The organism is Sinorhizobium sp. GQ132, assembly GCF_059758575.1.
Genome location: NZ_JCAXDX010000011.1, coordinates 1 through 56,374, shown reverse-complemented (window position 1 = coordinate 56,374; position 56,374 = coordinate 1). Strand labels below are relative to the sequence as shown.

Here is a 56,374-nt window from a genome sequence, read left to right as displayed (position 1 = left end):
CCAGATCGACTTCGCCACGGAAGCGGTACTTGCGTCGGCGCGCAACAAAACCGTCGTCATCTCCTGCCCGACGAGCCTTGCCGAAAACTGGCTGGCAAGGTGCGTCGCCGGGTTCAGCAGGAAACATCCCGACGTTGAAATCCTTCTGCACGGCACGATCTGGGAGGATTCGACCGAGCAGATCGCCGATATCCTCATTTCGATCCGCCGCTTCGACAACATGCCGGCAAGCGGCATGCAATTGTGGAACGACCGGCTTGTGCTTCTATGCGCGCCCCAGCTCGTTCACGGGCAGAATGCGATCAGGACGCCGGCCGACGTTCTGAAATCGAACTGGATCGCGGTGCACGGGCGGCAGGAGTTCTGGCAGGAAATGGCCGATGCGCTCGGAATAGACGCCTCCGCGAACGACAAGCGGCTTTCCACCAATTCCACCAATATAGCGCTGGAAATGGCGGCGAGCGGCGCCGGCTGCATCGTGACCACCCAGTCGCTGGCGCGGACCTATGTGGATCGCGGCCTGCTTGTCGAGCCGTTCCAGATCCGCACCAAGAGCGCGTGGAACTACTACCTCGCCGAAGGGCAGGCGTCGAGGGGAACGACCGTCTCGAAGGTGCGCGACTGGATCATCGCCGAGGCTCAGAAGGTGATCGGCTGACCGGTTCACCCCCGATACCGAAAGGGCCGATTTCAGACTAGCCAGAGCCCATCCGGCAACAAACGAAAATTGCGAGATCAATGACCTCGTTTTATTTGTTCATTCGATGACAATAGGGGCCGATTTCCCGCTTTGGGCCGCTTTGCAAAAAACGGCTCGTCCCTAAACTGAAGCCGCGACGGCAGAGATTTGCCGGCGGCAGAGGTCATCGTTTCAAGGCTGGATTTTCATGCGCTCCCACGCTCAAGCGGTCGTCATCGGCGGCGGTCTCATCGGCTGCTCCATTCTCTACCATCTCACCAAGCTCGGCTGGTCCGACGTCGTGCTTCTCGAGCGCAGCGAACTGACATCGGGATCGACCTGGCATGCGGCCGCCAACATCCACGGCCTGCACGACTCAACGAACATCAGTCTGCTTCAGCATTATACAATGGCGCTCTACAAGGAGCTGGAGGTCGAGACCGGGCAAGGCTGCGGCATCTTCCAGCCCGGTTCGCTCTATCTTGCGCAGACCGAGGCGCGCGAGCACCAGCTCCGGCTCCAGGAGGCCAAGGCGCGCCGCTACAAGATGAACTTCTACGAGATCGGCCGTGACGAAGCGGAGCGGCTGCATCCGCTCGTCAACTTCGACGGCATCCGCTGCATCATGTACGAGCCGGAGGGCGGCAATGTCGACCCCTCCGGCGTGACGATGGCCTATGCCGCAGGCGCGCGCAAGCGCGGCGCCGAAATCCACCGCTTCACGCCCGTCACCGGTACGGAGGCGCAAGCGGACGGCAGCTGGATCGTGCGCACGCCGAAGGGCGACATCCGCACCCGGTGGGTGGTCAACGCCGCCGGGCTCTGGGGCCGCGAAGTCGCGGCCATGGCGGGGCTCGAACTTCCGCTGATGCCGACGGAACACCAGTATTTCGTGACCGAGACCATAGCGGAGATCGCCGCCCTCGACCGGCGGCTTCCCTCCGTCGCGGACCGCGACGGCGAATATTACCTCCGGCAGGAGGGCCTGGGCCTGCTGATCGGTGCCTATGAGCGCGACATGCGCTTCTGGGCCGAGGAGGGCACGCCGCTCGGCTTCGGTCACGAACTTTTCCCCGACGACCTCGAACGCATCGCGGAAAACATGATGCGCGCGATCGACCGGGTGCCGGTGGTCGGAACGGCGGGCATCAAGCGCGTCATCAACGGGCCGATGATCTGGTCGCCTGATAGCGCGGTCCTCTTCGGCCCCGTGCCGGAAATGACGAACTACTTCTGCTGCAACGGCATCATCCCCGGCTTCTCGCAGTCGGGCGGCATGGGCAAGCTTGCGGCGGAATGGATGATCGAGGGCGAACCGTCGCTCGACATGTTCGGCTGGGACATGGCGCGCTTCGGCCACTGGGCGAACAAGGCTTTCACCAGGGCGCGCGTGCAGGACCAGTACAGTCACCGCTTCAAGATCCACTTCCCCAATGAGGAGCGGGCGGCCGGACGCCCCGTTCGCACCCGGCCGGCCTACGAGAAGCAGAAGGCGATGGGCGCCGTCTTCGGCCTGAATTTCGGCTGGGAACATCCCCTCTGGTTTTCCGCCGATGGCGAGCCGAAGGAAGAGACGACCGGTTTTACCCGCCAGAACTGGTGGGCGCCCGTCGGCCGCGAGGCCCGCATGCTGCGCGAAAGCGCCGGCATTATCGACATTTCCAACTTTGCGAAATACGCGGTGAAGGGACCGGGTGCCTCCGACTGGCTGAACGCTCTTTTCGCCAACCGCATGCCCACGACGGTCGGCCGCTCGTGCCTGACGCCTCTCATCGGAAAGCGGGGAGGCATTGCGGGCGATTTCACCGTGACGAAGCTCGGCGACGACGACTTCATGATCTTCGGCTCCGGCATGGCGGAACGCTACCACCAGCGCTTCTTCAATGCGGTAGCGCTGCCCGAGGGCACGAGCCTTACCTCGATGACGGAGCGCCTTTGCGCCTTCAACATCGCCGGGCCGAAATCGCGCGAGTTGCTGATGCGCCTGACGAACGACGACCTCTCCAACGAGAGCTTCCCTTTCATGCGGTCGCGCAAGATGCGAGTCGCCGGCGTCGAGGTCATCGCACTGCGCGTCTCCTTCACCGGCGATCTCGGCTGGGAACTCTACTGCGACGCCGACCGGCAGGTCGCGCTTTACGATGCCTTGCTGAAGGCCGGTGCGGATCTCGGCGCGGGCCCGGTCGGCTCACGCGCACTCGCCTCGCTGCGCATCGAAAAGGGCTATGGCAGCTGGAGCCGCGAGTATTCGCCCGAATACTGGCCGCAGGAATGCGCTCTCGACCGGCTGATCAAGCTCGACAAGGACGCGTTCCTGAACAAGGCCTCCTACCAGGAAATCGCCGGAAAGCGTCCGAGGCAGAAGCTCGCCATGATATCGATCGACGCCACGGATGCGGACGCCACCGGCGGCGAGCCGATCTTTCTCCGTGACGGCACCCCGATCGGCCATGTTTCGTCCGGCGCCTACGGCTATACCGTCGGCATGTCGCTGGCGCTCTGTTACATCAAGGCTGAAATGGCGAAACCGGGTGACACGGTGAGTGTCGCAATCCTCGGCCGCCCTCATGACGCAGTCATCCTGGAGCGGCCGCCCTTCGACCCGGCAGGCGAAAGGCTTCGAATGTGACGGACCTCTGAAGGCGGCATCGTAGAACAGGTGCGAGCATGATCTTCAGGACAGGCGCTCGATGCGGAGCGGAAACTTTCCGCGTGTGAGCAAAGGTTCGACGCCGCCATCCGATTACCCCAGGGAGCATAGTAGCAGAGATCACCCGGAGCTTCGTTGGAGAACGAGCCGCTGCCTTCCTGGGAACTGCGTCCGGCATGCCACACGCGGGTCCGAGTCGGTTACAAGCCAGCCAGTGGCCTTGTCGTCGTGGCGCATAATGCCCTCAGGCATGATCCCGGATCTGAAATCAGATTGCCAGCTGTACGATATGAACAAAGGGGGTCATCGCCCATTTGCCGCTATCATCCTTTGCAGTTCTGTAGATTATAAAGTCGCTGCCGACTGTGAACCTTCCATGCATGGTGATCTCGTTTCCGGTTGACAGCACGGCTCGCAGCTCTGTTGCATGCCGCTGCTCAATTTGTTCGCTGATTAGCTCAGCCAAGGTAAGGTGGAGCCTTTCGGGTTTGGGATCGCTCATTGAAAGCCCCGCCTTCGCTGTGGTTTGTTGGTCAAAGCCCATACGATTTCGAGCTTAGCAGAAACGAGCGGGCGACGCTCCCTACCATTCTCTTTTCCCCTGAACGTAAGCCGTCTGGAGAGGCGGATGCGCCCTGACCCTTGCGATTGATGTATATTCCAACTAATATATCCGTATATTCCACGCCGGATATACACGAGGAACAGGGTCATGTCTCTCTACATTCGCGACGACGAGGTTGATGCCCTGGCAAAGAAGGTGCAGCAGGTCACCAAAGCCCCGACGAAGACCGAGGCGGTCAGACGCGCTCTAGAAAATGAGTTGGCGCGAGCGGAACAAGCTGTGCCGCTAAAAGAGCGAGTCGAAAAGATTCAGAACAGTGTTCGAGCCAAGATGGGACCAAACAAGCCGGACTTCGACATGAAGAAATTTGCTGACGATATGTGGGAGATTTAATGTTCTTGGATGCGTCGGCGATCGTCGCCATCTTGGCTGGTGAAGAAGATGCAGGTTACCTTCTCACCAAGATCGAGATGTCGGAAAGTCTTAAGATCTACTCGCCGCTCTCGATGTTCGAGGCCGTAATCAGTTTAGCCCGTATAGTCTCGATCTCGCAGTTCGGCGATCGGGTCCCTACTCCGCCCGAGTTGATCGATGAGGTTCAAGAGGACGTAGCGAAGTTCCTGGAGACGATCGGCGCGCGCGAAGTGTCCGTGAGCGGCTCCCTACACCGCAAGGCAATTGAAGCGGCTCGCAACTATGGCCGTTTTGTCGGGCACCCGGCGCGGCTGAATTTTGGTGACTGCTTCTCCTATGCCTGCGCCAAGGAATACCGCCTTCCCCTTCTGTTCAAAGGCGACGATTTCTCAAAAACGGATATCGACGCTGCTTAAAAGTGCGCACCTTCGCAGGTTTGCGGCAATGGATTGCTCGCGGCAAAGCAGCCGGGTTGGCAGGGATCGCGGGATGTGGATCACAGGTGGAGCAGTTTCTCAAGGGCGGCGAGATCGATGCGTCGGACGCCGGGTCCCAACCACTGCCGCGGCGCCCGCGCCGGGGACCAAGTCGGACACAACGCAGTCGGCCACAAGAGTGCACCTGCAAATGCATGGGTAAATTATTCTTATCGAACTCCTAAATAAACTAAACTTTACTTATCTCCGCCTGTGCCTGCATCGTGCTCCCGGGAACAACGCGCCGGGGACCGTCGGCAGAGGAGTGCTCGAATGAATGCTTTTTCGCCGCCGCCCCGCCTGCTGATGGGCCCCGGTCCGTCCAACGTCGCGGCGGAAGTGCTCGCGGCACAGGCGCGACCGACGATCGGTCATCTGGACCCCAGCTTCGTCGGATTGATGGACCGCATCAAGGACCAACTCCGCCTCGCGTTCCGAACAGATAACCGTGTGACTTTCCCCCTATCGGCCCCGGCCTCGCTCGCCATGGAGATGGCGTTGGTGACGCTGCTCGAGCCAGGCGACACCGCCATCATCGCGCAAAACGGCGTGTTCGGCGGACGCATGGCCGAAATTGCCCGGCGCGCGGGCGCGGAGGTACGGCTGGTTTCCGTCGAATGGGGCAAACCTGTTGATCCCGAGGCGGTTCGCGCGTCGATTCTGGAGGCACCGCAGGCCAAGCTGCTCGCTTTCGTGCACGCGGAGACTTCGACCGGCGTACGGTCGGATGCGGCCGCGCTCTGCGCCCTGGCGCGCGAGGCGGGGTTGCTGTCGGTCGTGGATACCGTGACGGGCCTCGGCGGGATTCCGGTGTCGGTCGACGAATGGCAGGCGGATGCCGTCTATGCCGGCACGCAGAAATGTCTGTCCGCGCCGCCGGGCCTTGCGCCGATCACCTTTTCCGATCACGCCGTCGCGGCAGTCAAGGAGCGCAAGGCGCCGATCCAGAGCTGGTTCCTCGATCTCGGTCTTATGCTGGGGTACTGGGAGGGGGAAGGTGCCCGATCCTACCACCACACCGCGCCGGTGAATGCGCTTTACGGCCTGCACGAGAGCCTTACCCGCCTGCTTGGCGAAGGCTTGGAGACCGCCTGGGCGCGCCACCGCTCCGCCCATGATCGGCTGGTCGAACGGTTAGAAGGGCTGGGCATCGGCTTCGTCGTCGACAAGGAGCACCGGCTGCCGCAGCTGAATACGGTTTGGCTCCCGGAAGGCGTGGAGGACGCGCCCGCCCGCAGACGCCTGCTTGACGAGTTCGGGATAGAGATCGGCGGAGGACTCGGGCCGCTCGCCGGCCGTATCTGGCGCATCGGACTGATGGGCGAGACTTGTCGGATCGAGAATGTCGACCGTCTGGCCGAGGCGATCGCGGCAGTTCTGCCTTAGCCTCTTGGGCCCTGAGTTCCCACTCCGCCAAGAAGAGCGCCGTAAGAGTGTCGACTGCTGTGATCCGGTCGCTTGCCCCCTAGGCGGCACGCGCCGGCCCGGCCGGGAACACACCCGACATGACCGTGAAGCCCTTGATCCGCTTGAGGCGATCGCACCAGCGACGGATTGCCGGATAATCGTGCCGGGGAATGCCCCCCTCTTCCGAAAGCATGATGTAGGGGAAACAGGCGATATCAGCCACGGTCGGGTGCGGCGCCGAGCATATCCAGTCACGCCCTTCCTGCTCCCCGAACCAGAGATGCTCGTCGAGGATGCGAAACAGCCTGTGAGCGCCGGCCCGAGCCGCCTCGACGTCCAGATCGTAGAACAGGCCGTCATGGAGACGCGCGGCTGAAGCCGTGCCGGTGATGCCGTCCGCAAAGGCGAGCCACTGGCCGATTTCGCCGAGAAGCGCCGGATCGCTGCGCGGGTACCAGGTGCCGGAGGGATCATATTTGGAGGCGAGATAGACGAGGATCGCCTGCGCGTCGCGCAGCACCAGTCCGTCATCCTCGATCACCGGCAGCTGTCCAAGCGGATTGAGCTTCAGGAACCAATCCGACTTGTGTTCGCGGCCGGGATAGAAATCGACCGGTACCGTCTTGTACTCGATGGCGAGCATGCTCATCAGAAGCCTCAGCTTGTAGCAATTGCCCGAGAGTTCGTAATCGTAGAGAGTGATCATCGGGCAGCTCCTAGAGATCGAGGACGAGGCGCGCGGATTTGGCGCGCGACACGCAGGTCATGATCTTGGTGCCGGACCTGCGCTCGGCATCGTTGAGGTAGACGTCCTGGTGATCGGGCTCACCCTCGATCACGGTCGCAAGACAGGTGCCGCAGGCGCCCTGCTCGCAGGATGACGGCATGTCGATGCCGGCTTCGCGCATCACGTCGAGGATCGTCCTGCCGGCGGGGACCTTCAACGTCACGCAGGAGCGCGCAAGCGCCACCTCGAAGCTCGAACTGTCGTCGATCGTGTTGGTATTCTTGAAATATTCGAAATGCACCGCCGTTTCCGGCCAGCCGCGATCCGCCGCGATCCGGCGCGCCGCCTCGAGCATTGGCCCCGGACCGCAGAAATAGAGGTGCATGCCGGGCCGGTACCCGGAAAGAATGCCCTCGAGCTCGGCGGCAGTCGCGTCCGGGCGGAGTCCGAGGTGAGGCTTCAGCGCCTCGCCGAGGAGAGCGGTCTTTTCCGGAAAGGCGAGCTGTTCCTGGTTCTGGGCGAAGTAGTGGAAGGCGAAGTCCAGGTTCTGGTTCTTAAGGGCCTGCGCCATGGCAATCAGCGGCGTGACGCCGATGCCGCCGGCGACGAAAATCGTCTTCTCGGCATCGCGGCGCAGCGGGAAATTGTTGCGCGGCTCCGAAGTCGCCAGGACGTCGCCCTCGCGAAGCGTCTCGTGCATGCAGAGCGAGCCGCCCTTCGAATCCCGCTCCAGCTTGACGCCGATGACGTAGCTGTCGCTTTCGCCCGGGCCATTGGTGATCGAATATTGCCGGATGAGGCCATTCGGCAAGTGAACGTCGATATGGGCGCCGGGCTGGAAAGTCGGCAGCAGGCCCTTAACCGGGCGAAGCTCGAACGCCGCGATGCCCTCGGCAGTCATCCACTTCCGCGCGACCGTTACACGGACCGTCGCCTTGCGGCCGTGAACGGTCAGTTCCGGCATCTCCGCAAGTTCCGGCGAGACGCGCTCGATCACCGGCTCGAGCGGCGTCGGCTGCGGTGCGGCGGCCGCCTCGCGCTCGACGATCTCACGAAGCTTCGAAAGCCGCTCGTTGTGATGGCGCAGAACGGCGATCCGCTCGGCGCCGCGCGGCGAGCCGCCGAGTACGCCGCGGATGACCGAACGGTTGGAGTCGACCGGCTGGACGAAGAAGACGGCAAGCGTCTCGGCGCCGTCTTCGCGGGCCGTGAGCGCTACCGAGAAGCCGTCGCTCGCCTTAAGCGACATATCTGCCGCTGTGCCTTCGAGGTAGCCGTTCGGCTGAAAGCGATAACCCGTCAGCGCCGCTACCACGACATCGGCCGGCGCATTGACCGGAATGCCGCGAAGGGTGAGAAGATCGCCTTCGGCGAGGCCCGCAACGTCCGGCACGTCCCCTTGAGGCTCCTCCGCCGACCAGACGAGGCCATAGCGCTCGACGCCCGCAAAGGTACGGTTGGTAATGGTGCGGGCCGGAGCGTCGGCCGGGTGCGCCGGAATATAGGTACAGCCGGCGGTGCGGTTGGAATAGCGCCAGCCGTGATACTGACACTTCAACTCGCGGCCATCGTTGATGCCGATAGAGAGGCGGACGCCGCGGTGCAGGCATCGGTTCTCCCAGATATTGACGTAGCCGTCGTCGGCACGCCAGACGGCGAACTCGCGGCCGAGCAACTGGGCGTGGAAGACGTGGCGGAACGGCAGATCATAGGACGCGGCAACGGGATGCCATCTGGTCTTGGCGGTATCGAGCATCGTTCTCTCCAGAATTCTGAAACGTCAGGTGGCGGCCGGGATGACCCCGTAGGTCACGCCCTTCTGGCTGAGCCAACGGCGGTAGGCGATCGCCGACTTGTCGGCGCGGATCGGCGTCTCGGCCCGCGGGTCGAGCGGCAAACGCTTCGGAAACTGGTTCTCCAGGATCGGCTTGTCCTGGCCGAAAATGGTTTGCTGGAAGCGCTTGATCACCTTGTCTTCGTTCTCTTCGTCGAGGACACAGAGCATCATGTGCGCGCGGACATGCTCCTGATCGACCGGTTGAAGGAAAACGGCAATGACGTCGAGGCGGCTCTCGTCGATGGGACTGGATTTGTACAGCACCGAACAAAAGGGATGCGGCACCCGATAGATATATTCCACATCGGCTCCGCCGGTGGATGCGGTCGAGGCCATCGGTTGGAAGAAGCGACAGCGCGTGGCGACGATCTCGTCCCGCTCGACCGAAAGCTCGACGTCGTATTCCTTGACCTCCGTATGGGGTTCGGCTCCCAGAATATCGGTATGGACATAAGGAAAGTGGCCCATGTCGAGGAAATTCTCGATAGCGCGGGGTGCCGAAACATTGACTCCGATGGTGGCGGCATTGAGCCTGCGCCGATCGGCCTCCGCATATTCGGGAATGGGAAACAGCTCGGCGGGCGGCGTCCCCAGCGAGGTCCAGATATAGCCATAGGCAAGCTTGATCGGTAGACAGCCGCCGAGCGTACCGATATCGACCGGACTGCCGGCAGGGAGCTCCGGGCGCGAACGCCAGACGGCCGCCTTGCCCTCGCCATCCGAAATATAGCTGATGCGCTCTTCGAGCAGCACGGTTTCCTGAACCGTCCCCGCCGGCACCTCGTCCACCGCCGCCAGCGGGTGCCACAGATCGAGAACCACCTGGTCCTGGCATTTGGTCGGGCTCATGTCGTTCATCTCCGTGAATGGCGTCTGGTCATCAAGTGGTTGGAAACCGTAACGGCTGTCGGAATTCACCGGCTCGCCGCTACTGCCGCGAACCACCTGATGGCGATAGCCACCCACGACACTGGGCGGCGAAGTCAGCAGCGATCAGGCGCGGGTAAAGGGGCGCGGCCGACGACGTCAGGTCCGCGTGGACATGGCAATCATTAAGAAGAACTCGATCGCTACAAAGGGCAGTTCTGCTCATCGCATCCTCCCTGGCTAGCACTTCCCCATGAACCTAGCTCCGTGATGGACTCATTGGAACCACAAGATTGGATACCAATCAACAAAAAATTGTATGGCAAAATGCGTTTTTTGATTGACAGCTTGATTTGATTGAATACCGATATGGAATTCGTAACGCCGGATATGCGGCCGTGCAATGCTCCGGTGCGACCGTCCCGCAGATTTTTCTGCGGGAGATGGAGAGACCTTGTCATGAGCAGCCGTTCGCAGGCGATTGCCGACATCCTGACCCGGGCGATCATCGATCACCGGCTCGTACCCGGATGCAAGCTCGGTGAGCGCGAACTGGCCGAAATCTTCGAGGTCAGCCGCATCGTCATCCGCCAGGCGCTGATCAGGCTTGCCGACGATGGGCTGGCGCAGATCGAGCGCAATCGCGGCGCCTTCGTCGCACGCCCGAGCATGCAACAAGCGATGGAGATCTACGACGCGCTGACGCTCGTGGAACAGGGCGTCGCCGCCCAGCTCTGCGACCGGCTGGGGCCGGCCGGCTTCGCCGAGTTGCGCCAGCACGTCGAGCGGCAGCGCCAGGCCGTCGCATCCGGCAACGACGCGCTTGCCGACGTTCTCGGCCAGGAATTTCATACTCTCTTCGTCCGCCTCAGCCGTAACAAGGTCATGCAGGAAATTCACGCGCAGCTCGTGCGGCGCACCACGCTCCTGCGCTCGTTGATCTCCGCCGATTTCGACTATTGCAATCTGCTGGACGACCACCAGCGGGTGATCGACCTGCTCGAAAAGGGCCGGCTGAAGCCTGTCATGGAGTTGATCGACACCCATCACCGCAGCGTCGTGCGCGGCTATATCATGGATCGGCAGGTCTTTCCGGAGCTGACGCCGCGGGAGGCGCTTCAGCCCTATCTCGACGGCAAAGCCGATGAGGCGTCCAAGCCGGCGCCACGCAAGAAAACGGGAGAAAGCGGCGGGGCCGGCGCGAGCCGCCACGTCCACGCCACGAAATAGATCCGGCGGCCACAAGCCGGAGAAACGACACGAACCGACAAAGGGGTTACTGCCATGTTCAACCTGACCAGACGACAATTCCTTCGATATTCCGGCGCGACCGGTGTGGCACTCGGAACCGGAAGCCTTGCCAGCTTCGCGAGCGCAGCGGAGCCGTTAAAGATCGGCGTCGTCTACGTCTCGCCGATCGCCGAGATCGGCTGGACCAAACAGCACAGCCTGGGCGTCGACGCGATCAAGAAGGAATTCGGCGACAAGGTCGCCATAACGGTCATTGACAACATCTTCATGCCCCAGGATGCCGAACGCGTGTTCCGCGAGCTCGCCGCCTCCGGAGATCAGCTGATTTTCGGGACCAGCTTCTCGCACGGCACGCCGATGCAGAAGGTGGCGCCGCGCTTCCCCAAGACGGCGTTCGAGCACTGTTCGGGCATCGTGCACCGCGCGAACCTCGGCACCTTCGAGGCCAAATATTACGAGGGCACCTTCGTCGCCGGCGCGGCCGGCGGGCATATGAGCAAGTCCGGCAAGATCGGCTTCATCGGCGGGTTCCCGATCCCCGACATTGTCGGGCCGGCGAACGCGCTTCTTCTCGGCGCGCAGAGCGTCAATCCGGAGGTCACCTGCAACGCCATCTTCCTCAACTCCTGGTTCGATCCGGGCAAGGAGAAGGAAGCGGCCAACACGCTCCTGTCGCAAGGCTGTGACGTCATCTGTTCGATGACCGATACGGCAACCGGCGTACAGGTGGCCGGTGAAGGCGGCGCCTGGTCGATCGGCTACGCCAGCGACATGGCCAAGTTCGGCTCGGGCAAGCAACTCACGGCCTTTACCCTCGACTGGTCAAGTGAGTATCTGCGCGCCGCAAGGGGCGTAGCGGAAGGCAACTGGAAGGCTGAGGCGCGTTGGGACGGGCTTGCCGCCGGCGTCGTCAAGATGGCCCCCTATAACGAGGCGATCCCTGCCGACATCCAGGCCAAATTGAAGCAGCTCGAAGCCGATATCGCAGCGGGCAAGATTCATCCCTATGCCGGCGAGCTCAAGGACCAGGACGGCAACGTCAAGGTCGCTGCCGGGTCGGTTCTTTCGGACAGCGACATCCGCGGGATGAACTGGTTCGTCAGGGGGATGATCGGCAAACTCAGCTGAGCCGCGTCCTGAAATCGGCGTGACCGGCGGAATCCGCGTCGCGGCCACGTCGTCGCCAACGCACAACCACGGCAGGAGCGGCCATGATCCCCCGCCTCGAACTGCGCAGCATTACCAAGTGCTATCCCGGTACCGTCGCGAACGACGCCGTCTCGCTGTCGATCCTGCCGGGAGAGATACACGCCGTCCTCGGAGAGAACGGCGCCGGCAAATCGACGCTGATGAAGATCATCTATGGCGCAGCTCAAGCCGACTCGGGCGAGATCTATTGCGACGGCAGACGGATCGAGGCGCACAATCCCGCAATCTCGCGCTCGCTCGGGATCGAAATGGTCTACCAGCATTTCGCGCTATTCGAATCCGTCTCGGTGGTCGAGAATATCGCCCTGGCGGTCAAAGGCACTTTCGATCTCGACCGGCTCGCGGCTGAGATCAAGGTCTTGTCGGCGCGCTACGGCATGCCCATCGATCCGCACCGCAGGGTGCACGATCTCTCCGTCGGCGAGCGGCAACGCGTGGAGATCGTACGTTGCCTCCTGCAGTCACCCAAGCTTTTGATCCTGGACGAGCCGACCTCGGTGCTTACGCCGCAAGCCGTGGTGAAGCTCTTCGAAACGCTTCGCCAACTGGCAAGCGAAGGCTGCAGCATCGTCTATATCAGCCACAAGCTCGATGAAGTGCAGGAACTTTGCGACACCGCCACGGTGCTGCGCAACGGCAAGGTGACCGGCACGGCAAAACCCAAGGAATCGACATCGCTGGAGCTCGCCCGGATGATGGTCGGCTCGCAGCTTCCGCAAATGCATGTGAGCCCTTCGGCCCCCAGCGCCAAGCCGCTGCTGGAAGTCCGCGGGCTGTCCGCTCCCGCCCGGGACAAGTACGGCACCGAGCTGACGGATGTATCCCTCGGAGTGCATGGCGGCGAGGTCGTCGGACTGGCCGGTGTGTCGGGCAATGGCCAGGCAGAGTTGATCGCGCTGTTGAGCGGCGAGCGGACCCATCCGCGTGCGGAGACGATCCTCATCGGCGGCAGACCGTCCGGCCATCTCAGCGCCGGCGAACGACGCAAGCTCGGCATGGCCTTCGTCCCGGAGGAACGCCTCGGCCGCGGCGCGGTGCCGCCCCATGCCCTGTGGGAGAACGCCGTGCTGACGGCCCACCGGGCTGGCCTCGTACGCAACGCCCTCGTCGACCGCAGGAGGGCCGGCGATTTTGCCAGGCGCGTTATCGAGCGCTTCAAGGTAAAGGCGAATGGACCGCAAGCGAGCGCGCAAAGCCTCTCCGGCGGCAACCTGCAGAAATTCATCGTCGGACGCGAGCTCACCCTGGAGCCGAAGGTTCTTCTCGTGTCCCAGCCGACCTGGGGCGTGGATGTCGGTGCAGCCGCCTTCATCCGCCAGACGCTCGTCGATCTCAGCCGCGCCGGCGCAGCGGTGCTGGTCGTATCGGAAGAGCTCGATGAGTTGTTCGAGATCTGCGACCGGTTGCTGGTCATTTCCAACGGCCGCGTTTCGCCGCCATTGATCAGAAAGCAAACCAATCGCGAAGAGATCGGCCTCTTGATGACCCGGGTCGGCAATGGCGAAACGAGGAGAACCGAAGTTGCCCTTGAGGATTGAACAAAGGCAGGAACCATCCGCGCAGATGCGGATCGCCGCTCCGGTGATCGCCACGGTGCTGACCTTCCTTGCGGGGTCCGTACTGTTTGCCGCGCTCGGCTATGATCCGCTGGCGACGCTGCACGCCTTCTTCGTGGCGCCCATCAATTCCATCAACGGCCTTTCCGAGTGGCTGCTCAAGGCCTCGCCTCTGATCCTGATCGCCTGCGGACTGGCCGTCGGATTCCGTGCCAACATCTGGAACATCGGCGCCGAGGGGCAACTCATTATCGGCGCTGTCGCAGCCTGTGGCGTCGGCCTCTTCTATCCCGATCCCGAGAGCCCGCTCCTCATTCCCCTCATGTTTCTCACAGGCGCAGGCGCCGGCATGGCATGGGCAGCGATCCCGGCATTTCTCAGAGCCCGCATGAACACCAACGAGATCCTCGTCACGCTCATGCTGACCTATATCGCGACGCTGTTGCTGTCCTTTCTGGTCCACGGCCCGTGGCGCGATCCGGCCGGGTTCAACTATCCGCAAACGGCGCTCCTGCCGGCGGCGGCGATGTTCGAACCTTTCGATTATGCCTACCGGCTCAATCCGTCGATCTTCATCACGGTCGTGGCAGTCGTCATGATGTGGCTCTTCACCGATCGCAGCTTCCTCGGCTACAAGATGTCGGTGAGCGGCGCCGCCCCCCTTGCGGCGCGCTATGCGGGCTTTCGCGAATCCTCCGCAGTCTGGACAGGGCTGCTTGCGGGCGGCGCGACGGCAGGCATCGCCGGTATGGCGGAAGTGGCCGGTCCGCTCGGACAATTGTCGCCCCAGATCTCGCCCGGTTACGGCTTTGCCGCCATCATCGTCGCCTTCATCGGACGGCTGAACGCCTTCGGCATCGTGCTCGGGGGACTGCTGATGTCGCTCCTCTTCCTCGGCGGCGAGACCGTCCAGATGACCCTCGGCCTGCCGGCGGCGCTCACCCGCATCTTCCAGGGCATCCTCCTGTTCTTCCTGCTGGCCGCCGATTTCTTCATCTACTACCGACTTCGCCTTCCGGAGCACGCCTGATGGATCTTTTCATTGCCATTTTCACCGGGACCATTATCGCGGCGACGCCACTGATATTCGCAGCCCTTGGCGAGCTCGTCGTCGAGAAGTCCGGCGTGCTCAACCTGGGCCTCGAGGGCATGATGCTGATGGGGGCGGCCTTCGCCTTCTGGGCGGTGATCGCCGGCCTGCCGATGCCCGTAGCCATCGCAGCCGGGGCACTCGCCGGTGCCGCCACCTCGCTTCTCTTCGGGGTGCTGGCGCTGACGTTTCTGACCAACCAATATGCTGCCGGCCTGGCGCTCGCAATATTCGGGTCGGGGGTTTCGGCCTTTCTCGGGCGCGGTTTCGGCAGTGCGCCGATCGATGCGCTGAAGCGCGTCCATGTCCCCTTTCTCTCCGATATCCCGGTGATCGGGCCGATGTTCTTCCGCTTCGATCCGATGGTCTATCTGGCAATCGCGATGTTCGGCCTCATCACCTGGTTCCTTTACCGCACCAAGGGCGGCCTCATCTTGCGCACCATCGGAGAGTCGCCCGAAACGTCGCACGCGATCGGCTATCCCGTCATCAGGATCAGATATCTGGCGGTGCTGTTCGGTGGTCTGATGGCTGGCCTTGCCGGGGCATATCTCTCGGTCGCCTACACGCCGCTCTGGGTGGAAAACATGACGGCCGGCAAGGGCTGGATCTCGCTGGCACTGGTCGTCTTTGCGACATGGCGGCCGCTGCGCGTCCTGATCGGCGCCTGGCTGTTCGGCGGCATGACGATCCTGCAGCTGCAGGGCCAGGCCCTCGGCATCGCAGTCCCTTCGGAGCTGCTCTCGGCGCTTCCCTATCTCGCGACTATCATAGTTCTCGTGATCATCTCGCAAAATCGCCAATTGCTGACGCTGCATTTCCCGGCGTCGCTGGCAAAGCCATTCCGGGCGGCGAGCTAGCGTTCAAGGCAAAGTGGCGGGGACACCGGGCTTCCCGTTTTCGAGTTATGGCAGCTCGATTTCACCCGCCACCACATGATTGAGGCCGGTGCCTTCCGCCGTTAGCGTCATGCGGACGTTCAACGTCTTGCCTGCGATCTGCCGCTTGCGCACCGTCTCCTCGATCTCTCGCTGCGAGGTGACTCCGACTTCCTTCAGGAACTTGCGGATCGACATATTGAAGGCATCTTCGCTCATGGCAGGACTCCTCTGTGTGTGGAAGTGGTTGTAGGAGAATGGGAGTGAACAAGGAAGCAAGCGACCGCGCGGATGCTGTCGGCGCCGGTTTCTGCCGCCTCATTGCAAGTAGAGCGTGACGGCTGTACCGTGAGGCTGACAGGTGCGCAAAGCGCGCTGCTGCATGCTGCCTTAGGGACCTAACCGCCAAGGATGATGTCATGCAGCGATCCAAGGTGCCACGTGCTTTGCGCGTCCGACAGCACGCGCGGGGCTGGGCAACGGACGCAAAGTCATGGAACTTATCGTCGCCCTCGGCGTGATAGTCTTCAAGGTCGCCTTGCTGATCGCGATCCTGCTGTTGCTGCCCCTGCCGCTGACTTGGTTGGAACGCAAGATCGCCGGGCACATGCAGCAGAGGATGGGACCGATGCGCGTGGGCTGGCACGGATTGCTGCAGCCGGTCGCGGACGGGATCAAGCTCCTGACCAAGGAGGATCACATCCCGGCCGAAGCCGACCGCTTCCTGTTCAAACTGGCTCCGATCCTGGCGCTTGCCCCGCCCTTCGTGGTGTTTGCCGCGATCCCCTTCGGCGAAACCGTTTCGGTCCTCGGCAACGAGATCACGCTCTACATTTCCAACCTGAACGTAGCGCTGCTTTTCGTCTTCGCGGTGATCGGGCTGGAGGTCTATGGCGTCATCTTCGGCGGCTGGGCGGCCAACAGCAAATATGCCGTGCTTGGTTCTCTGCGGACCTGCGCGCAAATGATCAGCTACGAAATTCCGATGGGTTTCGCGGTGATCGGCGTCGTCATGCTGGCGCAATCCATGAGCCTGCTCGACATCGTGCGGGCGCAAACCGACGTCTGGAATATCGTTTATCAGCCGATCGGGTTTTTCGTGTTCTTCGTCGCAGGACTTGCAGAAGCGCAGCGAATTCCTTTCGACCTGGCGGAAGCCGAAGGCGATCTGGGAGCCGGCTTCCACACCGAATATAGCGGCATCCGCTTCGCCTTGTTCATGGTCAGCGAATATGTCGTGATGGTGCTGGTGTCGGTCCTTACCGTGATCCTGTTCTTCGGCGGGTGGAACGGCGTGCTCATCCCGCTGCCGCCGCTCCTCTGGTTTTTGCTGAAGGTTGCCTTCTTCGTCTATCTGTTCATGTGGTTCCGCTTTACCTTCCCCCGCTACCGTTATGACCAACTGATGGCGATCGGCTGGAAGGTCTTGCTTCCACTGTCTTTGGCGAACATAATCATCAGCGGTGTTGTTTTTTCTTGATGCATGCCGCCCGGAAACTCCGGGCGCGGACATGCAGACGACTCTCAGGAGCCGCAGCGAGGCGGCCATGTCGCACGCACTGGACAAAGCTGGAAGATGGATCGGCTGGGCCTTCTTCGCCGATCTGGCGAATGGTTTGGCTTTGACCTTCGGCTACATGTTCTCCAGACCCGTCACCATGCAATATCCGGACAAGGAGAAGTGGCTGCCCTATTCGCGTTATCGCGGGCACCATTTCCTCAAACGTGACGCCGAGGGAGAGATCAAATGCGTCGCCTGCGAGCTCTGCGCGCGAATCTGTCCCTGCGACTGCATCGAAGTGGTCCCCTACGAGGATGAAAAGGGCAACCGGCGCCCGGCCAAATTCGAGATCGACACGGCCCGCTGTCTCTTCTGTGGGCTCTGCGAGGACGCCTGCCCGGCGGACGCGATCGCTCTTGGCCAACAATATGAATTTTCGAGTTTCTCCTCGCGCGACTTGGTGATCGGCCGTGACGATCTGCTCGCCAAGCCGGGCAAGGCGATGACCGGCGGCGGTGTCGTCGCTGCGCGCCTGAACACCGAACGGGATGTTCTGGTCCAAGCCAGCGAGCGGCGCGGGTACAATTGGTGGCGGAATATTCGACGAAAGTGAAGGCGCGCCGGGGTCGCGCCGAAGCAGGGACTGGAGGCTCAGATGCACATCTGCCAAATCCTGGGAAGCAAGTCTCCCGAAATCGTCTCGGTCACGCCGGACCACACGATGGTCGAAGTATTGCGGCTGTTTCGCGACAGGAATATCGGCTTCGTCGTCGTCGGCCGTTCGCCAGGAGAATGCCTGGGCACGCTCTCGGAGCGGGACTGCTGCCATGCCGTGGCCGAGTACGGCACCGAAGCACCGCTGATGCGGGTGGGAGAAATCATGAACCGCACTGTCGCGACCTGCTCGACGGAGGATTTCCTGCCCTTCGTGATGTCGATCATGACCGAGCGGCGCACGCGCCATGTGCTGGTCATGGACGGCAACGATGCCGTCGGCGTGGTCAGCATCGGCGACGTGGTCAAACACCGGCTCGAAGAGGCATTGCAAGCGGAGCGGGACATGCACGACTACATTTGCGGAGCCAACTATCGCTGACGAAAACGCCTGCCGCAGATTGCCTTAGAGTTGACCCGATCAACAGCAAGGCTGCAGCAAATACCCCCTCTGCCCCGCAGATCCGGATGCAATCAGACCCGGTCTTCCTCCAGAGCGGATTCTGCGCGCCTCGCGCAGGCGCGGATCTCCACCGGACATGGATACTCTCCCCGCCGCATCAGACTGTTGAGCCGCAGGGCGCGGTAGTTTTCGGGAACGAACGCGAGCCCGTCCGGAAAGCGCCTGTTGACCTTGAGCTTCGCCGTCAGCTCGCCCCGGGCGGACCGCACGAGCATCTGATCCCCGTCCGAAAGGCCGAGTCGCGCGGCATCCTGAGCGCTCATTTCGATAAACGGGTCGTCTGCAACCGAATTCAGGGTTTCCGAGCGCTCGGAAACATAGCCATTGTGGAACAGGCAGTTGCCGGTGATCAGCTGGAGCACGTCCGTCACCCCAGGAGCAGACGGAGGAGCGAAGAACCCGCTTGCCCATGGCTGCGGGGCTGACGTGGTGAAGGCACCGTCGGCACCAAGCCCTTCCCGCGTCAAGCCTTCATAGGCGGGAACCAACCGGGTCATCTCGTCGAAGATGGCGGTCTCGGTCGATGGCTGCAGCGGCTGCTCCCGAAGCGCCGCGATAAAGTCGAAGATCGCCAGATTGCTGCTGGCGTCAAAAGCCGGTTCGCGGAATTTTCGAAGCGCCTGGGTCCGGCCTTCATTGTTGGTGAAGGTCCCGGATTCTTCGCCGTAACCGGCTGCGGGCAGCACGACGTCGGCCAGTCCCGCCGTATCGGTCAGAAACGCGTCCTGCACGATCAGAAGATTGGCGGTACCGAGTGCGCGCTCGACGAACTCCCGGTCGGGATAGGACATCAGCGGGTCGCTTCCGACCACATAGAGGACGCCCATCCGCCCGTTTACGCAGAGTTCCAGCATCGCATCGAAACCGGCGCCCGGTTCGCGGGGGATCTCCGCGCCCCAGCTCCGTGCGAACTCCGTGCGCGTCGCCTCATCGGCGACAGGGCCAAGGCCCGGCAAAACTCCGGGCAGAACACCCATGTCCCAGGCGCCCATCTGATTGGCACGATCGAAGAGAAACTGCAGAGAGGGTTCCTTGCCGAGCAGGCGCAGGAGTTGGAGAAGATTGCCCAGCTGCTGCAGCGTCTCCCGTGCCAGCGGTGATCTCAGCAGATCGACGCTTACCAGGAGGGTGACGCTCCGACCTTCCTTGAGCGTTGAAACCAGACGGTCCAACGCGTCATTGGCGTCGGACCCGGTGATCGTCCCGCTGGTCATCGCAAGGATATCGCCCGGCAAGCCCTGATCGGTCACGGCCACGAGAGCAGCCACGACCGCGGCAAGGCTCCGAGCCTCGCCGCCGGGATGGGCGCGAAGGACCGCCGCCGCATCGGCATCGAGCCGCGATGGCCGCGCCGAAAGCATGAGCAAGCGGGTATGCTGCCGGCGCGCGGCATCGCGCAGGAGGTATTCGGTGACCGGGTTCTCCTCGGTCACGTTGCCGCCGATGATGAGCACGCAGTCCTTGCCGATCACCTGTTCGAGAGGGCCGCGGCTGTAAAAGCTTGCCACCAGCGGCGCCAGGATGTCGAGGGGTGTGGACCAACGCGACGAGCAGTCGACGTTATTGGTGCGGAACACTGTCCGCATCAGTTTCTGGAACTGGTAGAGCACCTCGTTCGGCAGACGCGGCGAGATGAGCCCGCCGGCGGCCTTGCCCTCCATTACACCGATGCGCTGGCGGACAAAATCGCCCGCCTCCTCCCATGACACCGCCGTCAGCGCGCCGTCGCGGCGGATCATCGGCCGCTTGATGCGATCCCGGCTTTCGATGAAGTCGAGGCCGAAGCGGCCGCGCACGCAGAGCGTTTCGCGATTGACGCCATGTTCCCAGTCAGAGCGGACCCGCATGAACTCGCCTTTGCGCGCTCCGACGGTGAGCTGGCATCCGGTGCCGCAATGCGGGCAGATCGTGTCGGTCTCGGCGAGATCCCAGGGCCGTGCCCGGTAGCGATAGGGGAAACTCATCAGCGCGCCGACCGGGCAGACCTCGACGCAATTGCCGCACTGGTCGCAGCTCGCAAGACTCCCCTCGAAGCCGGTGACGGCGGTGTCCATGCCCTTTTCCACCGTGCCTAGCGCCACCGCGCCCACGACCTCCTCGCACATGCGCACGCAGCGCTGGCATTGGATGCACCGATTGACATTCATGATGATGACCGGGCTCAGACGGATGTCCTTCGAATGGAACACGCGTTTTGGGTCGCGAAACCGGCTTTCGCCGGGCCCATACGCCATGACCATGTCCTGAAGTTCGCACTCGCCTCCCTTGTCGCAGATCGGGCAATCGAGCGGGTGATTGGCGAGCAGCATGTCGAGCATCGACGAGCGCGTTTCCTCGATCAGCGGCGTATTGGTCCGAACCACCATGCCGTCCGATGCCACGGTCGCGCAGGCCGGCTGCAGCCGCCGCAGTCCCTCGATCTCCACCAGACACATGCGGCACGAGGCGAGTGGCGGCAGGCGCTTCCAATAGCAGAAGGTGGGAATGTCGATGCCCAGGCGTTCGGCGGCGGCGAGCACCGTGGAGCCAGCCTCGACCTCCAGCATTTGTTCGTCGATCGTGACCTTGACCATACTTCCTCCCGGACCGGTCGGGTGCCCGTTTCAGTGGAAAGGGCACCTCCGCTCTTCGATATGGACGACGAATTCCTCGCGGAAATGCTTGAGCGCGGCCCGCAAGCCCATGGCCGCACCGTCGCCCAGGGCACAAAACGTGTTGCCGAAAATACCCTTGCAGAGCATCTCCAACTGCTCCAGGTCGCCGGTTTCACCCTCGCCTGCCTCGATGCGGCGCAGAACTTTCACGGCCCAGTCCAAACCTTCCCGGCATGGCGTGCACTTGCCGCAGGACTCATGGTGGAAGAACTCGATGATCCGCGCGGCGAGCTTGACCATGCAGGTGGAGTCGTCGATCACGACCACGCCTGCCGAGCCGAGCATCGAGCCGGCGGCAGCAAGCGAGTCGAAATCCATGTCCACCTCGAGCTCGCTCGCCGGGATAACCGGTGCCGATACCCCACCGGGAATCACCGCCTTGACCTTTCGCCCCGGCAGGGGTCCGCCGGCGTGCTCCTCGACGAGTTCCTGCAGCGATATGCCCATCGGCAGCTCGTAGAGGCCGGGTTTGCGAACCTGACCGCTGAGGCAGTAGAGCTTCGGGCCGGGGCTCCTGTCCGGCCCTATGCCGCGAAACCACGCCGGTCCGCGCATCACGATATGCGGCACGCAGGCAAGCGTCTCGACATTGTTGATGACGGTGGGGCTGGCGTAGAGCCCGGCCACGGCAGGAAACGGCGGCTTCAGTCGCGGCTGCGCCCGCTTGCCCTCAAGTGACTCGAGCATTGCGGTCTCCTCGCCGCAGATATAGGCGCCGGCACCGCGATGGATGTAGACCATGAAATTGAAGTTCGAGCCGAGAATGCCGGTGCCCAGATAGCCGTTTTCATGTGCCTCGGCGATCGCCTGTTCCATACGGCGAATAGCCGTCACATATTCTCCACGAATGTAGACGTAAGCCGTCTCGGCCCCGATTGCATAGGCGCTGACCGCCAGCCCCTCAATGAGCTGATGCGGGTCGCGCTCCATGATGATGCGGTCCTTGAAGGTGCCGGGTTCCCCTTCATCTGCGTTACAGCAGAGATATTTCGGCTTGCCGGCCGCTTTCGGCACGAAGCTCCACTTCATGCCCGTCGGGAACCCGGCACCCCCGCGGCCGCGCAGGTTGGATTCCTTGACGAGGTCGACGATCTCCTCGGGCGTATATTCGCCGAGCGCCTTCCGGAGCGCCCGGTAGCCGCCGCCGGCCTCATAGGTCGACAGCAGATGACCGTCCGGCACATCGACATTCCTGAGCAGGACCGGCTCGAACATGGCTTACTCCCCTGGCGCCGGCGCAGCAGCGCGCTCGATGTTTGCCGCCCGCTCAGCCGCGCGGAAGCTCTCCAGCAGCGCATCGAGCCGCGCGGTATCAAGGTTGCCGTGGTAATCGTCGCCGACCTGCATCACCGGAGCCATTTCGCAGGCCCCGAGACATTCGACGGTCGAAAGCGTGAACGCACCGTCCGGGGTGGTTTCTCCCTTCCTGATCCCCAGTGTCGTTTCCAGGTGCTTCAGCAGCGCCTCGGATCCGCACAGCATGCAGGAGACATTGTCACAGAGTTGCAGGTGAAACCTGCCGATCGGCTCGGTATGGAAGAGCGTGTAGAAGGTCGCCAGTTCATAGACCCAGACGCGTTCGACGCCGAGGATTTCGGCGACGTCTTCGAGCACCGACCCGGGCAGATGACCATGCTCCTTCTGCGCGATCATGAGCGCGGGCATGATCGCCGACCGCCGTTCGGGGTATCGCGCCGCCGCCGCCTCGATCTCTTCGCGCATGGTCATCGCGTCCGATCCTCCCTGCTACTTGTCCACCTCCGCCATCACCGGGTCGAGACTGCCGAGCACGGCGATCATGTCGGCGAGGTAGCGTGCGTTGGTGACGCCGAAGAGCGCCTGAAGATTGACGAAGGAAGGCGCCCTCACTTTCATGCGGAACGGCTTCGGCGATCCGTCGCTGATGATGTAGAAGCCGAGTTCTCCTTTAGGCGCCTCGATGGCCGCATAGACCTCGCCTTTCGGTACGTCGAAGCCATAGGCGGAGAGATCGAAATGCTGGATCAGGGCCTCCATCGAGCAATGCACGCGCTCTTTGTCCACGGGGAAGGCGATCGTCGGGATATCGACCTGAAACGACCCCTCCGGCATCTGCTCCATGCATTGTTCGATAAGGCGGATGCTCTCGCGCATCTCGTCGACGCGGCAAAGCCAGCGCGCATAGCAATCGCCCTCCTCGCGCGTGATGACGTTGAAATCGAGCCGATCGTAGATTTCATAGGGTTCGTCGCGCCGGATATCCCAGTCGACGCCGGAGGCACGCAGGTTCGGCCCGCTCAAGCCGAGGTCGATCGCGTCCTTTGCGGAGATCACGCCTATCCCCTGCGTGCGGCTGAGAAACACCCGATTGTTCTCAATCAGGCGCTCGTAGTCGCGGATCCTGTTCGGGAAGATCTCGCAGAACTCCCTGATCTTCGGAACGAACCCGTCGGGCAGGTCCTCGCGTACTCCGCCGACGCGGCAGTAGGACGTGTGCATGCGCGCACCGGTGATCATCTCCAATAGGTCCATGATCATTTCGCGCTCGCGCATGGCGTAAAGCAGCGCCGTCATGGCGCCCAGGTCCATCGGCAGCGCGCCGGTGATCAGGAGATGGCCTGAAATCCGTGCGAGTTCGGCCATCATCACGCGGATATATTGCGCTCGGATCGGGGCCTCTATGCCGAGCAGCTTCTCCACGGCGAGCGCGAAGGCCAGGTTGTTCGAAGGCGGACAGAGATAGTCGAGCCGGTCGGTCAGCGGGAAGATCTGGGTATAGGTGAAGCTCTCCGCCAGTTTTTCGGTGCCGCGGTGCAGATATCCGATATGCGGGTCGACGCGTTCGACATATTCGCCGTCGAGTTGGAGCACGAGCCGCAGAACCCCATGGGTGCTCGGGTGTTGCGGACCGAGATTGAGAAGCACCTCCTTGGTATTGAGCGCTTCGCCTCCCGGCCTCATGAGCTCGGTGACTTCGGTCATCTCAACTCTCCGGCGTCTGACGGCCTCCTTGCGGTATATCTCTGGTGGCGAGGTCCGGCTGCGTCGGCGGGGGCCCCTCGGCACCGAAGGGGTTCAGTTTGTCCTTGTAGCCCCTCAAGGGAAAATCCTTGCGCTGCGGAAAGCCCTCGAAGCCTTCCCACATATAGATGCGGCGCAGATCGGGATGCCCCTCGAAACGGATGCCGTACATGTCCCAGGCCTCGCGTTCATGCCAGTTGGCGGTGCGCCAGACTCCTGCAACAGAGGGAACATGCGGTGGATCGCCGAGCCGGCACTTGATGCGCACGCGCCATTTGTTCTTCAGCGAATAGAGGTGGTAAACCGTCTCGAAACGCGGCGTTTCGGGGTAGTGATCGACGCCGCATATGTCGGAGAGGAAATCGAACTCAAGCGCCGGGTGTTCTTTCAGGAATCGACAGAAGGCGACGATCTGCTCCGGTTGGACGGCAAAGGCGCAGATACCATGCGCGGCGCCGAGATTCTCGACTGCTCCCGCGAAGCTCCCGATGATCGCCTCGAGATCGACACGCCACTCCCCGGTCATGATGCTACAACCCGTCCCAGTGGCGACCCGGTGAGGGCGCGGGACCTCCTGATCTTCTCCTGAAGGAGGAGAAAGCCGTGCATCAGCGCCTCCGGCCTCGGCGGACAGCCCGGCACATGCACGTCGACGGGGACGAAGGTTTCCGATCCCTGCACCACGGCATAGGTGTTGTAGACCCCGCCCGAAATCGCGCAGGTCCCCATCGCAATCACCCAGCGCGGTTCCGGCATCTGGTCGTAAAGCCGCCGCACGACGGGCGCGAATTTCCGCGTGACCGTGCCGGCGATGATCATCACGTCGGATTGCCGCGGAGAAGGCCGGAACACCACGCCGAACCGGTCGAGGTCGTAGCGCGCGCAGCCGGCCGAGATCATTTCGATGGCGCAGCAGGCAATGCCGAAGGTTTCGGGCCACAAGGCCGACCTCCGGCTCCAACCGATGATGCTGTCGGCCGTGGTGAACAGTACGCTGTCGCGGATCGCGTCGTTTATTCCTGCCATTCCAGCGCCCCCTTCAGCCAGGCATAGGCGAAGCCCACAAGCAGCAGCAGCATGAAGACGAACATCTCGATATAGCCGACGATGCCGATCTCCTTCAGGACGACCGCCCAGGGAAAGAGAAACATCGCTTCGACATCGAAGACCACGAGGAGGATGGCGAGGATAAAGAAAGGAACCCGGAAGCGGCCGCCCGCGGCCTCGCCCGCCGCTTCCATACCGCATTCATAAGGGGCGTTCTTTTCGGGATAGGGATTGGACGGACGCAGCAGCGAGGAGACGGAAAGCGTCGCCGTCGCCACCAGGACTATCCCGGTAACCATGAACAGAACCGGCAGGAACTCCATTGCCGTCATAGCGTTTGGCCTTGGCCAATCAGCGGCTTTTCTCAGCCGCGATCGGTCCCTTCGGAACCGGGGATGCCGGCGCCCCGAGAGGCGGTCTGGGCAATCCTTTTCCTCGAAGGCGAGTCTATGCCGTCGGGCGGATCAATGCAAATCCAATTGATTAGTAATGTATGATTCGAATTGGCCCGCCTGCAGCAATCGACGATACAGCAGCGAGGACCCGCCTTACCCCCCGAAAGCCGACTGTTGAGCAAGCCTCAGGAACCACGCCGGAAACAGGCCGATGCCGATGGTGCCGGCGGCTGTGAAGGCGAGCGTGGCACGGACGAGCGGCGTCAGCGCAGGTTCGAACGTCCTTTCCGGCTCGCGCATGTAGATCACCATCACGATGCGGATATAGAAATAGGCGGCGACGACGCTGAGCAGGACTGCGATCACCGCCAGCACGACGAAACCTCGCTCCACCAGCGCGACCAGCACGTAGAACTTGGCGAAGAAACCTGCCGTCGGCGGGATGCCGGCGAGCGAGAAGAGATAAAGGAGCATCAGAAGCGCGAGCCCGGGATGGAACTTGGCGAAACCTGCGTAGTCTTCGATGACCTCGCCGGATAGATCGCCGTTCCGCATCATGATCACGGCGCCGAAAATGCCGAGATTCATGAAAGTGTAGATAAGCAGATAGAGCATCACGCTGGCGATCCCGTCCTGGCCGCCGGCCACCACTCCGAAAATAGCAAAACCCGCATGGGCGATGCTGGAATAGGCGAGCAGGCGCTTGAAATTATCCTGCACCAGCGCCACGAAACTGCCGAGCGCCATCGTTGCCACCGCAATGGCTGCGACGATGATCCAGGCGTTCGAGACCTCGACAAGCGGATTGAGGAACACCCGGAGAATCACTGCGAACCCGGCCGCCTTGGGCGCGACCGACATGAAGGCAGTGATCGTCGTCGGCGCGCCTTCATAGACGTCCGGCACCCACATATGGAACGGCACGGCCCCGATCTTGAAGACGAGCCCCGCAACGATGAAAACGACCGCCAGCAGCAGGGCGGGATCGAGCGGACCGCCGCTCACCGCCTCAGCCATCCGGTCCAGTTGGGTCGTACCGGTGAGCCCGTAGATGAGCGAAACGCCATAAAGGAAAATCGCCGTCGAGACTGCGCCGAGGATCACATATTTCAACGCCGCCTCGTTCGACCGCCGCTCTTTGCGCAGGAAGCCTGTCAGCACATAGGTGCAGAGCACCATCAGCTCGAGACCTACATAGATCGACAGAAGGTCGATCGACGAGGCCATGATCATCATCCCCGCAAGGGCGAAGAGCAGCAGGACATAATATTCGCTCCTGCCGATCCCCTCGATCTCGGCGTATTTCCGCGACAGGAAAAAGGTCAGGATGGTCGCCAGATAAAACAACAACTTGAAAAAGACGGCGAAGCGGTCGGAAATGAACATGCCCGCATAGGCCGGCCGTATCTCGCCTGCCAGCATGAGCGTGGCCACCGCGGCGAGGAGCACGATCGCGACCGAAGCCCACAGGAGCAGTTCGTCCCGCCCCTTGCGCACAAGCTCTCCGACAATCAGCAGGATGCAGGCACCGGTGACCACGATGATCTCGGGGACGCTCGCCAGGGCCCATTGGAGAAGCGCGGCAGCAGTCATTGACCGCTCCCTTCACCGTGTACCTGCACCAGCAGATTTCGCACCGACGCGTCGATGATCCCGAGGAACGGTCGCGGATAGAGCCCGACCCAGAGCACAAAGACGGCGAGCGGCAGAATGGCAGCTAGCTCGCGGCCGTTCACGTCGTTTATCTTGTACCTGGCACTCACATTCGGCGGACCAAGCGCCACTTTCCCGTACATGCCGAGCAGGTAGGCGGCACTCAGCAACGCACCCACTACGGCCGCGGCGCCCGCGGCGAGGTTTGCCGCAAACCCGCCTGACAGCACCAGCAGTTCGCCGACGAAAGCGTTCGTCCCCGGCAGCGCCATCGAAGACAGGGTAAAGAGCGCAAGAAAGGCGGTATAGACGGGTGCCGCCTTCATCAGCCCGCCGTAATTCGCGATGCTGCGGGTATGCGTGCGCTCGTAGATCAGGCCCACGAACAGGAACAATGCGCCAGTCGTTATCCCGTGGTTGAACATCTGCAGGATGCTGCCCTCGAGCCCGCGCAGATTCAGCGCGAAAATCCCGAGCGTCACAAATCCCATATGGCTGATGCTGGAATAGGCCACCAGCTTTTTCAGGTCGTCCTGAGCCAGGGCCAGCAGACCGCCATAAACGATCGCAACAGCCGAAAGCACGAGCATAAGCGTCGAATAATAGAGCGATGCTTCCGGCAGCATCGGCAGCGAGAAGCGCAGGAACCCGTAAGCGCCCATCTTCAGGAGCACGCCGGCGAGAATAATGCTGCCCGCCGTCGGCGCCTGGACATGTGCGTCCGGCAGCCAGGTGTGCACCGGCACCATCGGCACCTTGACGGCGAAGGCCACCAGGAAGGCGAAGAACAGCCAGGACTGAACGCCGAAGGGCAGATCCTGCGCCGTCAGGGCGAGTATGTCGAAGGTCTCGCCCCCCTGGAAATAGAGCACGATGACGCCGATCAGGAAGAGGATGCTGCCGGCCAGCGTGTAGAGGAAGAACTTGAACGCAGCATAGACCCGGCCTTCGCCGCCCCAGACGCCGATGATCAGATACATCGGAATAAGCATCGCCTCCCAGAAGACGTAGAACAGGAACAGGTCGAGCGCGCAGAAGACACCGAGCATCAGCGCCTGCATGATCAGCAGGCTGACCATGAACTCCTTCACCTTGCGGTCGACCGCCACCCAGGAAGCGAGCACGGAGATCAAGCTCAAAAGCGCCGTCAGGAACAGGAAGAGCGCGCTGATGCCGTCGACGCCGAGTGTATAAGTGATCCCGAGCGCGGGCACCCAGGGACGGCTCTCGGTGAACTGCATTTCGTGCGTCGTCGTGTCGAAACCGGCCAGCATAACTATGCAGAGAGCGAGATCGACAATCCCGAAACCGAGCGCCGTCCACCGCACCGCATCGTCGCTGCGCATGAACACCACCACCGCCGCCCCGGCGACGGGCAGGAAGACGATGAGGCTCAGCAGCGGGATCGACATCGTGCCTACCTCCACACCACCGCAAAGACGAGGATGGCCGCGATCAGGCCGGCGATCATCGCCAGCACGTAATGGGTGACGACGCCGGTCTGCCAACGTCGCAATACGCTGCCGCCGTCAAGGATCGATCGGGCGAAACCATTCACAACGCCGTCCACGCCATTGAGATCGAGCCGCACCCCCGTGCGCGCCGAGCCGTGCAGGAAGGGCAGTACCGCAGTCTCCGACACGTCGCTGACCGCCTTCTCATACCGCGCCAACGGTCTTTCTGCGAACCACATGAAGGCGCGGGCGCCCTTGCGATAGAACCAGTCGATGTCGAGGCTGATCGTGTTCTCGGGATCGAGCGCCCGAAGGAAGATCACGAAGCCCAAAGCCGTGAACATCAGGATCCCGAGGCTTTCGGTCACGTGGACGCCGGTATATGGCTCGAAATCAACAGGATAGGGCAGAAGCGCGTAGAGCGGGCCGGGGAATACGCCGATGGCGATGCAGAGCGCCGCCGCCATGCCCATCGCGACCAGCATGTTGCCGGGTGGCTCCCGTGCCTGCAGCCCCCGGTCGGTACCGAAAAACATGTAATAGGGGAGCTTGAGCCCGGTGTGCAGGAACGTCCCGGACGACGCCATCGTCAGCGCGAGCATCACCAGCGCGCGATGATCCTGCCCTGCAGCGGCTATCACCATCGATTTGCTGACAAAACCCGAGAAGAACGGAAATGCCGAGATCGCAAAGGCGCCGATCATATAGAGCGCTACCGTCAGCGGCATTGCCTTGTAGAGCCCGCCAAGCTCGGTGAGCTTGCGCCGGCCGGTGACGTAGATCACCGCCCCGGCACCCATGAACAAAAGCCCCTTGTAAAGGATGTGCGCGAAGGCGTGACTGGTGGCCCCGTTCACCGCCAGCTCGGTGCCGATGCCGATGCCCGCGACCATGTAGCCCACCTGACTGACGATATGATAGGCAAGAAGGCGGCGGCAGTCGTTTTCCAGCACCGCATAAATGACGCCGTAGAGCGCCATCACCGTGCCGAGCCAGACCAGCAGTTCGATACCCGGAAACGCCCGTGCCAGCACGTAGACGGCGGTCTTGGTCGTGAAGGCGCTCATGAACACCGCGCCGGTGACGGTCGCCTCCGGGTAGGCATCGGTCAGCCAGGCATTGAGCGGCGGCACCGCCGCGTTGAGCAGGAAGCCGGCAAGAATGAGATAGGTACCCGCGTCCAAAGCGCCCTCGACCGAACCGAAGAGCAGCGAGCCTGCGGCAGCCCCATGGAGCAGAATTCCACCGAGCAGGATGACGCCGCCGGTGACGTGGACCATGAGATACCGAAAGGCAGCGCGGATCGCCTGTCCCCCTCCTTGAGCGAAGACGAGATAAGCCGACGCGAATGCCATGCCCTCCCAGAACAGATAGAGGGTCAGATAGTCGCCTGCGAACACCACCCCGAGCGCGCTGCCGACATAGACGAAGGCGGCTACATGCTGGCCGGCGCCGGAAAGGTGCAATGCATAGACCGTCCCGATCAGCGCCATGATGGTGAAGACGGTAGCGAAGACGCTGCTGAGCTGGTCGACCTTTGCAATCAGAATTTCCTGGCCGAGGAACTGCGTCTCGCCATAACTGCCGGGCTCTATCGCCAGGACGACGACGACCGCCAGTACCGGGATCAGCACGAGATAAGCTTTACGCACCGGTCCCGTGAAGAACGGGATCGGCAGAGCGCCCAGAATGAAGATGAAGGCCGGGTGGACGAAATCAGTCATAATAGTCCTCGCGCCGCATCAGCCCGGCGCGGTGGCCGAGAAACTTGGAAACGAAGATGAGCAGCACGCAGGAGCCGAAGCCGTACGCCGCCGACCAGCCCGGCAGGCGCTCCCACAGGTATTCGGCGTGGTCGCGGCGAACCAGGAAGTCGGCGACGAAGATCAGGACGAGCACCAGATAGAACAGCCGCCGGCGCAGCCTCGCATATTGCGCGTCACCAAAGAAAACGACGACAGGCTTGATCATCGGATCACTCCGTCCGCGAGGGTGAGGAAATAGTAAGGGAAGATGCCCATCAGCACTGAGAGGATCGCGGTCGCGACCAGCGGGATCGTGACCAGCGGGATTTCGCGAACCGGCGCCCGGCTCTCCTTGGTCTCCGACTCGAAAAAGGCGGTGTAGCTGACCGGCAGAAAATAGGCGGCGTTGAGGACCGAACTTGCGAGCAGCACGGCCAGGAAAGCCATCTGCCCGGCCTCTACCGAGCCCTCCGCCAGATACCACTTGCTGACGAAACCTGCCGTCGGCGGGATCCCGATCATGCTCAGCGACGCGACGAAGAATGCCCCCATCGTCCAGGGAAGCCTGCGGCCGATGCCGGCCATGTCGCTGATATTGCGTTTTCCGGACGCACAATAGATCGATCCCGCGCAGAAAAAGAGCGTGATCTTGGAGAATGCATGCGCCGCGATGTGGATGATGCCGCCGACCATCGCCAGGGGCGATAGCAGTACCGCGCCCAAGACGATGTAGGAGAGCTGGCTGACGGTCGAATAGGCGAGCCTCGCCTTCAGGTCGTCCCGCGTCAGCGCGTACACCGACGCCATCAGGATGGTGAACGAAACCAGATAGGCCGTGGCGATGCCTAGGCCCAGTTCCCCGACCATGCCGACACCAAAGACGTGAAAGATCACCCGCAGCACGCAGAAGACGCCCATTTTCACGACCGCCACGGCATGCAGGAGCGCGCTGACCGGCGTCGGCGCCACCATTGCGGCGGGCAGCCAGGCGTGCATCGGCATTACGGCCGCCTTGGCGAAGCCGAAAAGATAGCAGAAATAGACGACCGCGAGCAGCGTCGCCGAGGCATTGGCGCCGGCCAGCAGCCCGCCCGCCACGAAGTCGAGCGACCCGGCGATGTGGTAGGTCAGCGCCAAGGCAGCGAGAAGCACGCTCTTCGAGGCGCCCATCAGATAGACGAGATACTTGCGGCTGCCCCGCCATCCGTCTTCGTCCTCGTGGTGGTAGACGAGCGGATAGGTGACGAGGCTCAGCACCTCGTAGAAGACAACCAACGTGAACAGATTCGCGGCGAAGGCGCCGCCCACCGCGGCCGCGAGGCTGGTGGCGAAGCATGCGAAAAAGCGGGTCTGCGCATGCTCGTGCAAATGACGCATGTAACCGATTGAATAGACCGCGGCCACGATCCACAGAAGCGACGAGACCGTGGCGAACACCATGCCGAGCGCATCGGCGCGGAACGCGAAGTCGATCCCCGGCAGGATCTCGAACAGGCGCAGTTCGACAGTGCCGCCGGCCAGTACCGTCGGCGCCATGGAGACGACGACCGCAAACATGGCGACCGCCGCGACCGGCGATACCGCGTCGCGGAGTTTCTCGCGCTTGTTGAGAAAGAGGATGGCGAGGGCCGCCAGTCCGGCGACGGCGACGGCGAGCAGCGGCCGGGTCGATATCACCGGGTCCAAGCCGCTATCCTTTCATAATGGTGACGTCGTCTACCTTGAGGGTGGACTTGTTCCTCACCAGCGCGACCAATATGCCGAGGGCCACGGCAACCTCCGCCGCGGTGATCGCGATGACGAAGATCGCGAAGATCTGTCCGCGGAAGTCGTCGTAGTACTGGGCGAAGGCGATGAAATTGATGTTGACCGAATTGAGCAGGAGCTCCAGCGACATCAGCACGATCAGGATATTGCGCCTCAACAGGACGCCCCCAGCCCCGATCACGAACAGGGCCACTCCGAGCAGGATCGACCACCAGAGCGGGACCATCAGCCAGGTTCCTTCCGCGCCAGCACGATGGCGCCGACGAGGGCCGCGAGCAGGATGACCGAGGCGACTTCGAACGGCAGGAGATAGTCGGAGAAGAGCGTCTTGCTAAGATCCCTGATCGCATCGCCGCCGCGCTCGGCAACGGGCGGCGTTGCGGTGAAGCGATCGCTCCAGAGCACCAGCACGACCATCTCGGCACCGAGCAGGACGAGCAGCGCGAGCGCCGGCAGGTTGCCGCCCGGCATGAAGCGCTGCAGCACCGCTTCGCGCACGTCGACCATCATGATCACGAACAGGAACAGGACCATGATCGCGCCGACATAGACGAAGATCTGGATGACCGCGAGCAGCGGCGCACCGAGCATGACGAAGATTGCCGAAATCTGCAGGAAGCACGCCATCAGCGCCAATGCGCTGTGAACCGGATTTCGCGCCAGGACCAGCGTCAGGGCTGTGACCACGGACACCGTAGCGAACAGAAGAAAGAACCCCTGATGCATCGACGCCGACCTTTCGCCCACGAACTCTCGGCGCAAGACGGCCGGAGTCGAGATAGCGCCGCACTCACAAATTGTGCCCTAGTATCGGGTCTTTCACAAGATTATTGTCGCTTTGACAAATCCCCGATGCTCTGTCCGCGCTTGCGCGACCGTCGGCTTACACCTTCTGAGATTGCCTACGACGCGCCGGATCGCTCAGCCCATTGTTGCCATTTGATCTTGCTATTGCATGTCGGTCACCCTTTAATGTCGAGAGGCCCATTTGCCGACCGACTGGCTGAGGAGAGCCCGCCCTCATGAAGCCAATGAACGAAGAGCATCTCGCGGTTCTGCGCAGGCACATGGTCGAGGTTGTCGCAATCTATGCCGACCTTGCAAGCGAAGAACTCGGCAAGGCGGCGCTCGATGAACGGGTGATGGCAGCGATGCTGCGGGTGCCCCGGCATCTTTTCGTGCCGGTCCCGGCTGCGCCCTTTGCCTACCAGGACATGCCGCTTCCGATCGGCTTTGATAAAACCGTGTCGCAGCCCTTCATGGTCGCTCTCATGACCGATCTCCTTGCCCCCCAACCGCATGAGGCCGTGCTCGAAATCGGCACTGGCCTGGGCTACCAAACCGCAATCCTCGCGCAACTCGCCGGGCGAATTTGGAGCGTCGAGATCATTGAGGAGTTCGCAAGCCATGCCGAGGCTCTCCTGCACGGCCTCGGCATGTCTAATGTGGGTATTCGTATCGGCGACGGTTCCCGCGGCTGGCCTGAGCACGCTCCATTCGACAAGATCTTGGTCACGGCGGCGGCTGAGAAGCCGCCCCAGGCTTTACTCGAGCAGCTCAAGCCAATGGGCCGCCTAGTTCTTCCTGTGGGCTCGGAAGAACAGGTGCTGACTGTCATCGACAAGGGTTCGGAAGGGCAATTCGAGGCGCGGCAACTCATCCCGGTTCGGTTCAGCCGGCTCGAGGCGGTCTAAGAAGCGTGTATTCTTGCAGCAGGAGAGGCTGTGTCTTTCTCCGGGAACAATTTGCAGTCTCAATCAGTTGACCAAGGTTGCACAACCTGCGGGGGCTTTCTTCCAATGCGATACAGCGCCTCATCGGTCTGAGTGTCGTGTCATGAACGCACCGACGCCCGAACCGCCCTCCCATAGACCCCATGATCTCTTTCACCGGCTTATGGATGGCATTGCCGAACCGGTGATTGTCAAGGACGATGCGTCACGGTTCGTCTTCATCAACGACGCGGCATGCGACCTTCTCGGCAAAGACCGGAACCAGCTCATCGGACGGACGGACCACGACATATTACCGGGGGAGCAGGCAGATAGGATCGTCTCGCTCGACAGGGCCGTTCTTTCGACAGGCGAAGGCCACGAGCTCGAAGAGCAAATCACGACGCCAGATGGGACACGCACGCTCCTGACGAAAAAGCGGTGTGTGAGCATTCCCGCCGGTCCGACCGAGGAGAAGTTCGTGGTCGTGACGATCGTGGATATCACCGACCTTCGCAGGACCGAAGAGACTCTCCGAGCGAGCGAGGAGCACTATCGCTCGCTGGTTGACCTTCACCCGCAAGTTCCCTGGACCGCAAACACGGCGGGAGAGGTCCTGGAGGTTGGCCCGCGCTGGAGCGAACTGACTGGTTTGGGCAAAAAAGAAACGCTCGGCAGTGGATGGGCCAAAGCGGTTCATCCGCAGGACGCGGAAACTTTGGAAGCGGAATGGCAACGCTCCCTGACAAGCGGCGCACCATTTGACTGCGAATACAGGCTTTTGACCAGGACCGGCCATTATCGCTGGTTCCGCGCTCGCGCAGCCGCAAAGCGAGACGCGGATGGAAAAATCGTGCGCTGGTACGGCCTCTTGGAAGATATCGACGAAAGGCGACGCTCTGCCGACGCCTTGCGCGAAAGCGAGGCCCGCTTTCGAGCCATCGCTGACAATGCGCCCGTGATGATCTGGGTCGCGGACCCCACAGGCGACACGAGCTTCTTCAATCGCTTGTGGTTGGAAACAACGGGGCAAACAGAGGCCGAGGCGCTCGGTTTCGGCTGGGTCGATGTCATCCATCCCGATGATCGGCAGGCAGTCCAGGAGACATTCTTCAGGGCGACTGCGGGCAAGGAACCGGTGCGCAGCGAGTACCGGTTACGACGAGCCGATGGAAGCTGGGCATGGGTCATCGACGTCGGGCAACCGCGCTTCTCCGCCGACGGAACCTTCCTCGGATATGTTGGGTCCGTCCTCGACATCACGGAACGGCGAGCCGCGGAGATAGCTGAACAGGAAGCTCAGGCGTTTATCAGAAGCATTTTTGACAGCAGCCCCGACTGTGTGCGCGTGCTCGACATGGAAGGGCGACCGCTGCTTATGAACGAGGCCGGCCGGCGTATCTTCGGACCGAACGAAGGCGCGCCGGTGACGTGGCAGACATGGGACTCCATCGGACGAGCTTCCGACACCGACAAGGTCGAGGCGGCCTGGGAAAGCGTCAGACGCGGCAAGACGGCGCGTTTCGAGATTTCCGTTCGCGATGCCGGTGGTGAAGAAAGATGCATGGACGTGATTTCGGCCCCGATCACGGACCATCGAGGAAAACCGTTCAGAATCCTGTCGATCTGGCGCGACATTACCGATGCGAAACGAGCAAGCGACGAAATCAGTCGTGCGCAAAGGCACGCGGAAGCCGCTGCCGACCGACTCTCCTCTGTTCTCGAGAGCACCATGGATAGCGTCATGCTGCTCGACGCCGACTGGCGCGTGCGCTATCTCAACGAGAACGCCAGGAAGCTCCTGCAGGTCGGAGACGAGGCCCTCGGAAGAGTGTTCTGGACGCTCTTCCCCGAAGAGGAAAAGGGGAGCTTCGCCAAGCATTGCCGCGAAGTGATGGACCGTCGGGTCCGCTCCTTTTTCGAGGACCATTTGTCGTCCCTCGGCCGGTGGGTCGAAGCGAACGCCTCTCCAACGCAAGACGGCATTTCCATTTTCTGCCGAGACATAACCGAGCGGCGTCGTGCGGAAGAGGACACGCTGCTCGCCCAGAGGCAGATGGCGCATATGGCCAGGCACGACATGCTTACGGGCCTCGCGAACCGGATGTTCTTCCGCGAATGCTTCGAGCAAGCGCTGAACGAGAGCAACCACGCGCGCATGGCAGTCCTGTGCCTGGACCTTGACGGCTTCAAAGCCGTCAACGACACGCTCGGCCATCCGGCCGGCGACGCTTTGCTGCGCCAGGTTTCTCAAAGACTGCTCCAATCCGTCAGGACCACGGAAACCGTCGCACGACTTGGGGGCGACGAATTCGCCATAATACAACCTCTGAGGAAGTCACGTGACGAAGCTTTCCGCCTCGCACAGCGGCTGATCCATACTCTTTCCGAACCCTTCAATATCGAGGGCGCACCCGCAACCGTCGGGACGAGCATCGGAATTGCCTTTGCTCCCGAAGACGGAACCTCTGCAGATGAGCTTATCAAGGCGGCCGATATCGCACTCTACAGTGCGAAATCGAGCGGCCGCGGCACCTACAAGCTCTTTGACGTGGCGATGCATGTGCAGTTGCAAGCACACCAGCAGATGAAAATCACAATGCGGGACGCGCTGGCGAAGGGAGAGTTCGAGCTGCACTATCAACCCTTGGTGAGCTTGGAGTCGCGCTGCGTGAGCTGCTGCGAGGCATTGTTGCGATGGCGGCACCCTCAGCGTGGAATGATTGCACCGTCCGAATTCATTCCAATTGCCGAAGAAACCAGCTTGATCGTTCCAATTGGCGAGTGGATCCTAGGCGAGGCATGCCGCCAGGCCGCACGCTGGCCGCAACGTGTGAGCGTCGCCGTAAACCTCTCCCCTGTCCAGTTCAAGCATCGCAACCTGGTGAGGGCCGTCGCCAACGCCCTTTCAGCCGCCCACCTTGATCCCGCTCGTCTGCAACTGGAGATCACGGAGACGGTTCTCCTGGACGAGAGCGAGCATAATCTCGAGCTGCTACAAGACTTGCGAAGGCTCGGCGTCAAGATCGCAATGGACGATTTCGGAACGGGTTATTCCTCACTTGGGTACCTGCGCAGCTTTCCGTTCGACAAGATCAAGGTTGATCAGGCCTTCGTCCGGGACCTGCCGCACGGCAAGGAGTCGCTCGCGATCGTCAGGGCCGTCGCGGGCCTTGGGCAGAGCCTTGGCATGACGACAACGGTCGAGGGCGTCGAAACGGAGGATCAACTAGCGGTGGTGAATTCGGAGGGCTTTAATGAGGTGCAGGGCTACCTCTTTTCGCGCCCCCTCCCCGCCGCGGAAATTTCCGAGCTTATAGCGGCCGGTTCCCTCTGACTCGATTGCCGCAGTTGCCAACAGGGTAGAAATTAGCCCTACACGTCGCGCGGCGTGTGTGGCACAATCCAATTACCACCGTTCATTGATCGAAATGGCGGGAACTCATTCGCTGAGACGATCGTTAGTTGCAGGTCGACTAGCCGGATTCGGAAGCCCTTGGCGTGAGCCAGCGAGCGGGGATAGCGTAATGAATGCCTCAGGCGTCGCACTTATTGCCGATGACGATGAATTCTTCAGGATTGCGCTTGGCTTCATTTTGAAGAGCAAACTGCGCTTTACCGAGATTATCGAGACTGGCTCACTCGATGAGGCGATCGAAAGGCTTTCGGAACGCGAAGACGTCTCGTTGGCATTATTCGATCTGGCGATGCCGGGCATGCAAAGCGTTGCCAGCCTTGCTGCCGTGCGCGACGTCCACCCGGATTTGAAAGTCGCGGTCGTTTCGGCATCGTCGCGTCGATCGGATATCCTCTCCGCCCTAACGGCAGGCATAAACGGTTATGTCCCCAAGGGGCTTGGCGCGACCGATCTCGCCGAAGCGCTTCGCGCCATTCTCAACGGATCCGTCTATGTCCCGCCCTCCATTGCAGGCCGCGCCTCCCCTTCCGAAGCAGAGACACCCGCGCCTGGCGGGCGAGATCAGAACGAACGCCACCGTACGATCGAATTCCTCACGCCGAGGCAGCGCGAAGTCTTGCAGCTCCTTATACAGGGGTTCTCGAACAAGGAAATCGCCCGCAAGCTGAAACTCGGCGAAGGCACCGTGAAGATCCACATGGCAGCACTATTCCGAAGCCTGCGGGTGAGGAACCGCCAGGAAGCGGCCGCGGCCGGAGCGCGCCTTTTGCCGATGACCGAAACCGACAATAGTCCGCTTGGATAGGCCGCCCTCTAGGTCATGCGGACGAATAGCGCAAATGCACGCCAGGACGTAGTGACGACGGCAGTCAATGTATGTGGAACAAAAATGCGCCAGCCGATTTCGACAGAGAGCTTCATCCCGACGCGCCTTCGCCCCTGTCTGGTAAACGGGCAACGAGGCGTCCAGTGACCAAGCGCGGCCCGTTGTTGGAGCTCGCTGAACAGGTTGCAGGCAGGGTCGGCCTAAGCTTCGCGGCATCCCGGAAAGAAGCCGTCGCTTCGGCGATAGAGCGGGTCATGGTGCGGCGCGGCATTGGCGAGGGTCGCTCGCTTCTCGACCGGCTGGGATCGGACGAGGAGTTGACCGACGACGTGATCTGCGCGGTTACAGTTGCCGAAACGCATTTCTTCAGGGGGCCTGAGCAATTCGAGCTGATACGGCAAACTATTCTCCCGGAACTGCTGCGACGGCGGCTCGACGGGTCTCCTCTGCGAATCTGGAGCGTCGGTTGCGCGACGGGTGAGGAACCGTATTCGCTTGCCATTCTATGCGAGGAGGACGGCCTCCTGGACGGTGTCCGAATCGATGCAGCCGACATTTCGAGGAAGGCACTCGCCGCGGCCAAGGCTGCCGAATACGGCGAGTGGGCCTTGAGGAATACGGGCCAGAGGCTGAGGCAACGATATTTCACGTCGTGCGAGGGGCGCTTTCGACTGAACGAGCGATTGCGCCGGAGGGTCGACTTCGCTCATCTGAATCTCGGCGCAGACGCGCTACCGTCTCCGGAAGAGCGATTGTCTGACTTCGATTTGATCCTTTGCCGCAACGTGCTCGTCTATCTCGAGGCGAGCGCGGTGCGCCGCATCGCCCGTCAGCTTCTGGCCTGCCTTTCCGATGGCGGCTGGCTGCTGACGGCGCCGACCGACCCGCCCCTATGGAGATACGCCCCCTTCGAGACGTCGATCACGCCCGCGGGCGTTGTCTACCGCCGCACCATGGCTCCGGACACACGAAAGAGCTCGACCGCGTGCGTCGCTCCTGTTCGACGCCAAACCGGAAGACCAGCCGCGGGCGTTCCGCTCTCTCGGGCTCGCCTCGTGCCCGCACAAAAAACGACCGGCGACGATGCCGCCAAGGCCATTGCACGGCAAATCCGATCGCGTGTCGAACTGGGTGAGACCCGTGAGGCCGTGCGCCTTGCCGCGCTGGCGACCGAAACGCATCCGCTATCTGCGGAACTGCACTTCCTTGAAGGCCTCTCCCGGATGGCACGCGGCGAGACCGACGCGGCGACGGCTGCACTCCGGCGAGTGGCCTATCTCGACGGCAAACTGGCGGCCGCACAGTTCTTCCTCGGTATCTGCCTCAAGGACAGCGATCCGCATTCGGCCCTGCGCGCCCTCGAAAATGCGCTGTCGTCTTGCCTCTCTCGCCCGCCGCGCGAACACGTCACGCTGATGCCCGAGGCAACGGCCGGGCATCTCGCGCAGCGCGCACGGCGAGAGATCGGCACGATCCGACGACTTCTCGGGAGCGAAGCCGGATGAAGACACCTTCCTGCCCCGCCGTCCGTTCGCTCGACTGGACCGCCGTCAGAAGCCGTATGGCAGCAGCGATAGAACAGACGGAAGCGCTTCTGAAGGCGTCACAACAAGAGTCTAAAGCGCAACACGAGCAACGATCAACCCGCGCGGCCGCCGACGTATCCGCCGCGCAAAACGAAGAACAGGCCGTGGGTCTCGTGACCTTCGTGCTGGCTGACCGCCAGTTTGCCTTGGAGATCCGCTACGTTTGCGAAATAGTTTCGAGGGCACGCATTAGCCCGCTCCCCGGAATGCCCCCGCATGCCTGTGGCGTTTGCGACCTGCGCGGTCAACTGCTTCCCGTGTTCGATCTGCGCGGACTGCTCGAACTACCGCAAGCGGCCGGTATCGCGAATGACTGGGCGATCGTGTGCGGGCACGAGCGTCCCGAATTTCTGATACTTTCCGAAGCCGCCCCGGAGATCCTGGCGGTCTCCCTGGAGGAGACCGGCGCAGCGGAGAGCGCTTCAGCTCCAGCCACAGCATGGCACCGGGCGATGACGAAAGCCGGGACAGCCATTCTCGACGGCCGCCTCCTTTTGGATGACCGCCGCTTCCTTCTTGATGATGAGCAGATCACCGCCAGCCACCAGACGGAAAGGACCGAGTTCGATGATTCCCCGACCAGCGAATAGCCTCTATGGCGCATTGGGATTGGCAATGCTCCTGTTCGTTGGAGCATCGGCGCTGCTCGTCGGGTCCAGCTTCATTGCTCTGGAACGCGTGCGGGCCGATCTTGCGGCTACGTCCTCGCTTGGCAAGGAACGGCTCGCCTACCAGATGATCTACACGGCCAGTCACCTGGAAGGAGCGGAGGGTCCGGATCGCGCCACTGCTGCCGATGAGCTACGCCGCTTGATGGCTCGCAATGAGCAGCTCCTTGCGAGTCTGGCGGATAGCGACGAGGGGATCGGACTGGCGGCAGCGAACGATCCTGCTGCTCTCACGCAGCTTGAACAAGCCCGCCAGCATTGGCGGGATGAGATCAGGCCCGCCCTGGAAAGCGCTATGTCCAGCGCACCGCTCAGTCGCGGCGCACTGGACGAGCTGGATCCTGAGATCAGAGCGTTTGCGGCGCGCCTCGACGGATTGATCAGCCGCATCGAGCAGGCGGGAGTCACCCGGCTCCAGCGCTCCCAATTGTTGCAGTTTGGTTTTTCGGCTCTCGCCCTACTGCTGCTCCTTCACGTGCTGAGGGTCGGGCGCCGTCTGGCCAGCCGCACGCACGCACTCGCGGTGCTGGCGGAAAAGGTCAGCGCCGGTGACCTGGCGCAGAAGGCGTCGGTCGAGGGAAGCGACGAGCTCGCGGTTCTCGGCGCCTCCTTCAACGCGATGACGGAAAGGCTTGCCGGTATGATCGACAACGAACGGGGCAGCCGGGAGAGGCTCGAGGCGTTGCTCGCCACGATCTCGGAAACGGCGCAACACCTCTCATCCTCAGCTGCGGAGATACTCGCTGGCACCACGCAACAGGTCGAAGGCATGCGCGAACAGTCCTCGGCCGTTGCCCAGACAGTCACGAGCGTCGACGAGGTGTTGCAGACGTCAGAACAGGCGGCGCAGCGCGCGCAGCAGGTTGCCGCCTCCTACGACAACGCCGTCAAGATCAGCAATGAGGGCCGCAGAGCGCTGGACGACACAGTGCAGGTGATGAATGCCGTCAGCGCGCGGACGGAAACGATCGCTGCAGATATTCTGTCGCTTGCGGAAAACAGCCTCGAAATCGGTGAAATAGTCTCGGTCGTTGCCGAGATCGCAGACCAGACGAACCTCCTGGCATTGAATGCTGCGATCGAGGCATCGCGTGCCGGCGAACACGGCAGGGGCTTCAATGTCGTCGCTAGCGAGATCCGGACGCTTGCCGACCAGTCGAAGTCTGCGACCACCCGGGTTCGCCGCATTCTGATGGAAATTCAGAAATCGACCAACTCCGCGGTGATCGGCGCCGAGGATGGATCCAAGAGCGTCAGCCGTGCGCTCGAGACGGTCAGCGAAGCGGGCGAAACCATACGGCAACTCGAGGCGATCGTCGCCGATTCCGCGCGATCGGTCGCTCAAATCGCCGCCTCGGCGGGTCAGCAACGTGCCGGCATGAAGCAGATTCACGAAGCAATGCATTACATCGAACAGACCAGCAGCCAGAACCTCTCGGCGATACGCCAGGCAGAGGAGGCAGCGAAGGATCTGAACGAACTCGGCTCGAGGCTAAAAGAAATGCTCACCGACCACGGCAACGAACATGATAACACCTGAAGAACTCGACCCCGGCCTGTTGAACATGTTCACTCATGAGGTGCGGGAACGTGCGTCGGAGATGGAGAATGCCGTGCTGGCAATTGAGGCGTCCGGCGACGTAGATCGGAAGCGGCATCTGCAGGAACATCTTCTAAGAGTGGCGCATAGTCTCAAGGGTGCCGCCGGCCTGCTTCAGGTGCGCGGGGTGGAAACGATTTGTCACTGGGTGGAGGAAATTCTTTCGATCGCTGCGAATGAAAGGCTTGTTCTCGAAAAGCCGAGGCTGGACCTGCTGCTGTCGGCTGCGGACGCAATCAGGGACGCGGCCGAACTGCTCGAGAGGGGCGAAATTCCCTCTTCCGCGCATGGCGAGGACGTGGTCGAAAAGCTGAAGTTCGTCGCAGGCGCGGGTTCCGATGACGGCCTAAAGCAGGCGCACCACCACCCGCCCTTGCCTGAGCCGGAGATTGCCATTCGCATCACCGACACCGACGGTTCCATGCGCGTCTCCGCCGCGCGTCTGGATGCACTCCTATACAGAAGCGGTGAGATGCTGACCTTCAATGGCGTCATGCGGCGTCATGCCGAGGAGGCCTCTTCGCTGCGCGAGGAAGCAAGGAAAATGCGCGCACCGGGTTCTGATCCCACTGGGCGAGTGGCGAGTGTCGAAAGCGGGCTGCGCCAGCTCGCGGCTCTCCTCCGCCAGGATGTTCGCCTTATGCAAAGTGCAGTGACCGCACTTGACGAGGAGATCAGACTTGCGCGCACACAGCCATTTGCGGAGGCGTGCAAGGGCCTTGGCCGTATCGTCCGGGACGTGGCGGCGGCATCGGGTAAACGGGCAGAACTGGAGATCAGGGGCGGAGAGATCGAAGTCGATCGCTCCGTCATTTCAGGGCTGCAGGATTCGCTTCGCCACCTCGTCCGCAATGCGGTTGCGCATGGAATCCAGACGCCGGAGGAGCGTCGGGCGGCAGGACGGCCGGAAAAGGGCAGCATCCTCGTTTCGGCCGCGATGCAAGGAAATCGGATGGAGGTTCGTGTCGAAGACGACGGCCGCGGCCTGAATTTGGCTTTGCTGAGTGCGGCGACAGGCGAAAGCACCCAAAGCAAGCAACCCGAAGCGGATCTCCTGCGGCGTGTCTTCGAGCCGGGCGTCTCGACCTCGGCGACCGTCACGCGCCTCTCAGGGCGCGGAATAGGCCTCGACATCGTCAAAAGCAATGTGGAAAAGCTACGCGGCGCGGTCGACGTATCGCAGGTACCAACCGGCGGTGCTGCTTTCACCCTCACCCTGCCTTTGACCCTTGCAACGGTTCACGTCCTGGAAATCCTCGCGGGAGGACATGTGTTCACGATCGACACCGCGTCCGTCCAACGCGTCATCCGGGTCGACCGCCGGGACCTCACGCAGACAGAGGGCAGGAATTTCGTCAGCACCCCGACCGGTCCGATGCCCTTCATCGATCTTTCGCTTTGGCTCCGCCTCCAGCCGAACCGCAGCGATGCAAGCGAAACCATCCCAGCAGTGGTCGTCGACTCGCCGGGCGGGTCCACGGCAGTGCTCGTCGACGAAATCACCGGGGAACAGGAACTGCTCACACGATCGCTCGGTCCGCGCCTGGCAAATGTCCGGCGTTACAGTGGTGGAATGGTGCTGCCCGACGGGCGCATCGCCCTCCTCCTGAACGTCGCAGCCCTCGCCGACGCTGCAGCTGAGGTTCGGCCTCGCAACAGCGCCGTCGGGCGCCGGGCCGTTGCGGCCGCTCGGCGGAAGGTCCTTGTCGTCGACGATTCGAAATATGTGCGAACATTAGTGAAGCTCATACTGGAAGGCGCAGGATATGATGTAACAATGGCGACCGACGGCACGGAAGCGTTGAAGCAGCTTTGCGACCATGGAGCCGACGTGGTCGTAGCCGACGTCGATATGCCGTCAATGAATGGCTTCGAGCTGACGCGGGCCATTCGCCAGTCGGACCGCTTTACCGGCACGCCCGTCGTACTCGTCACCGGCCGGGAATCCCTTGAAGACAAGTTGAAAGGACTGCGCGTCGGCGCAAACGCCTATCTGAGGAAGGATCAGTTCGATGCCCACGACTTCCTGGAAACAATGCGGCAGGTCGTTTGAGGGAAGAGGATGGTACGCATTCTTCTGGCGACATCCACACACGAGCTCGAAGATCTCGTAAAGAGGGCGATCGAGGGGGACGCCTCTGCGGAGCTCGTCCTGATCGCAAGAAGCGGGAGAGACGCGGTTAGAATGACCGGCGAACTCTTGCCGGACATTGTCGCCGTGGAACTTAGCCCTTCGGGGGGTGACAGCGCAGAAACGGTCAGGGAGATAATGATCACGGCACCGACGCCAATCGTTTTGCTCTCCCATAGGGACGATCCGCAGCTCGGGACCATTTCGGCGCGGGCCCTCGAAGCGGGCGCTCTCGCGGTCATCCCGGCGCCGGCCGCGCACGCCATGCCGCTCGAACAGCCGGCAATCGAAAAGTTCCTTTCGACGATCAAGGCCATGTCGCAGGTAAAGGTCGTCCGGCAATGGCGCCAGAAGGTCCGCGGAGATCGCGCGGCCAAAGACCAACCGCCAGCGGCAAGGACGCCGATCGGAATCGTGGCGATCGCGGCCTCGACCGGTGGGCCGGCGGCGATCCGTGCGATACTCAAAGACCTCTCAGCCGATTTCCCGGTGCCGATCCTCATCGTCCAGCACATGTCGAGCGGCTTCATCGACGGCGTTGCCGCCTCTCTCGACGCGACCGTGCCGCTCAAGGTGAAGGTCGCCAGGAATGGAGAGCTTCTCAAACCCGGCACGGCCTACCTCGCACCGGACAACTATCAGCTCGGCGTCTCGGGCAGGTCGCGCCTACGCGTCTCGGACGATGCTCCCGTCAACGGCTTCAAGCCGTCCGGATCCTACCTCTTCGGCTCGATCACGCGCGCCTTCAAGGGGGAGTCGCTCGCGGTCATCCTGACCGGAATGGGCGATGACGGGACGGAGGGGCTTCGGGCGCTGCGCATGGCAGGCGGCAAGGCAATTGCACAGGATGAGAAGAGTTCGGTGGTCTTCGGCATGCCGAAGTCAGCGATCGGCGCCGGTCTCGTGGACCTGGTGCTGCCTCTGGAAAGCATAGCCGAGAACATCACTGCCATCGCCCGCGGACGACGCGAACCGGAAGAGGAAACACGGACATGAACGTTGTGGCGCCCACGCGTCGGACTTGACGCGCAGGCGCCACACCGCCCCCGTCTAGATGCTCATGATCTGAATGACCGCCGGAGTGATGATCACCGCAAAGAGGACGGGCAGGAAGAACAGGATCATCGGCACGGTGAGCTTGGGCGGAAGAGCGGCCGCTCTTTTTTCGGCCTCGCTCATGCGCATGTCCCGGTTTTCCTGTGCCATCACGCGCAACGCCTGACCGAGAGGCGTGCCGTATTTCTCCGCCTGGATGAGGCTGGTGACGACGGCGCGCACGCCCTCCACGCCGGTTCTCTGTCCCAGGTTCTCAAAGGCCTGTCGCCGATCCTGCAGATAGGAAAGCTCCGCGGTGGTCAGCAGCATCTCCTCCGCAGTCTCCGGCGATTGCGTGCCGATCTCCTCGCCAACCTTCCGGAAGGCGCTTTCGATCCCCATGCCGGCTTCGACAGTGATCAACAGAAGGTCCAGCGCCTCCGGCCAGGAACGCCGGATCGACTGCTGCCTCTTGGTGATCCTGTTCCTGATGAAGATCGCCGGAGCGAAATATCCGAACGCGCCCATGGCGGCGGCTATCGCCACCACTAAAAACAGCGGCGCCTCCGGGCGGACGACCAACAGGATGTAAAGCAAGCAGGCCGCAAAGATAGCAACCGGCGCGATCAGCCGGAAAGCAAGAAACGCCGTCACTGCGGCATGGCCACGATAGCCCGCCATGCTCAACTTGCGCACGATCTCGCCGTCCTCCGCCTGCTTGGCAAGCCGGAAGCGGTCGACGATCGTCTGAAAGAGGCGCTTTGGTTCCACACGCAAGGATACCTTGCTCTTCTCCTCCAGCCGGGCGCGTTCGCGCTGGCGGATCTGCTCGCGTTCGCCCTCCACCTTTCGCATACGCTCCGACAGCGTATCCCGGAAGACGTAGGGCCAGGATATGACGACGACCGCTGAAAAGGCGGAAAAGCCTGCCATTATGGCCGCCAACTGTTCCGGGTCTGGGATATGGACGCCAAGGTTCATCTCAAGTTCTCAGAAGTCGAAGTTGATCATCTTGCGCATGACGAGGATGCCGATGCCCATCCACAGCCCGCAGCAAACGAGTACGACCTTGCCGATCGTCGTCATGAACAGGAGCGTCATGTAGTCAGGGCTCGTAAAATAAACGGCGCCCGCGACGACGAACGGCAAAGCACCGATGATGCCGGCCGAGGACTTCGCCTCCGCGCTCATCGCCTTGATCTTGGCTTTCATCTTCTTGCGCTCGCGCAGCACCCTGGACAGATTCCCGAGCGCTTCCGAGAGGCTGCCGCCGGTCCGGCTCTGAATGGCGACGACGATGGCAAAGAAGTTGGCTTCGGCCAGCGGCATGCGTTCGCTCATACGCTTCACGGCCTCGTCCGCCGGTATGCCCAGCGTCTGATCCTGAACGATCGCGAGGAACTCACCCTTGACCGGCTCCTGCGCTTCCGTGGCAATGACCCTCAGGCAATCCGGCATCGGCAGGCCTGCCTTGAGTCCTCTGACGATGACGTCAACGGCGTTCGGAAACTCGGCAGTGAACCGGGCAAAGCGCGCATTGCGCTTGATGTTCACATAGAGGTGCGGCAGGAGCAGTCCGCCGGCGATGGCGAAACCGACCGACACCAGCGGGCCGAGGCCCAGAAGCAGGAGCATCACGGCCCAAGTGGCCAGCGCAGCGCCGGCACAGACGAGAAAATAGGCTTTGCGGGACCAATGGAGACCGGACTGACGGAGCCTCGCCGACAGCGTCACCTTGCCTTTGCGCGCGTTCGCCCGGCGCTTCTCCTCTATCTCGCGCAGCGTCTTTTCCACCGACCGGCGGCGGTCGCGGCCATCCGTCTCAGCTGGCTCGTTTTGCTTCCCTTCCGCCCGCGCCGAAATGCGCTCAAACCTCTGGCGATAGGCGCTTGCCTTGGAGACACGCGGATAGAACGCCGCCACCATCACACCGCCGATGCTGGTGGATGCCAGGAGGAACACGAAGACGGGAAACAGCAAAGAGGTTGCCATCTGTTTTGGCCCTGTGTCAGCGTTGATTTAAGCGGCGGCCTTCATTTCCGCCGCGTCGAGGGCCGCGGCGAGCCGGGTCTCTTCGCCGTAGTAGCGAGCGCGATCCCAGAATGCCGGCCGCCCTATGCCGGTCGAACGATGTCTTCCGATGATGTTTCCCTTCTCGTCTTCGCCGCGAATGTCGTAGAGGAAGAGGTCCTGCGTCGTGATCACGTCGCCTTCCATGCCGAGCACTTCCGTGATGTGAGTGATCCGGCGCGAACCATCGCGAAGACGCGCCGCCTGTACGATCACGTCGACCGACGAAACGAGCATTTCCCTGATCGTCTTGGCCGGCAGCGACCCCCCGCCCATGGTGATCATCGCCTCGACGCGTGCCATCGCTTCGCGCGGGGAGTTGGCGTGGAGCGTTCCCATCGAACCGTCGTGGCCGGTGTTCATCGCCTGCAGCAGGTCGAAGGCTTCGGGCCCGCGCACTTCGCCGACGATGATCCGCTCGGGCCGCATGCGCAAGCAGTTCTTCACGAGGTTGCGCATGGTGATCTCACCCTGCCCCTCTATGTTCGGCGGCCGCGTTTCAAGGCGCACGACATGCGGCTGCTGCAGTTGAAGCTCTGCCGCATCCTCGCAAGTTATGACGCGCTCGCCATGGTCTATATAGCCGGTCAGGCAGTTCAGAAGCGTCGTCTTGCCAGAGCCGGTGCCGCCGGAAATGAGAACGTTGCAGCGCACGCGTCCGATGATCTTGAGAACCTCGGCGCCCTCCGGCGAGATCGATCCGAACCGGACCAGCTGGTCGAGGGTCAGCTTTTCCTTCTTGAACTTGCGGATTGTCAGCGTGGGGCCGTCGATTGCCAGCGGAGGCGCGATCACGTTGACACGGGAGCCGTCGCCCAGACGGGCATCGCAGATTGGGCTCGATTCGTCGACGCGCCGGCCAACCTGGCTGACGATGCGCTGGCAGATGTTAAGGAGCTGCTCGTTGTCGCGAAAACGGATCCCCGTCTCCTGCACCCGGCCGTTCACTTCGATAAAGACCTGATTGGCGCCATTGACCATGATGTCGGCGATGTCGTCTCGTGCAAGCAGGGGCTCGAGCGGCCCGTAACCCAAGATGTCGTTGCAGATGTCGCTGAGAAGATTGTTCTGCTCCGCCATCGAAATGCCGGCCTTCTTGGCCGCGACGATGTCGTTGACGATCGCGCCTATTTCCTTACGCGCCTGCTCACCATCCATGCCGGAGAGTGCCGCAACGTCGATCGTCGCGATGAGGGCGCTGAAGATTTCCTTCTTCAGAGCGTAGTAATGTTCGGCCTTGTCGGCCTTTTCCGTACGGACCGCTGGAACTTCGATCGGCTTTTGGCTCGCGTCCCGTACCGGCCCGGCATCACCGGACTCCGGTTGAGCGGCCGCTTCGCGGGTCTTTTCTTCTAAGTGGGATTTCTTGCCGAACATGGTGTCGCTCTGCTTAATGAGGTCCGTGAGCGTTGCAATGCGAAAGCGGAAGGCAATGCCTTCCGCTTTCGCTTGGCGATCGGCGGCTCGGCTTAAGCGGCAGGGATGACGAGTCTGTCCGCGATCGCTTGGAACGCGGCAGTCACGTCGGTGCCGACAAGCCCCACCGCACCGATGATGGCGACGGCAATAAGGCCAGCAATGAGACCATATTCGATGGCGGTGGCGCCGGATTCGTTGCGAGCAAAACGGACAAGAAGATTTTTCATGGTTCGGTCCTTCATGGGTTGGAGAAAGTGCCGAAACCTGGTTCGGCGTCACAGGGCCGGGCCGGGTCTGCCTCGTGTCCCGCTTGCTGTGTGGCCCTTATATAGACTTTGTTAACCCTTTTGATCCATTCAGCCTGATGGCCGATCCGGTGCCACAGGTGGCTCGTCCTGTTGGTCTAGTCCGATCGTCCGAGCCGCGGTTTGCGGCTGCTTGAAGTTTCGGTGCGCCGCGACCCAAGGGTTATTCGAGACACTCCGCCCCGCTCCAAATACCCGTCACCGCCGCCAAAAGATCGTTGCAAACACGGCAGTTGAAATTTGCCGGCCTGGGCCTGGAAGTTCAATCACCCGATGGGGATGCGCCGCGACAAATTGAGGCTGACGGGGCTTTGGGCGAGACCGGGGATGAGGAAGGCGAACGGGTAACTAATCGACAGCACGCGGAAGGCTATTCCGTCCACCGTTTCCTTGCTGACGGCGATGCTGAGCAGCGCCGGATCGCCACTGTGAAAGCTCTGGCGCACTGCGCTGTCCAGCTTGGTCTCTGCTTCGCTGTCCGTCGCATCACGCGCGATCTGCCCGATCAGTACCCGGCGAGCGGCAACGTCGACGGCGTGTGACAGTTCATTGCGCACGTAAAAGGCGCGGCCGAACTCGATAATGCCGAAGACGAGCAGCAACAAGGGCATGCAGACGAGCGCGAATTCCACCGCCGCTGCGCCTGATTGACTGCGCCACAGGCGGCGGAGGATGGCAGGTGGAGCTCTCATTGGACTTGCACCTGCATGGAGGAGCCGAGTTCGAACACGGGAAGTACCGCCGGCAGCGACATGGGCCGATAGGACTTTGCCGCCGCCAACCGATAATACACGAATTGTGGTTTCGCGTTTGCGCAGGTCACCGTCCCGCATTGCGGCGCGGCCTCAGGTGCCACATCGGCATTTTCCGGGCAGGCGCAGTAGCGCTTCACCGCCGGCAGCGTGGTGCTCGCCAGACCGGGGCTCTGGGCCAAGGTGGAAACGAGCACCTTTTGGACCTGCGCCGCGCCGGGATCGGCCAGGGCGGCCTGCGCACCGGCGCGCAGGACATGATCGATCGTCATCCGCTCATGGATCGCAAGACCGAGATCGGCCGTCGCCACGAGACCGAGAGCGAGGACCGGCGCAATCAGCGCGAATTCGACCGCCGAAGCACCGGCCTCGGACGTCTTCAATTCGCCAGCCCTTTCGCGCAGCATCGACGGCGCCTTCGGCTTTCCGCGCTTGAAGACCTTCTGCAGCAAAGCTCTGACGCCTTTCTGCCGCGTCCGTCTCTCCCGCGTCCCGCCAACCCGCCAAGCGAGCGAAACAATGGCTTCCCCCGCCTTCGATTCCGGTGCCGACTCGATGACCAGCCGGCCGTTGTTGGCCGCCGCGCCGAACAAGGAGGGCTCGAACGCCAGAGAGACGCTCTCTTCGAGGCCGACAGCCGGCACGAAATCCTTCGGCTTGATTTCCTGAAGTTTGGGGGTGCCAACCTTGTTGAGCACAAGCCGCGGCGGCGGATCGTTCGGCCGCGACTTCTTCAGGAAATCGATCAGGTTCTTAGCATTGCGCATGCCAGCCAGATCAGGCGTTGCTGTCACCACGATTTCGTCAGCCTCGAGCAGGATCTTCCGAGTCCACTGCGTCAGGACGTATGGCAAATCGACTACAACATGCCAGGAGCTCGAGCGCGCTACGTCGAGGAGATGATCAACATCCTCCTCCCGCAGATTGATGAACTTGTCGAGATCCGTGGTTGCCGGAAGCAGGTGCAGGCGATCCGTGTAGTTCACCGCCAGGCGCCGCAGCAGCACGTCGTCGAGACGGTCGGGACTCTGAAGCACATCCACCATGCCGTGCTTCGCCTCGATGTCGAAATTCAGGCCGAGCGTACCGGACTGAAGATCGAGATCCGCCAGAAGAACATCGGCATCCACCCGCTTGGACATGGCATATGCCACATTGTGCGCGAGCGTGGAGGAGCCGGTCCCCCCTTTTGCACCGACGAATGCGACGATGCGCCCCAGCTTTTCCTCGGTGGAGTCACGAAAGCAGCGGTGCACCGCCGCCACGAAGTCCATCGGCTCGAGCGGCATGACGAGATAGTCGCTCACACCGGCATCGAGAAGCTTCTTGTAGAGGCCCACATCGTTGGAGCGGCCGATGACGATGACCTTGGTCCCCGTGACGCACTCCATCGCGAGCCTTTCCAGGGTGACCATCAGACGGGCTTCGCCTTCGTCGCTCTCCACGACGACGAGGTTCGGCGATGTGACGCCGGCATAAAGCGCAGTCGCTTCTTTCATTCCTCCCGCCTTCACCGTCACGGTGGCACGCGCCATCCGACGGTCGATCGCCGCCCTGCCGATAGCCTCGCTCACCGCTTCTGACTGGCAGAAGACGGCGATGTCCACCTTCGGTAGGGGCAATAGCGGTGCAGCGGTCATCGGCTGCGGTGCTTCCTTGGTTTGACTATCAAGCTGTTTCATCTTCGGGATTTCCATAAATGGATCAGCTGCCGTCGGAACGGGAGGGAACTTCCACCATCGACATGCGTCCGCCATTGAAGAAGCGCACCACGCCGCGTCGGGTTCCCTCAGCTTCCACGACCGAGGCTTCGTGATTGTCGGTAATCGCACGAAGTGCGAGCGAAACCGTGCCGGAGGCTTCCGCCGCCGCGACGACTGCGATCTGTTCCGGATCCACTTCGAGCGTGGCAGTCTTCCCGATGACCGAGGCTCCATCGGACGCTTGTGAAACGGTCTGATCGACGGCGAGGACGCGAATGTTGGATAGTATCGCCCGGCTGACGACCTTGCCGGCGTCACCGGAGGCGCCAGGCCGCGCAACGGTGTGAATGACGTCGACATGGTCGTTCGGCAGGATGAAGCCACCGGCGGTGCTCTCGGCCGTGACGCGAACGGCAATCGCCCGCTTTCCCGAAGGCAGCAAGCTGGAAAGATAACCCGTGCCGCCCTGCGCAAGCTTGTCCTCACGAATGGGTTCTCCCGCTACGAAGCCGCTTAGGGCGTGCGAACCCTTGAGCGCTGTCGTTGCATCGGGTCGGGAGCTGCGGCTGATGAAGACAGGGGGGATTTCGCCCTCCCACGGCTGCCAACGCAGCTGGCTCTCTTCGATCACCGCACCGCGCTTGAGCTCTGCAGCTGCGACGAGCACCTCCTGCGAGGGCGTTTCTTGAACCTCTGCAACCTCGACCGCGGGCTGATCGCCAGTGCCGAGCGCCAGCCAGGACGCGGCTCCGCCGGATGCCAGTGCGAGCAGGAGAATGACGATACGGATCATGGGTCAACCTCGTCTTGCGCGGCGGATCGTTGCGCGATGGTTTAAAGGAGGACGGAGCACCAGTGGCTTTCCGGCAGCAGCAGAAGGGCAGCCGGCGCCATAGCCGCGCCATAGGGAATGCCCGTCTCGCGGTCGAGTAGACGCTTCGCCCAGGCGCTTTTCTTCACGATGAGCGGTAGAGGCACCCGTCGAAGCTGAAGAAGCCCGACCGTCAGGGCCGCGCCGATAACCGACGTGTAGAGGATGAAGGGGAGCGCAAGGTCGGCGCCGAGCCAGAGCACGGCGACAGGCAGGAGTTTTGCGTCACCCCCGCCGATCCAGCCGGCGGCGAAGAGTACGAAAGTGCAAGCGAGGACGGCGGAGGCAACGAGAACGCTCGACATTACCGTCGCGAGGTCCAGGCCCGCAGCGGGTGCAAGAATGGCGAAGGCGATCACCAGGACGACGACCAGTCGGTTGGATATGGTCATCGTCGCCACGTCCCTGATGCCGGCGTAAGTCATCGCTCCAGCGAAAAGCAAAAAAGCGGACCAAGCTGCGGATGTCGAGATCATCTTCGATGCCTCATGCACAAGGGCCCGAAGGGGGCCGGTTGGAATGTCCCGAATGTGCCTATTGCGCTAAGAAATATCCATTCGACCTGATGGACTAAGCACGCCACGCGAAGGGCTGCGACCCGGACTAGGCCGACTGGCCGAATCGCCCGCAGGCGTCAGGCGGGATATATCGTCCCCACCGGACATGCATCTCGCCCAAAGATTTGCAGCGGTTTCGAGCAACGACATGCGTGCGGCTTCGGGAAACGTGGATGAGCATCAGAAATGACGCAATCGAAGAAGCGAGCGGTTCGTCTCGGCGGCGGGGATATGTGCGGCGATTTCTGGAAGCCGAAAGCGGCGCCGTGGCCGTCATCGCTGCCGTTGCTTTTCCGGTGCTCGTCGGCGCGATGGGCTTGGGGGCAGAGACAGGATACTGGTATCTGGAAAAGCGTAAACTGCAGCATGCGGCGGACGTATCGGCCTACGCCGCAGCCGTGCGCCATCGCGCAGGTGATCAACAATCCGCACTTGAGGCCGCCGCGCGCAGGGTGGCAGGCGGCTCAGGGTTTTCGCCAGGGAGGCTCACCTTGTCCACGGCCCCGGGCTCTGCCGCTGGATCGAACAAGGTGACGGTCGAGTTGACCGAGACGCATCCGCGCTTGTTTTCTTCCGTGTTCGGCACTGGGACCATCACCATGAAGGCACGCGCAGTCGCCCAGGTGACCGGCGGCTCAAAGGCCTGCGTACTTGCCCTGTCGAACTCCGCACCGGGCGCCATAACGGTAACCGGTTCGACGGACGTTCAATTGTCCGGTTGCAGCGTGGTCTCCAATTCTAGTGCCGCCGACGCCTTTCTGATGAAGAACGGCAGCGCGCTCATGTCGACAGATTGCGTGTATACCGTCGGCGGGGCCGTAACGACGGCGGGCCTCAAGCTCACCGGTTGCAGCAAACCCGTCCAGCAGGTTCCGCCGACGCCGGACCCCTTTGCATCCGTCGCCGAGCCGGACAAACTGCACATACAGCAGCTTCCCTGCCGAAATCTGACCTATGTCTCGAACTCCACCTATGTCTTCGACCGGCTTGCAAGCGGGATCGAGGCGATCAGGTTCTGCGGCGGAATGGACATCAAGGGAACGATTGCACTGAAGCCGGGCCTGTATATCATCGACGGCGGCGATTTAACTGTGACTGCCGGCGCAAAACTCACCGGCGAAGGCGTTACCTTTTTCTTCGCCAATTCGGCGGCCGCCAATCTGCTCGGCAACGGCGACATCGATCTGTCCGCTCCCACCAGCGGACCCTTTGCCGGTCTGCTGTTTTTCTCAAGTCGCCAAAGTGCCGGCATAATCCATCAGATAACAGGTAATTCCGAGTCGACGCTGGTTGGAAACCTTTATGCTCCGACGGGCCGTATCGAATTTACCGGAAACTCGAATGTTGCCGGAGGATGTACGCAGATCATTGCCGATCAGGTCACTTTCACGGGCAATTCGACAATGGAGACCTGCGCCTCCCCGACGAAAGAGATCCTGGTCGGTCGGACGGTATCGCTGATCGAGTGAGGGCGAGACGCCGCCATGTCCTCAAGCGGAGCGGCAACTTCTTTGTAGTCGGCCGGAACGCGAGGGACGTCCAGCCGTTGACCTCGACTGTCATCAATGCAGGAGTAATCCCATGTCCAGGCGCTCAACAGGGGCCGTCCTTTTGCTGGCGATGTCAGCTCTTGCCAGGCCCTCAGCAGCGGACGAGCAAAAAACGGCTATAATTCCGGTTCAGCAAATGGGAGCCGAAGGGGTGGAGCGGCTTGTCGTCGACTTTGCCAAAACCGTTGCGCTTCCTCGGCCGGCGAGCACAGTCATCATCGGCAACACGGGAATAGCGCAGGCAAGCCTGAGCGACGACCAAACCGTGATCCTCACCGGCAAGACACCCGGCACTACGAACCTTATCGTGATCGACAGCGACGGCGCCGAAGTGGCGAACCTCGTTCTGGATGTCGTTGCGAGCAGCGGCCGTCTGGTCACGGTTCATCAGGGCGTACGGCGGTCAACCTTCACATGCGCGAGGCGCTGCGACCCGGTCTTGCTCGTCGGAGACGACGCTGACCACTTCAACGCCACGGCCTCGCAAATTGCCGCGCGCAACGGCTTTTCCGCCTCCACCCCGAACAATCAGCAGTGACGGCATCCTTCCGTTCAGGGACGCGCGGCTGTTAACTCGAACGGCCCCGTCGGCCCGCACAGCAGAAATGATTTCCGCCTGCCTGACCCCCAGAGCGTTTCACGGTTTCATTGGAACAGTGAAACGCTCTCTAACACCTTGTAGGCAATTCCCACGGAAACCGGCGCCTATCAGACTGTAAATCTATCCTCGCGGCGCCGCTGAATCTCCACTGGGGTCTTCATGATGATTTCTCGATGCGGAAAGGGGATGGATACCCCCGCATCTTTAAACGCATCCCATAACGCCATCAGAACTTGGCCGCGTACATTCGTCAAACCGTTGGCGGGATCCGAGATCCAGAAGCGGAGGCGGAAATCCAGCGAGGAGGCACCAAAGGCGGTCATCCAGCAGACCGGCGCCTTGTAGTCATTGACGACGCGGGGAACGGCCGATGCGGTTTCGATGGCGATCCGTACCACCTCATGCGGATCGCTGTCGTAGGATGTGCCGAAATCGACATCGATACGGACGTAGTCGCTCGAAAACGACCAATTCACCACCTGTTGCGAGATGAAGTCCTCATTGGGGATGAGGTATTCCTTTCCGTCGCGGGTAATGACCGACACGAAACGTGCGCGCAGGTCGCGGATGGATCCGAACGTGTCGCCAAGCGTGATCGTGTCGCCGGGCTTGATCGATTTATCGAGCAGGATGATGATCCCGGAAATGAAGTTGGACACGACCTTCTGCAATCCGAAGCCCACGCCGACACCGACAGCACCCGAAAAGACCGTCAGCGCCGTGAGATCTATACCCGTCGCGGACAATGCGATTGCACCGGCGATCATGATCAGGACGATCTTGATGACCTTGCTGATCAGCACTTTGAACGATGGCGAAAGGTCACTCGAACGCTGAACCCAATGGGCAAGCACATTGCCGACGAGCACTGCGACCCAAATAAGGGCGACTGTCAGAACAATCGCCTTCAGAACGATCAGCAGTGAAAGACGCATCACGCCCAAATTGACTGCGGCAGCATCGAGCGCCGACAGGACAGGGCCGTCAAGCCCGGTGGCGTATACGGCGAAGTATCCCCAGCTTACTATGGCCACCAAACGCGACAGGGTCGGGTTGCGAATGATCTTGGTCAGCACGGAAATTAAGAACCAGGCGGCCACCAGAGACAGCGCTGTAGCGACCAGCCATCGTTGCGACGGCCAGGTACCCTGTTTGAGAATGACGTTCGCAAGCCACAGCCAAAGGGTCAGAAACAGCCATTTCAGGCGGCGCATGAAGGCAATGATGACGCGCAACAGATCTGGGTTGCCCTTGATGCGCCGAGCCCTGGTTTCCATCGCCGGCTCGGTTCTGGATGCGACGAAGGAGGCGAACACGTAACCGACGGCGATAATCCCAAGCTGGTAGAATGTCCATTCGCTGAGCACGAATGTCCTGAACCAGATTTCAAGCGGTCGAACCATCTGCATGAAATCCACGGCAGAGCCTCTTGAACTAGATCTGCAATCCCCTGTTAGAAAATGTTAGCCCTAAGCTGCCCAGTGGAAAATAGTTCACTTCCGCAGTGCCCTGTTGCACAGGGCCCTACTACATGTTTCCTTTGATCGTAGCCGATTAAGGGACAAAAACAT

General features: G+C 61.9%; 51 protein-coding genes and 1 pseudogene (1 of these 52 cut by a window edge). 23 read left to right on the top strand and 29 right to left on the bottom strand.

Annotation, left to right across the window (positions count from 1 at the left end; translation table 11 throughout):
* Together AC6CIG_RS23755 and AC6CIG_RS23750 are read left to right on the top strand one after the other, a co-directional pair.
* On the top strand, nucleotides 1-658 hold the 3' portion of the coding sequence (locus tag AC6CIG_RS23755) for a LysR substrate-binding domain-containing protein (RefSeq protein ID WP_100673278.1). 230 nt of this gene lie to the left of the window's left edge; only the last 658 of its 888 coding nucleotides appear in the window; the start codon falls outside the window, past its left edge; its stop codon occupies nucleotides 656-658.
* A gap of 229 nt (nucleotides 659-887) precedes the next feature.
* Nucleotides 888-3,308, top strand: coding sequence for a GcvT family protein (locus AC6CIG_RS23750; RefSeq protein WP_498323942.1), 2,421 nt, complete (start codon nucleotides 888-890; stop codon nucleotides 3,306-3,308).
* Between the two features lie 45 nt (nucleotides 3,309-3,353).
* Here the strand turns inward: AC6CIG_RS23750 and AC6CIG_RS23745 are convergent.
* Both AC6CIG_RS23745 and AC6CIG_RS23740 read right to left on the bottom strand, forming a co-directional pair.
* Nucleotides 3,354-3,493 (bottom strand): annotated as a pseudogene (locus AC6CIG_RS23745) (cyclophilin-like fold protein); the annotation flags it as partial.
* 104 nt (nucleotides 3,494-3,597) lie between these two features.
* Nucleotides 3,598-3,831, bottom strand: coding sequence for a hypothetical protein (locus AC6CIG_RS23740; RefSeq protein WP_437405433.1), 234 nt, complete (start codon nucleotides 3,829-3,831; stop codon nucleotides 3,598-3,600).
* A 210-nt stretch (nucleotides 3,832-4,041) separates the two neighbouring features.
* On the opposite strand from AC6CIG_RS23740, the gene AC6CIG_RS23735 reads away from it, so the two are divergent.
* The 3 genes from AC6CIG_RS23735 to AC6CIG_RS23725 all read left to right on the top strand — a co-directional run bounded on the left by AC6CIG_RS23735 (nucleotide 4,042) and on the right by AC6CIG_RS23725 (nucleotide 6,170).
* Nucleotides 4,042-4,287: a type II toxin-antitoxin system VapB family antitoxin gene (locus AC6CIG_RS23735; protein WP_498323941.1), complete on the top strand. Its 246-nt coding sequence runs from the start codon at nucleotides 4,042-4,044 to the stop codon at nucleotides 4,285-4,287.
* The gene (locus AC6CIG_RS23730; protein WP_498323940.1) at nucleotides 4,287-4,724 is read left to right on the top strand and encodes a type II toxin-antitoxin system VapC family toxin; all 438 of its coding nucleotides are present in this window, start codon (nucleotides 4,287-4,289) and stop codon (nucleotides 4,722-4,724) included. Before AC6CIG_RS23735 ends, AC6CIG_RS23730 begins: the two co-directional genes overlap by 1 nt.
* A gap of 333 nt (nucleotides 4,725-5,057) precedes the next feature.
* Nucleotides 5,058-6,170, top strand: a complete 1,113-nt coding sequence (locus AC6CIG_RS23725) for a pyridoxal-phosphate-dependent aminotransferase family protein (RefSeq protein WP_498323939.1) — start codon at nucleotides 5,058-5,060, stop codon at nucleotides 6,168-6,170.
* 79 nt (nucleotides 6,171-6,249) lie between these two features.
* On the opposite strand, the gene AC6CIG_RS23720 is transcribed toward AC6CIG_RS23725, so the two are convergent.
* The 3 genes from AC6CIG_RS23720 to AC6CIG_RS23710 are packed head-to-tail and all read right to left on the bottom strand — an operon-like array spanning nucleotide 6,250 to nucleotide 9,604.
* The gene (locus AC6CIG_RS23720; protein ID WP_498323938.1) at nucleotides 6,250-6,897 is read right to left on the bottom strand and encodes a glutathione S-transferase family protein; all 648 of its coding nucleotides are present in this window, start codon (nucleotides 6,895-6,897) and stop codon (nucleotides 6,250-6,252) included.
* A 10-nt stretch (nucleotides 6,898-6,907) separates the two neighbouring features.
* Nucleotides 6,908-8,674: a PDR/VanB family oxidoreductase gene (locus AC6CIG_RS23715; protein ID WP_498323937.1), complete on the bottom strand. Its 1,767-nt coding sequence runs from the start codon at nucleotides 8,672-8,674 to the stop codon at nucleotides 6,908-6,910.
* 24 nt (nucleotides 8,675-8,698) lie between these two features.
* The gene (locus AC6CIG_RS23710) at nucleotides 8,699-9,604 is read right to left on the bottom strand and encodes an aromatic ring-hydroxylating dioxygenase subunit alpha (RefSeq protein WP_498323936.1); all 906 of its coding nucleotides are present in this window, start codon (nucleotides 9,602-9,604) and stop codon (nucleotides 8,699-8,701) included.
* A gap of 477 nt (nucleotides 9,605-10,081) precedes the next feature.
* Between AC6CIG_RS23710 and AC6CIG_RS23705 the strand changes: the two genes are divergently transcribed.
* The 5 genes from AC6CIG_RS23705 (at nucleotide 10,082) to AC6CIG_RS23685 (ending at nucleotide 15,588) form a co-directional block, all read left to right on the top strand.
* On the top strand, nucleotides 10,082-10,852 hold the full coding sequence (locus AC6CIG_RS23705) for a GntR family transcriptional regulator (protein ID WP_498323935.1): 771 nt from the start codon (nucleotides 10,082-10,084) through the stop codon (nucleotides 10,850-10,852).
* Nucleotides 10,853-10,906: 54 nt separating this feature from the next.
* Nucleotides 10,907-12,001, top strand: coding sequence for a BMP family ABC transporter substrate-binding protein (locus tag AC6CIG_RS23700; RefSeq protein ID WP_498323934.1), 1,095 nt, complete (start codon nucleotides 10,907-10,909; stop codon nucleotides 11,999-12,001).
* An 83-nt stretch (nucleotides 12,002-12,084) separates the two neighbouring features.
* Complete coding sequence (locus AC6CIG_RS23695) at nucleotides 12,085-13,620, top strand: ABC transporter ATP-binding protein (RefSeq protein ID WP_498323933.1); 1,536 nt, start codon at nucleotides 12,085-12,087, stop codon at nucleotides 13,618-13,620.
* A complete protein-coding gene (locus tag AC6CIG_RS23690) occupies nucleotides 13,604-14,668 on the top strand; it encodes an ABC transporter permease (RefSeq protein ID WP_498323932.1) in 1,065 nt (354 codons plus the stop codon). The genes AC6CIG_RS23695 and AC6CIG_RS23690 overlap by 17 nt, the downstream gene beginning before the upstream one ends.
* Entirely contained in the window at nucleotides 14,668-15,588 is a 921-nt protein-coding gene (locus tag AC6CIG_RS23685; protein ID WP_498323931.1) for an ABC transporter permease, read from the top strand. The genes AC6CIG_RS23690 and AC6CIG_RS23685 overlap by 1 nt, the downstream gene beginning before the upstream one ends.
* Nucleotides 15,589-15,633: 45 nt before the next feature.
* Here the strand turns inward: AC6CIG_RS23685 and AC6CIG_RS23680 are convergent, their stop codons facing one another.
* Nucleotides 15,634-15,825 carry a DUF6494 family protein gene (locus AC6CIG_RS23680; protein ID WP_498323930.1) on the bottom strand — a complete coding sequence of 64 codons (192 nt, stop codon included), beginning with the start codon at nucleotides 15,823-15,825 and terminating at the stop codon, nucleotides 15,634-15,636.
* Nucleotides 15,826-16,099: 274 nt separating this feature from the next.
* Here AC6CIG_RS23680 and nuoH point away from each other — a divergent pair, with 274 nt between their 5' ends.
* From nuoH to AC6CIG_RS23665, 3 genes are all read left to right on the top strand, one after another.
* Complete coding sequence (gene nuoH / locus AC6CIG_RS23675) at nucleotides 16,100-17,086, top strand: NADH-quinone oxidoreductase subunit NuoH (RefSeq protein WP_018096347.1); 987 nt, start codon at nucleotides 16,100-16,102, stop codon at nucleotides 17,084-17,086.
* Nucleotides 17,087-17,153: 67 nt separating this feature from the next.
* Entirely contained in the window at nucleotides 17,154-17,720 is a 567-nt protein-coding gene (locus tag AC6CIG_RS23670; protein WP_102763229.1) for an NADH-quinone oxidoreductase subunit I, read from the top strand.
* Nucleotides 17,721-17,762: 42 nt separating this feature from the next.
* Nucleotides 17,763-18,203 carry a CBS domain-containing protein gene (locus AC6CIG_RS23665; RefSeq protein ID WP_018096349.1) on the top strand — a complete coding sequence of 147 codons (441 nt, stop codon included), beginning with the start codon at nucleotides 17,763-17,765 and terminating at the stop codon, nucleotides 18,201-18,203.
* 92 nt (nucleotides 18,204-18,295) lie between these two features.
* Here the strand turns inward: AC6CIG_RS23665 and nuoG are convergent, their stop codons facing one another.
* The 14 genes from nuoG to AC6CIG_RS23595 form a co-directional block, all read right to left on the bottom strand.
* Nucleotides 18,296-20,857, bottom strand: coding sequence for an NADH-quinone oxidoreductase subunit NuoG (gene nuoG, locus AC6CIG_RS23660; protein ID WP_498323929.1), 2,562 nt, complete (start codon nucleotides 20,855-20,857; stop codon nucleotides 18,296-18,298).
* Between the two features lie 30 nt (nucleotides 20,858-20,887).
* Nucleotides 20,888-22,153 carry an NADH-quinone oxidoreductase subunit NuoF gene (nuoF, locus tag AC6CIG_RS23655; protein WP_498323928.1) on the bottom strand — a complete coding sequence of 422 codons (1,266 nt, stop codon included), beginning with the start codon at nucleotides 22,151-22,153 and terminating at the stop codon, nucleotides 20,888-20,890.
* Nucleotides 22,154-22,156: 3 nt separating this feature from the next.
* Nucleotides 22,157-22,666, bottom strand: a complete 510-nt coding sequence (nuoE, locus tag AC6CIG_RS23650; protein ID WP_498323927.1) for an NADH-quinone oxidoreductase subunit NuoE — start codon at nucleotides 22,664-22,666, stop codon at nucleotides 22,157-22,159.
* 18 nt (nucleotides 22,667-22,684) lie between these two features.
* Entirely contained in the window at nucleotides 22,685-23,899 is a 1,215-nt protein-coding gene (gene nuoD, locus AC6CIG_RS23645) for an NADH dehydrogenase (quinone) subunit D (RefSeq protein WP_498323926.1), read from the bottom strand.
* A gap of 1 nt (nucleotide 23,900) precedes the next feature.
* Nucleotides 23,901-24,464 carry an NADH-quinone oxidoreductase subunit C gene (locus tag AC6CIG_RS23640; RefSeq protein ID WP_498323925.1) on the bottom strand — a complete coding sequence of 188 codons (564 nt, stop codon included), beginning with the start codon at nucleotides 24,462-24,464 and terminating at the stop codon, nucleotides 23,901-23,903.
* Nucleotides 24,461-24,964, bottom strand: coding sequence for a NuoB/complex I 20 kDa subunit family protein (locus AC6CIG_RS23635; protein WP_102763235.1), 504 nt, complete (start codon nucleotides 24,962-24,964; stop codon nucleotides 24,461-24,463). Before AC6CIG_RS23635 ends, AC6CIG_RS23640 begins: the two co-directional genes overlap by 4 nt.
* A complete protein-coding gene (locus AC6CIG_RS23630) occupies nucleotides 24,952-25,317 on the bottom strand; it encodes an NADH-quinone oxidoreductase subunit A (RefSeq protein ID WP_498323924.1) in 366 nt (121 codons plus the stop codon). The genes AC6CIG_RS23635 and AC6CIG_RS23630 overlap by 13 nt, the downstream gene beginning before the upstream one ends.
* Nucleotides 25,318-25,533: 216 nt before the next feature.
* Nucleotides 25,534-26,973 carry an NADH-quinone oxidoreductase subunit N gene (locus tag AC6CIG_RS23625; protein WP_102763237.1) on the bottom strand — a complete coding sequence of 480 codons (1,440 nt, stop codon included), beginning with the start codon at nucleotides 26,971-26,973 and terminating at the stop codon, nucleotides 25,534-25,536.
* Nucleotides 26,970-28,445 carry an NADH-quinone oxidoreductase subunit M gene (locus AC6CIG_RS23620; RefSeq protein ID WP_498323923.1) on the bottom strand — a complete coding sequence of 492 codons (1,476 nt, stop codon included), beginning with the start codon at nucleotides 28,443-28,445 and terminating at the stop codon, nucleotides 26,970-26,972. Before AC6CIG_RS23620 ends, AC6CIG_RS23625 begins: the two co-directional genes overlap by 4 nt.
* Before the next feature lie 5 nt (nucleotides 28,446-28,450).
* Complete coding sequence (locus tag AC6CIG_RS23615) at nucleotides 28,451-30,211, bottom strand: Na(+)/H(+) antiporter subunit D (RefSeq protein WP_498323922.1); 1,761 nt, start codon at nucleotides 30,209-30,211, stop codon at nucleotides 28,451-28,453.
* Complete coding sequence (locus AC6CIG_RS23610) at nucleotides 30,204-30,458, bottom strand: hypothetical protein (RefSeq protein WP_102763240.1); 255 nt, start codon at nucleotides 30,456-30,458, stop codon at nucleotides 30,204-30,206. Before AC6CIG_RS23610 ends, AC6CIG_RS23615 begins: the two co-directional genes overlap by 8 nt.
* A complete protein-coding gene (locus tag AC6CIG_RS23605) occupies nucleotides 30,455-31,918 on the bottom strand; it encodes a monovalent cation/H+ antiporter subunit D family protein (protein WP_498323920.1) in 1,464 nt (487 codons plus the stop codon). The genes AC6CIG_RS23610 and AC6CIG_RS23605 overlap by 4 nt, the downstream gene beginning before the upstream one ends.
* A 4-nt stretch (nucleotides 31,919-31,922) precedes the next feature.
* A complete protein-coding gene (gene nuoK, locus AC6CIG_RS23600) occupies nucleotides 31,923-32,225 on the bottom strand; it encodes an NADH-quinone oxidoreductase subunit NuoK (RefSeq protein WP_100673253.1) in 303 nt (100 codons plus the stop codon).
* Nucleotides 32,225-32,725, bottom strand: a complete 501-nt coding sequence (locus tag AC6CIG_RS23595) for an NADH-quinone oxidoreductase subunit J family protein (RefSeq protein WP_102763241.1) — start codon at nucleotides 32,723-32,725, stop codon at nucleotides 32,225-32,227. The genes nuoK and AC6CIG_RS23595 overlap by 1 nt, the downstream gene beginning before the upstream one ends.
* Nucleotides 32,726-33,021: 296 nt before the next feature.
* Between AC6CIG_RS23595 and AC6CIG_RS23590 the strand changes: the two genes are divergently transcribed.
* The 8 genes from AC6CIG_RS23590 to AC6CIG_RS23555 all read left to right on the top strand — a co-directional run bounded on the left by AC6CIG_RS23590 (nucleotide 33,022) and on the right by AC6CIG_RS23555 (nucleotide 44,936).
* A complete protein-coding gene (locus AC6CIG_RS23590; RefSeq protein WP_498323918.1) occupies nucleotides 33,022-33,693 on the top strand; it encodes a protein-L-isoaspartate(D-aspartate) O-methyltransferase in 672 nt (223 codons plus the stop codon).
* A gap of 142 nt (nucleotides 33,694-33,835) precedes the next feature.
* Entirely contained in the window at nucleotides 33,836-37,048 is a 3,213-nt protein-coding gene (locus AC6CIG_RS23585) for a PAS domain S-box protein (RefSeq protein WP_498323917.1), read from the top strand.
* Between the two features lie 190 nt (nucleotides 37,049-37,238).
* Nucleotides 37,239-37,934 (top strand): LuxR C-terminal-related transcriptional regulator, encoded by a 696-nt coding sequence (locus tag AC6CIG_RS23580; protein ID WP_498323916.1) that lies wholly within the window; start codon nucleotides 37,239-37,241, stop codon nucleotides 37,932-37,934.
* Between the two features lie 164 nt (nucleotides 37,935-38,098).
* Entirely contained in the window at nucleotides 38,099-39,460 is a 1,362-nt protein-coding gene (locus tag AC6CIG_RS23575) for a CheR family methyltransferase (protein WP_498323914.1), read from the top strand.
* The gene (locus AC6CIG_RS23570; RefSeq protein WP_498323912.1) at nucleotides 39,457-40,131 is read left to right on the top strand and encodes a chemotaxis protein CheW; all 675 of its coding nucleotides are present in this window, start codon (nucleotides 39,457-39,459) and stop codon (nucleotides 40,129-40,131) included. Before AC6CIG_RS23575 ends, AC6CIG_RS23570 begins: the two co-directional genes overlap by 4 nt.
* Complete coding sequence (locus tag AC6CIG_RS23565; RefSeq protein ID WP_498323909.1) at nucleotides 40,109-41,749, top strand: methyl-accepting chemotaxis protein; 1,641 nt, start codon at nucleotides 40,109-40,111, stop codon at nucleotides 41,747-41,749. Before AC6CIG_RS23570 ends, AC6CIG_RS23565 begins: the two co-directional genes overlap by 23 nt.
* On the top strand, nucleotides 41,736-43,862 hold the full coding sequence (locus AC6CIG_RS23560; protein WP_498323907.1) for a hybrid sensor histidine kinase/response regulator: 2,127 nt from the start codon (nucleotides 41,736-41,738) through the stop codon (nucleotides 43,860-43,862). Before AC6CIG_RS23565 ends, AC6CIG_RS23560 begins: the two co-directional genes overlap by 14 nt.
* Nucleotides 43,863-43,871: 9 nt before the next feature.
* Entirely contained in the window at nucleotides 43,872-44,936 is a 1,065-nt protein-coding gene (locus AC6CIG_RS23555) for a chemotaxis protein CheB (RefSeq protein WP_498323905.1), read from the top strand.
* Nucleotides 44,937-44,990: 54 nt separating this feature from the next.
* On the opposite strand, the gene AC6CIG_RS23550 is transcribed toward AC6CIG_RS23555, so the two are convergent.
* From AC6CIG_RS23550 to AC6CIG_RS23515, 8 genes are all read right to left on the bottom strand, one after another.
* Nucleotides 44,991-45,956: a type II secretion system F family protein gene (locus tag AC6CIG_RS23550; protein WP_498323903.1), complete on the bottom strand. Its 966-nt coding sequence runs from the start codon at nucleotides 45,954-45,956 to the stop codon at nucleotides 44,991-44,993.
* Nucleotides 45,957-45,965: 9 nt separating this feature from the next.
* Nucleotides 45,966-46,967: a type II secretion system F family protein gene (locus AC6CIG_RS23545; RefSeq protein WP_498323902.1), complete on the bottom strand. Its 1,002-nt coding sequence runs from the start codon at nucleotides 46,965-46,967 to the stop codon at nucleotides 45,966-45,968.
* A 27-nt stretch (nucleotides 46,968-46,994) separates the two neighbouring features.
* Nucleotides 46,995-48,422, bottom strand: coding sequence for a TadA family conjugal transfer-associated ATPase (locus AC6CIG_RS23540; protein WP_498323900.1), 1,428 nt, complete (start codon nucleotides 48,420-48,422; stop codon nucleotides 46,995-46,997).
* A gap of 92 nt (nucleotides 48,423-48,514) precedes the next feature.
* Complete coding sequence (locus tag AC6CIG_RS23535; RefSeq protein ID WP_498323899.1) at nucleotides 48,515-48,691, bottom strand: Flp family type IVb pilin; 177 nt, start codon at nucleotides 48,689-48,691, stop codon at nucleotides 48,515-48,517.
* A 344-nt stretch (nucleotides 48,692-49,035) separates the two neighbouring features.
* Nucleotides 49,036-49,461, bottom strand: coding sequence for a TadE/TadG family type IV pilus assembly protein (locus tag AC6CIG_RS23530; protein ID WP_498323897.1), 426 nt, complete (start codon nucleotides 49,459-49,461; stop codon nucleotides 49,036-49,038).
* A complete protein-coding gene (locus AC6CIG_RS23525) occupies nucleotides 49,458-51,218 on the bottom strand; it encodes an AAA family ATPase (RefSeq protein WP_498323896.1) in 1,761 nt (586 codons plus the stop codon). The genes AC6CIG_RS23530 and AC6CIG_RS23525 overlap by 4 nt, the downstream gene beginning before the upstream one ends.
* Before the next feature lie 7 nt (nucleotides 51,219-51,225).
* Nucleotides 51,226-52,017, bottom strand: a complete 792-nt coding sequence (gene cpaB, locus AC6CIG_RS23520; protein ID WP_498323895.1) for a Flp pilus assembly protein CpaB — start codon at nucleotides 52,015-52,017, stop codon at nucleotides 51,226-51,228.
* A 41-nt stretch (nucleotides 52,018-52,058) separates the two neighbouring features.
* Entirely contained in the window at nucleotides 52,059-52,571 is a 513-nt protein-coding gene (locus AC6CIG_RS23515; RefSeq protein WP_498323893.1) for an A24 family peptidase, read from the bottom strand.
* Between the two features lie 254 nt (nucleotides 52,572-52,825).
* On the opposite strand from AC6CIG_RS23515, the gene AC6CIG_RS23510 reads away from it, so the two are divergent.
* Together AC6CIG_RS23510 and AC6CIG_RS23505 are read left to right on the top strand one after the other, a co-directional pair.
* Entirely contained in the window at nucleotides 52,826-54,121 is a 1,296-nt protein-coding gene (locus AC6CIG_RS23510; protein ID WP_498323892.1) for a pilus assembly protein TadG-related protein, read from the top strand.
* 112 nt (nucleotides 54,122-54,233) lie between these two features.
* Nucleotides 54,234-54,740, top strand: coding sequence for a pilus assembly protein N-terminal domain-containing protein (locus tag AC6CIG_RS23505; protein WP_498323891.1), 507 nt, complete (start codon nucleotides 54,234-54,236; stop codon nucleotides 54,738-54,740).
* 170 nt (nucleotides 54,741-54,910) lie between these two features.
* On the opposite strand, the gene AC6CIG_RS23500 is transcribed toward AC6CIG_RS23505, so the two are convergent.
* Nucleotides 54,911-56,221 (bottom strand): mechanosensitive ion channel family protein, encoded by a 1,311-nt coding sequence (locus AC6CIG_RS23500; RefSeq protein ID WP_498323889.1) that lies wholly within the window; start codon nucleotides 56,219-56,221, stop codon nucleotides 54,911-54,913.
* Between the last annotated feature and the right edge of the window lie 153 nt (nucleotides 56,222-56,374).

Excerpts from the sequence above, each read along its gene's own strand:
- AC6CIG_RS23750 (WP_498323942.1), top strand. The coding sequence starts at position 888 with ATGCGCTCCCACGCTCAAGCGGTCGTCATCGGCGGCGGTCTCATCGGC.
- AC6CIG_RS23740 (WP_437405433.1), bottom strand. The coding sequence starts at position 3,831 with ATGAGCGATCCCAAACCCGAAAGGCTCCACCTTACCTTGGCTGAGCTA.
- AC6CIG_RS23735 (WP_498323941.1), top strand. The coding sequence starts at position 4,042 with ATGTCTCTCTACATTCGCGACGACGAGGTTGATGCCCTGGCAAAGAAG.
- AC6CIG_RS23730 (WP_498323940.1), top strand. The coding sequence starts at position 4,287 with ATGTTCTTGGATGCGTCGGCGATCGTCGCCATCTTGGCTGGTGAAGAA.
- AC6CIG_RS23725 (WP_498323939.1), top strand. The coding sequence starts at position 5,058 with ATGAATGCTTTTTCGCCGCCGCCCCGCCTGCTGATGGGCCCCGGTCCG.
- AC6CIG_RS23720 (WP_498323938.1), bottom strand. The coding sequence starts at position 6,897 with ATGATCACTCTCTACGATTACGAACTCTCGGGCAATTGCTACAAGCTG.
- AC6CIG_RS23715 (WP_498323937.1), bottom strand. The coding sequence starts at position 8,674 with ATGCTCGATACCGCCAAGACCAGATGGCATCCCGTTGCCGCGTCCTAT.
- AC6CIG_RS23710 (WP_498323936.1), bottom strand. The coding sequence starts at position 9,604 with ATGAGCCCGACCAAATGCCAGGACCAGGTGGTTCTCGATCTGTGGCAC.
- AC6CIG_RS23705 (WP_498323935.1), top strand. The coding sequence starts at position 10,082 with ATGAGCAGCCGTTCGCAGGCGATTGCCGACATCCTGACCCGGGCGATC.
- AC6CIG_RS23700 (WP_498323934.1), top strand. The coding sequence starts at position 10,907 with ATGTTCAACCTGACCAGACGACAATTCCTTCGATATTCCGGCGCGACC.
- AC6CIG_RS23695 (WP_498323933.1), top strand. The coding sequence starts at position 12,085 with ATGATCCCCCGCCTCGAACTGCGCAGCATTACCAAGTGCTATCCCGGT.
- AC6CIG_RS23685 (WP_498323931.1), top strand. The coding sequence starts at position 14,668 with ATGGATCTTTTCATTGCCATTTTCACCGGGACCATTATCGCGGCGACG.
- AC6CIG_RS23680 (WP_498323930.1), bottom strand. The coding sequence starts at position 15,825 with ATGAGCGAAGATGCCTTCAATATGTCGATCCGCAAGTTCCTGAAGGAA.
- nuoH (WP_018096347.1), top strand. The coding sequence starts at position 16,100 with ATGGAACTTATCGTCGCCCTCGGCGTGATAGTCTTCAAGGTCGCCTTG.
- AC6CIG_RS23670 (WP_102763229.1), top strand. The coding sequence starts at position 17,154 with ATGTCGCACGCACTGGACAAAGCTGGAAGATGGATCGGCTGGGCCTTC.
- AC6CIG_RS23665 (WP_018096349.1), top strand. The coding sequence starts at position 17,763 with ATGCACATCTGCCAAATCCTGGGAAGCAAGTCTCCCGAAATCGTCTCG.
- nuoG (WP_498323929.1), bottom strand. The coding sequence starts at position 20,857 with ATGGTCAAGGTCACGATCGACGAACAAATGCTGGAGGTCGAGGCTGGC.
- nuoF (WP_498323928.1), bottom strand. The coding sequence starts at position 22,153 with ATGTTCGAGCCGGTCCTGCTCAGGAATGTCGATGTGCCGGACGGTCAT.
- nuoE (WP_498323927.1), bottom strand. The coding sequence starts at position 22,666 with ATGACCATGCGCGAAGAGATCGAGGCGGCGGCGGCGCGATACCCCGAA.
- nuoD (WP_498323926.1), bottom strand. The coding sequence starts at position 23,899 with ATGACCGAAGTCACCGAGCTCATGAGGCCGGGAGGCGAAGCGCTCAAT.
- AC6CIG_RS23640 (WP_498323925.1), bottom strand. The coding sequence starts at position 24,464 with ATGACCGGGGAGTGGCGTGTCGATCTCGAGGCGATCATCGGGAGCTTC.
- AC6CIG_RS23635 (WP_102763235.1), bottom strand. The coding sequence starts at position 24,964 with ATGGCAGGAATAAACGACGCGATCCGCGACAGCGTACTGTTCACCACG.
- AC6CIG_RS23630 (WP_498323924.1), bottom strand. The coding sequence starts at position 25,317 with ATGACGGCAATGGAGTTCCTGCCGGTTCTGTTCATGGTTACCGGGATA.
- AC6CIG_RS23625 (WP_102763237.1), bottom strand. The coding sequence starts at position 26,973 with ATGACTGCTGCCGCGCTTCTCCAATGGGCCCTGGCGAGCGTCCCCGAG.
- AC6CIG_RS23620 (WP_498323923.1), bottom strand. The coding sequence starts at position 28,445 with ATGTCGATCCCGCTGCTGAGCCTCATCGTCTTCCTGCCCGTCGCCGGG.
- AC6CIG_RS23615 (WP_498323922.1), bottom strand. The coding sequence starts at position 30,211 with ATGACTGATTTCGTCCACCCGGCCTTCATCTTCATTCTGGGCGCTCTG.
- AC6CIG_RS23610 (WP_102763240.1), bottom strand. The coding sequence starts at position 30,458 with ATGATCAAGCCTGTCGTCGTTTTCTTTGGTGACGCGCAATATGCGAGG.
- nuoK (WP_100673253.1), bottom strand. The coding sequence starts at position 32,225 with ATGGTCCCGCTCTGGTGGTCGATCCTGCTCGGAGTGGCCCTGTTCGTG.
- AC6CIG_RS23595 (WP_102763241.1), bottom strand. The coding sequence starts at position 32,725 with ATGCATCAGGGGTTCTTTCTTCTGTTCGCTACGGTGTCCGTGGTCACA.
- AC6CIG_RS23590 (WP_498323918.1), top strand. The coding sequence starts at position 33,022 with ATGAAGCCAATGAACGAAGAGCATCTCGCGGTTCTGCGCAGGCACATG.
- AC6CIG_RS23585 (WP_498323917.1), top strand. The coding sequence starts at position 33,836 with ATGAACGCACCGACGCCCGAACCGCCCTCCCATAGACCCCATGATCTC.
- AC6CIG_RS23580 (WP_498323916.1), top strand. The coding sequence starts at position 37,239 with ATGAATGCCTCAGGCGTCGCACTTATTGCCGATGACGATGAATTCTTC.
- AC6CIG_RS23570 (WP_498323912.1), top strand. The coding sequence starts at position 39,457 with ATGAAGACACCTTCCTGCCCCGCCGTCCGTTCGCTCGACTGGACCGCC.
- AC6CIG_RS23565 (WP_498323909.1), top strand. The coding sequence starts at position 40,109 with ATGATTCCCCGACCAGCGAATAGCCTCTATGGCGCATTGGGATTGGCA.
- AC6CIG_RS23560 (WP_498323907.1), top strand. The coding sequence starts at position 41,736 with ATGATAACACCTGAAGAACTCGACCCCGGCCTGTTGAACATGTTCACT.
- AC6CIG_RS23555 (WP_498323905.1), top strand. The coding sequence starts at position 43,872 with ATGGTACGCATTCTTCTGGCGACATCCACACACGAGCTCGAAGATCTC.
- AC6CIG_RS23550 (WP_498323903.1), bottom strand. The coding sequence starts at position 45,956 with ATGAACCTTGGCGTCCATATCCCAGACCCGGAACAGTTGGCGGCCATA.
- AC6CIG_RS23545 (WP_498323902.1), bottom strand. The coding sequence starts at position 46,967 with ATGGCAACCTCTTTGCTGTTTCCCGTCTTCGTGTTCCTCCTGGCATCC.
- AC6CIG_RS23540 (WP_498323900.1), bottom strand. The coding sequence starts at position 48,422 with ATGTTCGGCAAGAAATCCCACTTAGAAGAAAAGACCCGCGAAGCGGCC.
- AC6CIG_RS23535 (WP_498323899.1), bottom strand. The coding sequence starts at position 48,691 with ATGAAAAATCTTCTTGTCCGTTTTGCTCGCAACGAATCCGGCGCCACC.
- AC6CIG_RS23530 (WP_498323897.1), bottom strand. The coding sequence starts at position 49,461 with ATGAGAGCTCCACCTGCCATCCTCCGCCGCCTGTGGCGCAGTCAATCA.
- AC6CIG_RS23525 (WP_498323896.1), bottom strand. The coding sequence starts at position 51,218 with ATGGAAATCCCGAAGATGAAACAGCTTGATAGTCAAACCAAGGAAGCA.
- cpaB (WP_498323895.1), bottom strand. The coding sequence starts at position 52,017 with ATGATCCGTATCGTCATTCTCCTGCTCGCACTGGCATCCGGCGGAGCC.
- AC6CIG_RS23515 (WP_498323893.1), bottom strand. The coding sequence starts at position 52,571 with ATGATCTCGACATCCGCAGCTTGGTCCGCTTTTTTGCTTTTCGCTGGA.
- AC6CIG_RS23510 (WP_498323892.1), top strand. The coding sequence starts at position 52,826 with ATGAGCATCAGAAATGACGCAATCGAAGAAGCGAGCGGTTCGTCTCGG.
- AC6CIG_RS23505 (WP_498323891.1), top strand. The coding sequence starts at position 54,234 with ATGTCCAGGCGCTCAACAGGGGCCGTCCTTTTGCTGGCGATGTCAGCT.